This window comes from Methanobrevibacter sp. (assembly GCF_017427765.1).
GTDB lineage: Archaea > Methanobacteriota > Methanobacteria > Methanobacteriales > Methanobacteriaceae > Methanocatella.
In genome coordinates, this window is sequence record NZ_JAFRSC010000020.1 from 1 (window position 1) to 57671 (window position 57671).

61 protein-coding genes and 2 pseudogenes (1 of these 63 running past the window's edge) are annotated in these 57671 nt (G+C 35.2%); 30 read left to right on the plus strand and 33 right to left on the minus strand.

Annotated elements, in window-relative coordinates:
- The 4 genes from IJL02_RS05315 to IJL02_RS05330 all read right to left on the minus strand — a co-directional run.
- The coding region (locus tag IJL02_RS05315) for a hypothetical protein (RefSeq protein WP_292812208.1) at nucleotides 1-220 on the minus strand (220 nt) is incomplete at its 3' end.
- Nucleotides 221-432: 212 nt separating this feature from the next.
- On the minus strand, nucleotides 433-3831 hold the full coding sequence (locus IJL02_RS05320) for a C1 family peptidase (RefSeq protein ID WP_292812215.1): 3399 nt from the start codon (nucleotides 3829-3831) through the stop codon (nucleotides 433-435).
- 130 nt (nucleotides 3832-3961) lie between these two features.
- Nucleotides 3962-4399: a type II CAAX prenyl endopeptidase Rce1 family protein gene (locus tag IJL02_RS05325; RefSeq protein ID WP_292812224.1), complete on the minus strand. Its 438-nt coding sequence runs from the start codon at nucleotides 4397-4399 to the stop codon at nucleotides 3962-3964.
- A gap of 22 nt (nucleotides 4400-4421) precedes the next feature.
- Nucleotides 4422-4676 (minus strand): hypothetical protein, encoded by a 255-nt coding sequence (locus IJL02_RS05330; protein WP_292812236.1) that lies wholly within the window; start codon nucleotides 4674-4676, stop codon nucleotides 4422-4424.
- Nucleotides 4677-5090: 414 nt separating this feature from the next.
- On the opposite strand from IJL02_RS05330, the gene IJL02_RS05335 reads away from it, so the two are divergent.
- The 3 genes from IJL02_RS05335 to IJL02_RS05345 all read left to right on the plus strand — a co-directional run bounded on the left by IJL02_RS05335 (nucleotide 5091) and on the right by IJL02_RS05345 (nucleotide 10049).
- Nucleotides 5091-6482 (plus strand): carbon starvation protein A, encoded by a 1392-nt coding sequence (locus IJL02_RS05335; RefSeq protein ID WP_292812242.1) that lies wholly within the window; start codon nucleotides 5091-5093, stop codon nucleotides 6480-6482.
- Nucleotides 6483-6615: 133 nt separating this feature from the next.
- Nucleotides 6616-8310: an ATP-grasp domain-containing protein gene (locus tag IJL02_RS05340; RefSeq protein WP_292812248.1), complete on the plus strand. Its 1695-nt coding sequence runs from the start codon at nucleotides 6616-6618 to the stop codon at nucleotides 8308-8310.
- Nucleotides 8311-8318: 8 nt separating this feature from the next.
- A complete protein-coding gene (locus tag IJL02_RS05345) occupies nucleotides 8319-10049 on the plus strand; it encodes an MATE family efflux transporter (RefSeq protein ID WP_292812255.1) in 1731 nt (576 codons plus the stop codon).
- Between the two features lie 626 nt (nucleotides 10050-10675).
- Here IJL02_RS05345 and IJL02_RS05350 read toward each other — a convergent pair.
- Both IJL02_RS05350 and IJL02_RS05355 read right to left on the minus strand, forming a co-directional pair.
- Nucleotides 10676-11851, minus strand: coding sequence for an NAD(P)/FAD-dependent oxidoreductase (locus IJL02_RS05350; protein ID WP_292812847.1), 1176 nt, complete (start codon nucleotides 11849-11851; stop codon nucleotides 10676-10678).
- Between the two features lie 6 nt (nucleotides 11852-11857).
- Nucleotides 11858-11989, minus strand: a pseudogene (locus IJL02_RS05355) (ferredoxin); the annotation flags it as partial.
- Between the two features lie 195 nt (nucleotides 11990-12184).
- On the opposite strand from IJL02_RS05355, the gene IJL02_RS05360 reads away from it, so the two are divergent.
- The 5 genes from IJL02_RS05360 to IJL02_RS05380 all read left to right on the plus strand — a co-directional run bounded on the left by IJL02_RS05360 (nucleotide 12185) and on the right by IJL02_RS05380 (nucleotide 17024).
- Nucleotides 12185-12619, plus strand: coding sequence for a hypothetical protein (locus tag IJL02_RS05360; RefSeq protein WP_292812259.1), 435 nt, complete (start codon nucleotides 12185-12187; stop codon nucleotides 12617-12619).
- A 320-nt stretch (nucleotides 12620-12939) separates the two neighbouring features.
- On the plus strand, nucleotides 12940-13962 hold the full coding sequence (locus IJL02_RS05365; protein ID WP_292812265.1) for an NOG1 family protein: 1023 nt from the start codon (nucleotides 12940-12942) through the stop codon (nucleotides 13960-13962).
- Between the two features lie 163 nt (nucleotides 13963-14125).
- Nucleotides 14126-15349 (plus strand): nucleotide sugar dehydrogenase, encoded by a 1224-nt coding sequence (locus IJL02_RS05370; protein ID WP_292812277.1) that lies wholly within the window; start codon nucleotides 14126-14128, stop codon nucleotides 15347-15349.
- 132 nt (nucleotides 15350-15481) lie between these two features.
- Nucleotides 15482-16702: a chloride channel protein gene (locus tag IJL02_RS05375; protein ID WP_292812853.1), complete on the plus strand. Its 1221-nt coding sequence runs from the start codon at nucleotides 15482-15484 to the stop codon at nucleotides 16700-16702.
- A gap of 43 nt (nucleotides 16703-16745) precedes the next feature.
- Complete coding sequence (locus IJL02_RS05380; protein WP_292812283.1) at nucleotides 16746-17024, plus strand: hypothetical protein; 279 nt, start codon at nucleotides 16746-16748, stop codon at nucleotides 17022-17024.
- Nucleotides 17025-17401: 377 nt separating this feature from the next.
- Here the strand turns inward: IJL02_RS05380 and IJL02_RS05385 are convergent, their stop codons facing one another.
- The 5 genes from IJL02_RS05385 to IJL02_RS05405 all read right to left on the minus strand — a co-directional run bounded on the left by IJL02_RS05385 (nucleotide 17402) and on the right by IJL02_RS05405 (nucleotide 19308).
- Nucleotides 17402-17713 carry a hypothetical protein gene (locus IJL02_RS05385; protein WP_292812287.1) on the minus strand — a complete coding sequence of 104 codons (312 nt, stop codon included), beginning with the start codon at nucleotides 17711-17713 and terminating at the stop codon, nucleotides 17402-17404.
- Nucleotides 17714-17732: 19 nt separating this feature from the next.
- Entirely contained in the window at nucleotides 17733-18068 is a 336-nt protein-coding gene (locus IJL02_RS05390) for a hypothetical protein (protein WP_292812290.1), read from the minus strand.
- Between the two features lie 67 nt (nucleotides 18069-18135).
- Nucleotides 18136-18429, minus strand: a complete 294-nt coding sequence (locus IJL02_RS05395; protein WP_292812296.1) for a hypothetical protein — start codon at nucleotides 18427-18429, stop codon at nucleotides 18136-18138.
- A 108-nt stretch (nucleotides 18430-18537) separates the two neighbouring features.
- Nucleotides 18538-18684, minus strand: coding sequence for a hypothetical protein (locus IJL02_RS05400; protein ID WP_292812300.1), 147 nt, complete (start codon nucleotides 18682-18684; stop codon nucleotides 18538-18540).
- A gap of 138 nt (nucleotides 18685-18822) precedes the next feature.
- Complete coding sequence (locus IJL02_RS05405) at nucleotides 18823-19308, minus strand: hypothetical protein (RefSeq protein WP_292812304.1); 486 nt, start codon at nucleotides 19306-19308, stop codon at nucleotides 18823-18825.
- 329 nt (nucleotides 19309-19637) lie between these two features.
- Here IJL02_RS05405 and IJL02_RS05410 point away from each other — a divergent pair, with 329 nt between their 5' ends.
- From IJL02_RS05410 to IJL02_RS05430, 5 genes are all read left to right on the plus strand, one after another.
- Nucleotides 19638-20162, plus strand: a complete 525-nt coding sequence (locus IJL02_RS05410; RefSeq protein ID WP_292812308.1) for an Ig-like domain-containing protein — start codon at nucleotides 19638-19640, stop codon at nucleotides 20160-20162.
- A gap of 144 nt (nucleotides 20163-20306) precedes the next feature.
- A complete protein-coding gene (locus IJL02_RS05415) occupies nucleotides 20307-20567 on the plus strand; it encodes a hypothetical protein (RefSeq protein ID WP_292812315.1) in 261 nt (86 codons plus the stop codon).
- A gap of 16 nt (nucleotides 20568-20583) precedes the next feature.
- Nucleotides 20584-20850, plus strand: coding sequence for a hypothetical protein (locus IJL02_RS05420; protein ID WP_292812318.1), 267 nt, complete (start codon nucleotides 20584-20586; stop codon nucleotides 20848-20850).
- Nucleotides 20851-21089: 239 nt separating this feature from the next.
- Complete coding sequence (locus tag IJL02_RS05425) at nucleotides 21090-21413, plus strand: hypothetical protein (protein WP_292812323.1); 324 nt, start codon at nucleotides 21090-21092, stop codon at nucleotides 21411-21413.
- 11 nt (nucleotides 21414-21424) lie between these two features.
- A complete protein-coding gene (locus tag IJL02_RS05430) occupies nucleotides 21425-21823 on the plus strand; it encodes a hypothetical protein (protein ID WP_292812326.1) in 399 nt (132 codons plus the stop codon).
- A 406-nt stretch (nucleotides 21824-22229) separates the two neighbouring features.
- Here IJL02_RS05430 and IJL02_RS05435 read toward each other — a convergent pair whose 3' ends face one another.
- Both IJL02_RS05435 and IJL02_RS05440 read right to left on the minus strand, forming a co-directional pair.
- The gene (locus IJL02_RS05435; protein WP_292812333.1) at nucleotides 22230-22808 is read right to left on the minus strand and encodes an SHOCT domain-containing protein; all 579 of its coding nucleotides are present in this window, start codon (nucleotides 22806-22808) and stop codon (nucleotides 22230-22232) included.
- 87 nt (nucleotides 22809-22895) lie between these two features.
- On the minus strand, nucleotides 22896-26066 hold the full coding sequence (locus IJL02_RS05440) for an Eco57I restriction-modification methylase domain-containing protein (RefSeq protein WP_292812339.1): 3171 nt from the start codon (nucleotides 26064-26066) through the stop codon (nucleotides 22896-22898).
- A gap of 557 nt (nucleotides 26067-26623) precedes the next feature.
- On the opposite strand from IJL02_RS05440, the gene IJL02_RS05445 reads away from it, so the two are divergent.
- Both IJL02_RS05445 and IJL02_RS05450 read left to right on the plus strand, forming a co-directional pair.
- A complete protein-coding gene (locus IJL02_RS05445; RefSeq protein ID WP_292812346.1) occupies nucleotides 26624-27217 on the plus strand; it encodes an Hsp20/alpha crystallin family protein in 594 nt (197 codons plus the stop codon).
- Nucleotides 27218-27280: 63 nt separating this feature from the next.
- Complete coding sequence (locus IJL02_RS05450; protein WP_292812352.1) at nucleotides 27281-27652, plus strand: putative zinc-binding protein; 372 nt, start codon at nucleotides 27281-27283, stop codon at nucleotides 27650-27652.
- On the opposite strand, the gene IJL02_RS05455 is transcribed toward IJL02_RS05450, so the two are convergent.
- Nucleotides 27649-28659 (minus strand): SIS domain-containing protein, encoded by a 1011-nt coding sequence (locus IJL02_RS05455; protein WP_292812357.1) that lies wholly within the window; start codon nucleotides 28657-28659, stop codon nucleotides 27649-27651. The genes IJL02_RS05450 and IJL02_RS05455 overlap by 4 nt on opposite strands.
- Nucleotides 28660-28741: 82 nt before the next feature.
- Between IJL02_RS05455 and IJL02_RS05460 the strand changes: the two genes are divergently transcribed.
- Nucleotides 28742-29377 carry a DUF447 domain-containing protein gene (locus IJL02_RS05460; protein WP_292812368.1) on the plus strand — a complete coding sequence of 212 codons (636 nt, stop codon included), beginning with the start codon at nucleotides 28742-28744 and terminating at the stop codon, nucleotides 29375-29377.
- On the opposite strand, the gene ade is transcribed toward IJL02_RS05460, so the two are convergent.
- The 6 genes from ade to IJL02_RS05490 form a co-directional block, all read right to left on the minus strand.
- A complete protein-coding gene (gene ade / locus IJL02_RS05465) occupies nucleotides 29374-31089 on the minus strand; it encodes an adenine deaminase (protein WP_292812370.1) in 1716 nt (571 codons plus the stop codon). The genes IJL02_RS05460 and ade overlap by 4 nt on opposite strands.
- 2 nt (nucleotides 31090-31091) lie before the next feature.
- Nucleotides 31092-32312, minus strand: a complete 1221-nt coding sequence (locus IJL02_RS05470) for a TIGR00300 family protein (protein WP_292812377.1) — start codon at nucleotides 32310-32312, stop codon at nucleotides 31092-31094.
- Between the two features lie 134 nt (nucleotides 32313-32446).
- Complete coding sequence (locus IJL02_RS05475; RefSeq protein WP_292812384.1) at nucleotides 32447-33268, minus strand: zinc ribbon domain-containing protein; 822 nt, start codon at nucleotides 33266-33268, stop codon at nucleotides 32447-32449.
- A 9-nt stretch (nucleotides 33269-33277) separates the two neighbouring features.
- Nucleotides 33278-34234 (minus strand): zinc ribbon domain-containing protein, encoded by a 957-nt coding sequence (locus tag IJL02_RS05480; protein WP_292812389.1) that lies wholly within the window; start codon nucleotides 34232-34234, stop codon nucleotides 33278-33280.
- Between the two features lie 5 nt (nucleotides 34235-34239).
- A complete protein-coding gene (locus tag IJL02_RS05485; RefSeq protein ID WP_292812396.1) occupies nucleotides 34240-34791 on the minus strand; it encodes a hypothetical protein in 552 nt (183 codons plus the stop codon).
- 27 nt (nucleotides 34792-34818) lie between these two features.
- Nucleotides 34819-35307, minus strand: a complete 489-nt coding sequence (locus tag IJL02_RS05490; protein WP_292812399.1) for a hypothetical protein — start codon at nucleotides 35305-35307, stop codon at nucleotides 34819-34821.
- Nucleotides 35308-35420: 113 nt separating this feature from the next.
- Here IJL02_RS05490 and IJL02_RS05495 point away from each other — a divergent pair, with 113 nt between their 5' ends.
- Nucleotides 35421-35702, plus strand: coding sequence for a winged helix DNA-binding protein (locus IJL02_RS05495; protein WP_292812405.1), 282 nt, complete (start codon nucleotides 35421-35423; stop codon nucleotides 35700-35702).
- On the opposite strand, the gene IJL02_RS05500 is transcribed toward IJL02_RS05495, so the two are convergent.
- The 5 genes from IJL02_RS05500 to IJL02_RS05520 form a co-directional block, all read right to left on the minus strand.
- Nucleotides 35703-36500 carry a 4Fe-4S binding protein gene (locus IJL02_RS05500; RefSeq protein WP_292812409.1) on the minus strand — a complete coding sequence of 266 codons (798 nt, stop codon included), beginning with the start codon at nucleotides 36498-36500 and terminating at the stop codon, nucleotides 35703-35705. It lies immediately after the preceding gene.
- 89 nt (nucleotides 36501-36589) lie between these two features.
- The gene (gene speB / locus IJL02_RS05505; RefSeq protein ID WP_292812858.1) at nucleotides 36590-37456 is read right to left on the minus strand and encodes an agmatinase; all 867 of its coding nucleotides are present in this window, start codon (nucleotides 37454-37456) and stop codon (nucleotides 36590-36592) included.
- Between the two features lie 31 nt (nucleotides 37457-37487).
- On the minus strand, nucleotides 37488-37886 hold the full coding sequence (locus tag IJL02_RS05510; RefSeq protein ID WP_292812410.1) for a translation initiation factor IF-5A: 399 nt from the start codon (nucleotides 37884-37886) through the stop codon (nucleotides 37488-37490).
- A gap of 200 nt (nucleotides 37887-38086) precedes the next feature.
- Nucleotides 38087-38440: a hypothetical protein gene (locus IJL02_RS05515; RefSeq protein ID WP_292812411.1), complete on the minus strand. Its 354-nt coding sequence runs from the start codon at nucleotides 38438-38440 to the stop codon at nucleotides 38087-38089.
- Nucleotides 38441-38503: 63 nt separating this feature from the next.
- The gene (locus tag IJL02_RS05520) at nucleotides 38504-38731 is read right to left on the minus strand and encodes a hypothetical protein (RefSeq protein ID WP_292812412.1); all 228 of its coding nucleotides are present in this window, start codon (nucleotides 38729-38731) and stop codon (nucleotides 38504-38506) included.
- Nucleotides 38732-38858: 127 nt separating this feature from the next.
- On the opposite strand from IJL02_RS05520, the gene IJL02_RS05525 reads away from it, so the two are divergent.
- From IJL02_RS05525 to IJL02_RS05560, 8 genes are all read left to right on the plus strand, one after another.
- Nucleotides 38859-39320: a pyruvoyl-dependent arginine decarboxylase gene (locus IJL02_RS05525; protein ID WP_292812413.1), complete on the plus strand. Its 462-nt coding sequence runs from the start codon at nucleotides 38859-38861 to the stop codon at nucleotides 39318-39320.
- 9 nt (nucleotides 39321-39329) lie between these two features.
- A complete protein-coding gene (locus IJL02_RS05530; protein ID WP_292812417.1) occupies nucleotides 39330-41189 on the plus strand; it encodes a bifunctional NADP phosphatase/NAD kinase in 1860 nt (619 codons plus the stop codon).
- Nucleotides 41182-42600, plus strand: a complete 1419-nt coding sequence (gene cfbE, locus IJL02_RS05535; RefSeq protein WP_292812423.1) for a coenzyme F430 synthase — start codon at nucleotides 41182-41184, stop codon at nucleotides 42598-42600. The genes IJL02_RS05530 and cfbE overlap by 8 nt, the downstream gene beginning before the upstream one ends.
- Nucleotides 42601-42744: 144 nt before the next feature.
- Nucleotides 42745-43614 (plus strand): hydroxymethylbilane synthase, encoded by an 870-nt coding sequence (gene hemC, locus IJL02_RS05540; RefSeq protein WP_292812429.1) that lies wholly within the window; start codon nucleotides 42745-42747, stop codon nucleotides 43612-43614.
- Between the two features lie 15 nt (nucleotides 43615-43629).
- Nucleotides 43630-44583: a Gfo/Idh/MocA family protein gene (locus IJL02_RS05545; protein WP_292812436.1), complete on the plus strand. Its 954-nt coding sequence runs from the start codon at nucleotides 43630-43632 to the stop codon at nucleotides 44581-44583.
- Between the two features lie 11 nt (nucleotides 44584-44594).
- Entirely contained in the window at nucleotides 44595-45206 is a 612-nt protein-coding gene (locus IJL02_RS05550; protein WP_292812445.1) for an orotate phosphoribosyltransferase-like protein, read from the plus strand.
- An 86-nt stretch (nucleotides 45207-45292) separates the two neighbouring features.
- Entirely contained in the window at nucleotides 45293-45676 is a 384-nt protein-coding gene (locus IJL02_RS05555) for an HIRAN domain-containing protein (RefSeq protein WP_292812453.1), read from the plus strand.
- On the plus strand, nucleotides 45670-46608 hold the full coding sequence (locus IJL02_RS05560) for an ARPP-1 family domain-containing protein (protein WP_292812460.1): 939 nt from the start codon (nucleotides 45670-45672) through the stop codon (nucleotides 46606-46608). Before IJL02_RS05555 ends, IJL02_RS05560 begins: the two co-directional genes overlap by 7 nt.
- Here IJL02_RS05560 and IJL02_RS05565 read toward each other — a convergent pair.
- The 4 genes and pseudogenes from IJL02_RS05565 to mtrA all read right to left on the minus strand — a co-directional run.
- Nucleotides 46598-48280 carry an N-6 DNA methylase gene (locus IJL02_RS05565; protein ID WP_292812467.1) on the minus strand — a complete coding sequence of 561 codons (1683 nt, stop codon included), beginning with the start codon at nucleotides 48278-48280 and terminating at the stop codon, nucleotides 46598-46600. The two genes, IJL02_RS05560 and IJL02_RS05565, sit on opposite strands and share 11 nt — an antisense overlap.
- A complete protein-coding gene (locus IJL02_RS05570) occupies nucleotides 48281-48844 on the minus strand; it encodes a restriction endonuclease subunit S (RefSeq protein ID WP_292812477.1) in 564 nt (187 codons plus the stop codon).
- Between the two features lie 188 nt (nucleotides 48845-49032).
- On the minus strand, nucleotides 49033-49383 hold the full coding sequence (locus IJL02_RS05575; RefSeq protein WP_292812484.1) for a hypothetical protein: 351 nt from the start codon (nucleotides 49381-49383) through the stop codon (nucleotides 49033-49035).
- Nucleotides 49384-49702: 319 nt separating this feature from the next.
- A pseudogene (gene mtrA, locus IJL02_RS05580) lies at nucleotides 49703-50218 on the minus strand (tetrahydromethanopterin S-methyltransferase subunit A); the annotation flags it as partial.
- A gap of 242 nt (nucleotides 50219-50460) precedes the next feature.
- Between mtrA and IJL02_RS05585 the strand changes: the two are divergent.
- The 4 genes from IJL02_RS05585 to IJL02_RS05600 all read left to right on the plus strand — a co-directional run bounded on the left by IJL02_RS05585 (nucleotide 50461) and on the right by IJL02_RS05600 (nucleotide 52372).
- Nucleotides 50461-50892, plus strand: coding sequence for a hypothetical protein (locus tag IJL02_RS05585; protein WP_292812500.1), 432 nt, complete (start codon nucleotides 50461-50463; stop codon nucleotides 50890-50892).
- 118 nt (nucleotides 50893-51010) lie between these two features.
- Nucleotides 51011-51355, plus strand: coding sequence for a hypothetical protein (locus IJL02_RS05590; protein WP_292812507.1), 345 nt, complete (start codon nucleotides 51011-51013; stop codon nucleotides 51353-51355).
- A gap of 288 nt (nucleotides 51356-51643) precedes the next feature.
- Nucleotides 51644-51811 (plus strand): hypothetical protein, encoded by a 168-nt coding sequence (locus IJL02_RS05595; protein ID WP_292812511.1) that lies wholly within the window; start codon nucleotides 51644-51646, stop codon nucleotides 51809-51811.
- 36 nt (nucleotides 51812-51847) lie between these two features.
- Nucleotides 51848-52372 carry a phosphatase PAP2 family protein gene (locus IJL02_RS05600; protein ID WP_292812517.1) on the plus strand — a complete coding sequence of 175 codons (525 nt, stop codon included), beginning with the start codon at nucleotides 51848-51850 and terminating at the stop codon, nucleotides 52370-52372.
- A 2-nt stretch (nucleotides 52373-52374) separates the two neighbouring features.
- Here the strand turns inward: IJL02_RS05600 and IJL02_RS05605 are convergent, their stop codons facing one another.
- Nucleotides 52375-52665, minus strand: a complete 291-nt coding sequence (locus IJL02_RS05605; RefSeq protein WP_292812522.1) for a hypothetical protein — start codon at nucleotides 52663-52665, stop codon at nucleotides 52375-52377.
- A 442-nt stretch (nucleotides 52666-53107) separates the two neighbouring features.
- Here IJL02_RS05605 and IJL02_RS05610 point away from each other — a divergent pair, with 442 nt between their 5' ends.
- Nucleotides 53108-53989, plus strand: coding sequence for a hypothetical protein (locus tag IJL02_RS05610; protein WP_292812526.1), 882 nt, complete (start codon nucleotides 53108-53110; stop codon nucleotides 53987-53989).
- Nucleotides 53990-54007: 18 nt separating this feature from the next.
- Here the strand turns inward: IJL02_RS05610 and IJL02_RS05615 are convergent, their stop codons facing one another.
- The 3 genes from IJL02_RS05615 to IJL02_RS05625 all read right to left on the minus strand — a co-directional run.
- Nucleotides 54008-54526: a nitroreductase family protein gene (locus IJL02_RS05615; protein WP_292812533.1), complete on the minus strand. Its 519-nt coding sequence runs from the start codon at nucleotides 54524-54526 to the stop codon at nucleotides 54008-54010.
- A gap of 37 nt (nucleotides 54527-54563) precedes the next feature.
- Nucleotides 54564-57212, minus strand: a complete 2649-nt coding sequence (locus IJL02_RS05620; RefSeq protein ID WP_292812539.1) for a CDP-glycerol glycerophosphotransferase family protein — start codon at nucleotides 57210-57212, stop codon at nucleotides 54564-54566.
- Nucleotides 57213-57275: 63 nt separating this feature from the next.
- Nucleotides 57276-57671: the end of an acyltransferase gene (locus IJL02_RS05625; RefSeq protein ID WP_292812542.1), read on the minus strand. 408 nt of this gene lie beyond the right edge of the window; 396 of the gene's 804 nt are visible here — the last part of the coding sequence; the start codon falls outside the window, past its right edge; its stop codon occupies nucleotides 57276-57278.

A 57671-nucleotide genomic window follows, 5' to 3' on the forward strand; every position in this document is an offset into this window, starting at 1 on the left:
ATGCCTTGAAATAGAGTTTGAAATTCCATCCTCCGCGTGAAGATGAGTAGGAGGAAAATGGTCTGTCATTAACAATTTTTGATGCCAAATACAATGAAGGAATGAACATGATTAAAATAAGATCTGAGATAATTATAGGCAACGCAGAGTTTAATCCTTCATATGTTCCAGACATGACAGTTCTAGCTAAATCAACGCCACCTACCAGATAAGTAACCATTATTATTGCTCCTCCAAGAATGAGCATTATAAAAAACGTTATTATTATAACAATTAACGGTTTGTACCATGCATAGTTCTCAAAAGTTGTTGGAAATGTTATATAGTCTGATATTTTATTTTTCATTGACATATTTTATCACACTTATATATTTTTATATAAACTGGATGAGAAAAACTCATCCATTTATTATCTTTTTTTTACTTATCATACTATTTTACTTTAACTGTTGTTTTTATTGTGTCTTTAAGATAAGTCACTTTAACAGTGTAAGTTTTGCCTTTTTTAAGCTTTTTGATAACATTCTTCTTAAGTGACTTTTGAGCAATACCTTTGGAGTTGGTTTTAACTTTATAAGTTTTGCCGTTGAACTTGAATGTTACTGTTTTACCTTTCTGGAGCTTACCGTTGATTTTAAGCTTTGCTTTTAAGGTAAATTTCTTGGCAGTCTTTTTAACAGTAACTTTACTGGCTGTTAAGACCTGTTTTACTGTAACTTTATTGGTATAGGTTTTACCATTGTAAATAGTTGTTACAGTGTATTTTTTAGGAATATCTGTTATTTTTATTTTAGCTATTCCGTTTTTATCTGTTTTAGCAGTTGTGGTCTTGCCGTTGATGACAAATATTACAGATTCGCCACTAACAGCAACTTTACCATCACTGGATACCACTTTTACTGTAAAGTATGACCCTCCTGCATAATCCACTGCAATATTTTTAGCAACGACTTTACGATTCTGTGAATCTAATCTTACAGTAACTTTGTTTTCATAGGTTTGATTATTATAAAGAGTTGTTATTGTATAAGTGCCAGGACCATCACTTATTTCCAATCCGGCAATACCTTCATTATCTGTTGTTGCATTGACTGTCTTTCCATTAATGGCAAACCCAACAGGTGCACCAGTAACTGCATGACCATCAGAAGTTACAACTTTAACACTGAAGAAAGATTTATTGCCATAGGCAACTGAAATATTGCTGTTTTCAGTGATTTTAGAATCATCAACAACTGTAAATGCTTTTATACAACACACGAATCCTTTTTCAGCTGCATCAGTCCAAGTGCCATTATAAAGGAATTCTGAGGAATTCTTTATGAAGTGCTGTCTTGAATATGCCAAACAAGGCAAGCAGTTAGATTTGATTTTAACAGTGAATTCATCCCCTTGTTTAATTGGAACATATGAATCTAATTTAATTGTATGATATCCTGCAAATGGAGAAAGGCCATTTTGCACATGCATCAATTTGTCATTGACATAAATTTCAACTGTGTAGTTACTGCCGGCATCCTTGAAATATGTTTCCACACCTGCAATCAAATCGTCTTCAATAGCTACAAAGTTGTTGCGGTATTCATTTAAATCATAAGTAATGAATGAACCCTGAAGATCATACTGGTAATTTTTGTTGTAATCAACATCATTTATGAATATGAATGCATATGCATCATTATTTTTCATGAATGTTGAGTCATAATAAGATATATAGAAATATCCTTCATTTCCGGCATCTTCTCCCCAGCTGTTTTTAAATAACCATGCACCATCGCCCGGAGGGGTTATCAAAAAGTTTTCTTTTGAATATGTGTCATCCCAACCGACTAAAACGACACCGTGGTTTACTTTCACGGATTCATCATCACAGTATTGTGCGCTTGTTTCTTCATTGAAATACGGTTCATCCTGTGCGGCGTAATATCTCACATATAAGGCCCCATATTTTAAGACAGCTTCTTTCACATGGCCAATATCAGTTGCATTTGCACATGGCTTTATGCAGACAATATCCTGGAAATGAATGCTTGAATTCACACCGATTGCCGGTGAAATTTTTCCAAGTTCATCATAGACATCAAATACTGATGGGAATACTCCTAACCAACTCAATGCATAATTTGCACCAATATTAAAGCCTCCCCCTTCATGAACATTTGTGGATCCATATCTATTGTACCTGAATGAAACATCAGCCATGTTATTTTCAGAAATATCCATTTCAACATCTAAAAATCTTAATATTGAAGATTCCATAGCTCCAGAAATACCGAATGACCAGCATACTCCTGATGAACCTTGGTTTCTGACTGGTGTTACCCATCCCCAATCACGCAGGTCAAATTGGGAAGGGATTGATTCCACTTCTATGCTGTTGTTGAATATTGGCAATTTCAATGCAGGAGTAACTGAAATCAAATCATAAAATGTATTGTTTAAACTGATTGAATCATTGAAAGAGTATACATTGTTTTCTAAAATTTTCATATTTCCATCGAATGCTGAATATATGTCATCATAAGTTCCGTTTAGATCAGAATTATTTTCAAACAGATTGTCTTTAATGTCGTAATCAGTATCATACATGTATATTGCGCCTCCATCCTGTGCGCTGTTTTTGATAAATTCAGAATTTTTCAATGTAAAGGTGGATGCATCCGCAAATATTGCACCTCCAAAGCTTCCTCTTTTGTCTTCATATACTGCAGAATTATTGTTGAATCTTGAATTTGAAACCGTCATGTTTGTCCAGGAGACATATATTGCCCCTCCATCAAAAACTGCAAGATTGTTTGTGAAGTTACAATTATACACGTCAAGAAGACCTTCCAATTGTAAAATGGCTCCTCCGAATTGGGAATAACAGTCAACAAAATTGGAATCTGTTATTTCAACGGTCGGGGTTTCACCTGAAGTGTATGCATCGGTATAAATTGCTCCTCCATTTTTTTCGGAGCCGACATTGCTAAAATTACAATTTTTTATATATGCTCCCTCTATTTCTTTCAGTCCGATAGCACCAGCTGTGAGGTTGGCATGCAAATTGATAAATGTGGTGTTTACAATCTCCAATCTTCCGCTTCCCATAATTGCAGTAGTGTATTTAGAGGTGGTATTTGCAAATATTGAGTTGAAAACACCAGTGAATGATAGTCCTTCGGTTTTAATAAATCCCCATTTTAAATTTTTAGAACTTCTCATCAGGGAATTGTTGAAGATTAAATTAGACCTGTGTCCAAAGATTACTCCTTCTGAAGCTGTACAGTCAAGGAATTTATCATCATTACTGTTATAAGTTGACAGTACAGTTAAAATTATTCCATATTCAGCTGCACAGTTTTCAAAAGTCACATTATTTGTTGTTACTGTAGATGCTGAATTGATATATAAAACACTGCCGGAATAGGAGTTGGCGTTTTTGAAAACCAGATTATTTATGGTAATGTTGGTTCCGGAAATCTCGAATATTGCTGATAAATTATTTGCATCAATAACATGGTTGTTTCCGTCAATGACAAAATTATTTTTTACAAAACTGATTCGGGTAAAGTTATCAGTATTATTGTCGAATTTATAATCATGAGTTATTTCTAAAATATCTGTAGAACTGTTTATATCATTTTCCAATTGAGTAAATGAATTTTCACTTAAATTATCATTTCCTGTCGGATTTTGATTATGTTCGCCTATGATATTCTCTTCCATGATTTCCAAATGTTCTCCATTATCTTCACTCAAATCATCATCTGAAATTGAGTCTGATGCGCAAACTGCACCTAAAGATATAAATAGAATTAAAATTAACATTATATAAAAATGTTTTTTCATTTTACCTCCTCTTAAAAGATTTTTTTAATATTTTTCTTTAATTTTTCAATTTGGCGAATTTTATAAATTTTTGAGTAGATTTTGATATTGTTGTTATACTAAATGAATATTTTGCAAAATCTGAATTAATTTAAAACAGCAGTGTTGCTATACCGAAAATTACTGGCAGAATACCTACAAAATCCCAAATTAAATGCACCAAATAAGATATAGTGATATTCTTTGTTTTTACATAAATTAATAGAAATACAATAGAACCTATACCTATTGTCAATATTAAATCTGCAATATTGGATCCGTATGCTGATATATGTGCCCGTGAAAATATCAGCTGTGAAACAATAATTCCTACAATTATCGCACCTTTACGGCCAATATACTTATATGTAAAAATCATAGGCAGCACAATCCCTATGAATTTGAATAATTCTTCACCAACAAGTTGTATAATAGTGGATAGAATCGTAATTATTGGAGTGCCCACATATGGTTTATGTGACTGTGAAGGAATTCCAAATACTTTTGCAATTAAAGTGGCTATACCCATTACCAGGAAAACACTTATCAAACCAATGATTATAATTTTTATATCATTTTTTTTCAGGTTTTCTGAAAATCTCTGATAAGTTGCCCTCTAAAGAATACCATACTGCAATTAAAGGTATAAAACATGATAATATTGCTTTTAGAAGCACCATGTCTCCAAATTCAATGAAAGGTATGCAGAATGTTAAACAAAGTCCGAGAAATAATGCAATTATTTTTGAGTAACTAAGTTTAGGATTTCCATTGTAAAACGGAATATCATGCTCCGTATCTTCAAATCTGAAATAATCATTTTTCATTATAACTTATTCTATTCATAATCATATATATATTTAAATTTAAGGAAGTATCACAACACAATTATATGAATCCGTGTTCTGTTTAATGTATGCATATGTTCCTATTTACTATATGCACTTTAAGACTTGAATCATTAATAATCCAATAAAAATATAAATATGTTGCATATGCCTAATATTATTACGCCAACAGTAAACATGAACTGGTTAAAAAGAACCAAAAATTGCATAATCCTGATCCACTTTTATTGATTGAGGATGTTAGAAATAGATGTTGTAAAGGAGATTTCTGAACCTAAATATATTGATTACCAACAGAAATTAATTTAGAATAAATTATATCATTTATGATTAATGAATGCATATAATTTTCATGAAAACAATTAAATATGTTCAAATTAATAGTTTTTAATAATGTACAGTTTTTTAATTTGTCTTGCAGTATTAATTGCATCATATTTCATTTATGGTAAAGTTTTAGAAAAAGTCGCAGGTATTGATGAAAACATGCAAACACCAGTTCATAGGTTTGAAGATGGTGTTGATTATATGCCAATGTCTCGAATTAAAGCATTTTTAGTTCAGTTTCTAAATATTGCCGGAACAGGACCAATATTTGGAGTGATTCAAGGTGCATTATTCGGTCCTGCAGCATTTCTATGGATTACACTGGGTACCATTTTCATTGGTGCAGTGCATGATTTCTTCTCAGGGTTCTTATCTTTACGGGATGACGGTTCCACCATGCCTCACATCATATCCAAATATTTGGGCACCACTGCGCAAAAATTCATTGCAGTCGTCACTGTCATAACAGGGATTTTTGTGGGGGCTGTGTTTTCAACAGGCTCTGCGGCCCTTCTCAGTAACTTGACAAGCATTCCATTATATATTTGGACAGCAGCAATATTTGGTTACTTCATTATTGCCACATTACTGCCAGTAGATAAGATTATCGGAAAAGTGTATCCTATCATGGGAGTGTTGTTCATGATAATGGTGGTTTTAATAACCGGAGCCGTAATATTAAATCCGGGATACACCATTCCTGAATTTACAACACAGGGTTTATACTTGTCTGACAATCCGATTTTCCCATTCCTGTTCGTTACAATTGCATGTGGTGCTATTTCCGGTTTTCACGCATCACAGTCACCTATTGTTGCAAGATGCATAAAAACTGAAAATGATTCAAGACCAGTATTTTTCGGTGCAATGGTTTTGGAGGGTATAACTGCTCTTTGTTGGGCAGCAGTCGCATTAGCATTTTTCCATGGCCAACCGCAACTTGGTGCAATATATGCCGCAGCACCTGCCGTTGCAGTTAATGAAATGGCTACAAAACTACTTGACCCTATTGGTGTGATTTTAATCATTATTGGTATTGTGGTCTGTCCAATTACAACTGGAGACACTGCACTTCGAAGTTCCAGAATCACATTAGCCGATGAATTGCACATCAATCAGGATAAATTCCTTTCAAGATTGAAACTGGCTCTCCCAATATTTGTACTGTCCTATGCATTGACTTTCATTGACTTTAACCTGGTGTGGAGATATGTTGCATGGGCTCAGTTAATAATAGCTGTCAGCGTACTTCTTTCAGCCACAGTTTATCTGATGAAAAAAGGAAAATTGTATATAATAACACTACTTCCGGCTGTTCTCTGTATTTTAATTACTATAGGATATATTTTACAGGCCCCTGAAGGATTACAGTTGCCATCTATGATTGCAAATGCAATAACTATTGTTGCAACGGCTATTATTACAGTAATATTCGTGAAAAAATACAGAAATATTTAAACCCTGAATTGAAGTTCAACCATTTAAATTAGAGATACTTGTACAGCTTCAAATTCAGCGATTTTCATGAAATATTAGGGAAACTTTAAAAATTAATAAAAATAAAATTTTTAAACATAAGGAAGTGTGTCAAATGAGAAATATTGTTGTAGTCGAATGTATATCTACAGGAACAAATTATATTCAAGACATCGTTGCAAGAAATTATAATCCAATCGTTTTGGAAATGGCTGAATCCGGTGATAATGAGGAAGCATTGCTTTATAAAAAAATAGTTCATGATAGTTATGAGCGAATCAAACATGATTTTGATTTAATTCATGAAAAAGATACTTATGAAGAAACATTGGCAATGGTTAAAGAATTGGATCCAGTTTTGGTGGTTCCTGGAAATGAGAAAGGAGTCATTCTTGCAACTAAGCTGGCTAACGATTTGAATTTATTATGTAATCCTATTGAAAACCTTGATGCATTCACTCTAAAAAATGAAATGCAAAACAGATTGGCTGAAAATAATCTACGGTCAATTAGGGGACGTGTTGTCAAGTCTGTGGAAGAAGCAGTTGACTATTATGACAGCGAAGGTTTAAAGGAAGTTGTTGTAAAACCGATATACGGTGCTGCTTCCGTTGGTGTGAATATTTGCCAAAACAGACAGGAAATGATTGATTCCATTTCAAAGGTATTTAATCAAAAGGGTTACTACGGCAATGAGTCCGCAGAACTCCTTATTCAAGAACGCATAAACGGTGATGAATATGTTGTAAATACCGTTTCCTGTGGAGGCGTTCATAGAGTCACTCTCATTTGGAAATATAACAAAATCAAGACTTCAGAAGGAGGCCACATCTATGATTCTTTTGAATCAATTAATGAATTGGATCTTGGTGAAGCGAAACTTGTCGAATATGCATATGACGTTGCCGACGCTTTAGGCATTCAATATGGTCCTGTTCATGGAGAATACATGATTGATGAAAAGGGTCCTGTCCTGATTGAAGTAAATTGCAGACCATGTGGGGCAAACATGGATGCAGATTTTTTAGACAGTTTTTCAGGCCAGCACGAAACTGACAGTTCTCTTGATTCTTATTTAAATCCAAAAAAATTCGATTATGAACTTAAAAAAGGATATAAGTTATTTGGCCATGCAGCATTAAAACTGTTCATAGTCCCAAATGATTTGATTGCAGAATCCTCACCGATGAATCATATCAGTAACAAACTTAAAAGCCATTATAAAACAGCTCTTGATCCAATTAATGAAACCCAACCTTTCTTAAAAACTCAGGACCTGGAAACAAGTTGCGGAACAGTTTTCTTATCTCACAGTGACGGATACCAGGTAAAAAAAGACCTTGATTTTTTACGAAGCATTGAAAAGTATGCATTCCAGTTGGTTTTAAGTGAAGGATTAGATAAGGAAACCGAGATTGACGAAGATGAAACATTTAAGGACATCCACTATTTATTGGAGAATGCCCCTGTTTATGGAACAACCCTTTTTGTCACTGATTCAATTTTTGATGATGTTGATTTGCTTCAAGTCACTCCGGATAAGTTAGATGCATTAAATGGAGAGTTTGATTGTGTTGTGGTCAACCTGAATAAGAGCATTCTCGATAAAAAGGACGATTATATTGCAAGCTTGTTTTTAAAAATATTCAACAAGGTTAGATTAAGCGGTCTGGTTTTCATTCCAAAATCCACCTATGGATTGCTTCCAAATGGAAGAGTGGGTGCTGAAGCACTTGTCCGAGTTATGGATTTGAAAATAGAATTGCCTTTGCATAACTTGCCAAGAATGATAATTGCATCAAAAAGATAATGATTTGAATGACATATGAAAGGAATTTTAATTTATTAAACAGTAAGTTTAAGGAATTGTTCTTTCCAACATTGATGGCTTCAATTGCAGGCAATTTTGCAATTCTTGCAGATGCATTTTTCATTAGTCTGTTTATGGGGTCATCATATCTATCAGTAGTCCAAAGTATTGAACCTCTGGCGGCTTTTGTAAATGTTGTTTATTGGCTTATCGGTTTGGGAGGAAGTATCCTGTGCACATGCGCTAAAGCCGAATTCGATGATGATAAGGCAAATGAGATATTCACGATTTCAATCATTTTGGTGGTGCTGATTTCAGTGTTGATTACCGTTTCAGGTGTTCTCTTTCCCGACTTCTATATGCAGGTATTATGCAAATCCCCTCAAATAAGACCTCTTGTCAGCCAATATTTCTTTTTGTATCTTATTGGAATACCGTTTACATGCTTCATGATTTGTTTTGCATATTTCATCAAAACAGATGGTTTTATTCAACTGCAGTTTAGGGCATTTTTAATGAACAATGGTGTAAATGTCATTTTTGACATTATATTGATGAAATTCTTAAATTTTGGCATTCAGGGTGCAGCACTGGCAACTACAATTGGTGCTGTAACATCTGCAATTTATATTCTCACATATTTCCTTGATTCAAAAGGGACATTAAAATTTATCAAGTTCAAATCTTCTCAATTAATCAGCAATCTGATTGATATTTCTAAAGCAGGATTTTCAGGCGCTTCAATTCCATTATACACAACCATTAAATTAGTATTCCTAAACGCATTAATAACTTCCATTTTAGGTGAGATGGGTCTTGCAGCCTTTAATATGTGTTATAATACACTATTTTTAGTTACCATATTTATTTTCGGAACTACACAATCGATCCTACCAATTGTGGCTCTTTATTTCAAAGAGGAAGACTACAATGGTGTTGAATATGTTGTTAAAAGATCATTGAAGATCGTTACAATTTTCGGAATATTCTTCACCGTGTTGTTTGCAGTATTTCCTCAGGCGATATTATTCTTATTTAATGTAAAAAATGCTTCTGACATTCCTTTGGTTTTGAATGCCGTTAGGATTTATTCTTTAAGTATTTTAGGTTATGCACTTAATTTCCTATACATTTTTTACACTCAATCAGTACAGTATAATAGGTTATCAAATGCAATAACTGTTCTTGAAGGGCTGATTCTTCCTATACTATTAGCAAATATCCTGGTCTATTTTTTAGGTGCAAATGGATTTTGGATTTCATTTTGCGTAAGCGAAGTTGTGACACTGCTATTCATATATTTATACTCAAGATATGCCAATAGAAAGTATAATGATGAATATGAAGGTTTCTTTTTGATAAAACAAAATGATAATGGAAAAATATTCGAGTACACAATTAATGGGAATATTAATGATGCAGTTAATCTATCTGCTGAAATTCAGGAGTTCTTGTCTGAAAACAAGTCTGCAACATTGGTTAGTATGGCTATTGAAGAAATGCTAACCAATATCATTAACATTAATGAAAATGTCGATACGATTGATATTATTGTTAGAGATAGCGATGAATACATATTGATTTCCATTAAAGACTCAGGCATTGACTTCAACCCTATAGTTGAGAATGATAATCTTGAATTTGACAATATCTCTGTTTTAAACAAAATAGCTTATAAAGTGGATTATTCAAGGATATTGGGTTTAAACAGTACTGTAATTACTATTAAAAATAATTAAAGTGCGACATTTTTAAAGCTGTTTGCTTTTACACATTGATGTATCGATTCATTGTGAATAGAATGTTACAGTTTTAATTTAAAAATTATATTTGAGACAATGAAAATATTTAATTAATATAACTTCTAGAAAAGTAGTGTAGAGAGAAAAGTGATACAACTATCTCATAAGTATTCATATAACAATCTAGTTTTAATATAATCAGTAATTCCCATAGTAAACATTTCATATTTTTTATTATATAAAATAAAAACTAACTGAAATAGCACAACATTATCCACAAATTTAATTAACCAACCACATCTAAACTATAGTATAGAAAGGTTAAGAGAAGAATAATTAATTGAAATTTAAAGTGATATAAATGATGGCACCATCGGAAATATCAATTACTTATAATTTGTTCTTGTTTACAGTTTATTAAATCAAAAATTAAAGAAATAATACTTTTAATCAATAGAGTTTTCAATAGTCTAAATTATCCATATCTCATCCTATGTGATTCCAAATCAATAATATGGAAAATTAGATTTGAAATATATCTTGCAAAACTTTAAATATGGATAAAATAAACAGCCCCATATTTATACCCGCTTTTTGAAAAAATCCATGATTGCAGTGCTTTTTCACATTATTAATTTTCCTAATTTAAGTGCAGCTTTTGGGGATATTTCAATTATTTTTTTAAGTACTTTATTAGCAGAAATCTCATCAAAGCTTTCTTCCTGAAGTGCATGACAAAGCTCATTAAATTCTTCATCAGACAGGGAATATATATAATCCTGCACTTCTTTATATCCTTCATAGTCAAGTTCTTCACGAACCATTTTATCATATAATTTTAAGAATTTTTTAGAGCAATCCTCTTTAATAGCCTGAGCCGCTACCTGACCGGCATACATTCCACCAATCATGCCCGGAATAATTCCTTCACCGGTTAATGGGTTTACCTGACCTGCCGCCGCTCCGACAACCATAATATTGTCGTCATAAAGTTTTTTGGTCATTCCTCCAGCCGGATCTCCCCCCACATTTAATTCGACAGCTTGAGCATTTTTTAAGTATGGAGACTTGGCGATGAAATCATCCAGGTATTCTTTAGCTGTTTTTTCTGCTTTGTGAGGAAGAATCCCCAAACCGACATTTGCAATGTCATCTCCTTTAGGGAAAATCCATGCGAATCCTCCAGGAGCACATGATCCGAAATGAAATTCACTGATACCTGGTTTTTCGAATTCAACATTACACATTTCGTATTGTACACAGGATCCCATTTCTTTTGCTTTTGCAGCCGGTAAAAGACCTGCCCATCTTGCGACATGTCCTTCAGGACCGTCAGCTGCAATCAGTATTTTACATTTGAAATCCTGTTTTTTACCCATGGATTCTGTTTCAACAATAAAACCGTTTTCAATTTTTTCGATACCGGTTACTAAAGTTTTAATTCTGATTTCGGCACCTGCTCTTGCAGCATCCATAGCCATATGTTTATCAAATACTTTTCTTTCAAGGACACAATCTGCTTCAGAAAGATTTACTTCATCTTTTGTTAACCATATGTCTGTTCCGTCAGGTGTTAGAATTCTTATACCATCAATTCTTTTGGCAATCCAACGAGGAGAAAGTTCGATTCCCAATTTTTCAAGACCTGCAACCGGTACCTCTTCAGCACATCTTTTTGGTGAACCTATTTCAGATTTTTTATCCATTAAAATAACTTTTGCGCCACCTAATGCAGCGTGTTTTGCAGCGCTTGAACCTGCAGGTCCGGAACCAACAACTATTACATCAGTTTCAATCATATAATCATTCCTCCTTTCCAAAGCATCAATTGGACATGCATTAATGCATGTATCAAAATCTTTACAGTCGTCATCGTTAAAGACTAATGAATATTCCCTAACTTGAATCAAATTTCTTGGACATAGTCTACATATTATTTTTTTCTTCTTTTATTTAATTAACTTATGTTTAAGATAAATTTTTTATGAGGGCATTTACGATGATAACCCAACAGATTTAACATTAACATTTGCAATTTTAAAAGCTGTTTTTCCTTAATAATTTTGTCCTATTTATCTAATTTGAAATGTGCCAAAAAATATTAATACCCTGGAAAAATATAAAAATCTAATATGAAAATTTGGAACCCTGTAGCATTCTTTATAAGTTTAATAATGAGTCTAGTAATGGCTTTAATCTTTGCTGTGCCTACTGGAATGCCTCTTTGGTTATGTGTAGCATTATGGCCAATCAGATGGCCAGTAGCATATTTTTTTGCTAACTTTATTTGCAATCCGTTAGGGTTTAAACTGGCCGTTAAAGTATTTAACTTCCAACCAGGACAAAAAACAGGAATTTGGAATCCAGTGCCCTTTTTTATTAGTTTGCAAATGAGTTTTATCATACCCCTAATTTTTGGTGTGACTACAAATTTACCATTTGACGAATTTTTATTAATGTGGCCAATTCGTTGGTTTGTAGCTTATTGTTTAATTAATTTCATTGTAAGACCTCTGGCTTTCAAGTTAGCGTTTAAAGTATTTGGTTTTAGTCCGGAAAATGCTTAATACTAATAAATTGAATTTTTATTTGCGAATGAAATAATCCTACCATTACCATGTTATAATCTATCCAATTCGCCCAGGCCGATCCGATGCCAACCAAAGGGATGTATCTGTGTGAGACCTGGGCGAATAGAATTGGCGAGCATATACTATATAGAGGAACCGACCCTCGCCGATCGGTTCCGTAAGGTAAACATGTAAAAAAGTTAATACCTACTGAAATATCACAACCTTATCCACAAATTTAATTAACCTGCCAAATCTAAACTATAATATAGAAAGGTTAAGAGAGAAATAATTAATTGAAATTTAAAGTGATATAAATGATGATTCCAACAATACCTACTCCTGAAGAAATCCTTGATAAGGGATTCAGCAGAGGTAAAAAACAAGCGGACTTGATGAGGTCTCAAAAGATACCTAAACACCTGAAAGGAAAAAGAATTGAAGAGAGAAGAGTAGTTACTTCATGTCAGGTCATTAAAGATAAATTAAAATCAATTATTGATGCAGTTCCGGAAATTGAAAGCTTACACCCATTTTATCAGGACTACATTGACATTACTGTCGGTGTGGATGATATGAAACAAGCATTGGGAGCACTTAACTGGGCTTATGGAATTATAACCCAACTTGAAAAGGAATACGGCTCAAAAATCAGAAAAAATCCATCTGAAAAAGCAACTGCAATTCAAAAACAGGCATACGGCAGAATTTCATCAGTTGTAAACAAAATCAAAAAGGATTTGGACTTTTTGGACTTTGCAAAGCAAAACTTAAGAAACATGCCGACAATCGATTTTGATGCGACAACAATAGTAATTGCAGGTTTTCCGAATGTGGGCAAATCAACTCTTTTAAGACAGCTCAGCAGTGCCGATCCGCAGGTTGCAAACTATCCGTTTACAACAAAAGGTATCCAAATCGGACACACTGAAATTCATTGGAGAAGCATACAAATTATTGACACTCCCGGATTGCTTGACAGACCTGTTTTGGAGATGAATGATATTGAAATGAACGCTATTGTAGCTCTGGAGCATCTTGCAGATGCTATACTGTTTATTTTTGATGCGTCTGAGACATGCGGATTCCATCTGGACAATCAGTATAACCTGTTAAAGCAGATTGAAAAGATATTTTCCGAAATTCCGGTTTATTACTTATTTAACAAAATGGATCTTGTTGAAGACAAAGAGCACCTTAACGAATATATTGATGATATGGACAAGTCAATTTTCATATCTGCTATTGAAGGTGAAGGTGTTGAGGAAATAAATAAGGTCATACGTTCCATTAAGAAAATAGACCGTACAATTGAAGAAGATGACGATGAGTATTATTAATACTCATTTTTAAATTTTTAGACATAATTCCAACCAGCCACCATTAAAATGACATATTTTGAAAAAATCCCATATATGTAAAGACAATACCTCAAAAAGTTTTTTAAACAAGAAAAATAAACAATAAACATAAAAAAAATTTTTAACTAGGAGATAATTTAATATGAAAATTACAGTTGCCGGTGTAGGATATGTAGGGCTTTCACTTGCTGTTCTACTAGCTCAAAAACATGAAGTTACAGCTATTACAACAACAGAGTCAAAAGCAGAAAAGTTAAATCAGTTTATCAGTCCTATCCAAGATGATGAGATAGAAAGATTTTTTAAAGAGACTCGTGACGGACAAAGAGAACTGAATCTTCACACAACTACCGACAAGGAAGCAGCATATAAAAGTGCTGAGCTTGTCATTATAGCTACACCAACTAATTACGATGACGTTAATCATTTCTTTGACACATCAGCTGTTGAAGATGCTATAGAATGGACTCTTAAGGTCAATCCGGATGTCCTTATGGTTATAAAATCAACAATACCTGTAGGATATACAGAATCTGTCCGTGAAAAGTACGGAGTTAAAAACATAATATTCAGTCCTGAGTTCCTGCGTGAGTCAAAAGCACTTTATGACAATCTCCATCCAAGCCGTATAGTTGTCGGATGTGACGATGAGCAGAAAGAAGAAGGAGAAATGTTTGCAGAACTTCTTTTGGAAGGTGCAAGAGAAGAGGAAAAAAGAGCAGGTTTGCCTGAACAGGACATTCCAATCCTATTGGCCCACCTAACCGAAGCCGAAGCAATCAAGCTGTTTGCTAACACATATCTTGCTGTAAGGGTGAGCTACTTTAATGAACTTGACACTTATGCCCAGACCAAAGGGCTTGATACACAGATGATTATAGACGGAGTATGTATGGACCCACGTATCGGAGGACACTACAACAATCCTTCATTCGGATACGGAGGATACTGCCTGCCTAAAGATACAAAACAGCTTCTGGCAAACTATAAGGATGTTCCACAGACCATGATAAAGGCTGTTGTTAACTCCAACGTTGTTCGTAAGGAATTTATTGCTGACCAGATTATTTCCAGAAATCCGAAAACCGTTGGCGTTTATAGACTTACAATGAAGAGTAACAGTGACAATTTCCGTGCGTCCGCTATACAGGGCGTTATGAAACGTATAAAAGCAGAGGGAATTCCAATAATTATCTATGAACCAACACTGGAGAATGGAAGCGAATTTTTCAAATCAGAAGTTGTAAATGATATTGACCGCTTTAAAAGCGAAAGTGATGTCATTCTTGCAAACAGATTTGATTCCGATATTCTCGGTGACGTTGTAGATAAGGTCTACACAAGAGATCTCTTCAGAAGAGATTAAAACTACGTAAAAAACCGAAAAACTACCATACACCATTTACTATTTCTTTTTTTTTCAAACTTGATTGCTGCAAAATTAATTTATACCATATTTTCCAAAGATATCTTTAAGCATTAACGTTGAGGCATCGTGATGGATATAAAAAACAATCTGATTTTAACATTATATACCGTAATAATAGGAGCCATAGCAGGTCTGATTATTTGGTGCTTTATAAGAGGCATGAACCTTGGAATTGATTTTCTGTGGAGCTATCTGCCGGGACTGATTAATTTCAAATATTATACAATTGTTGTATGTTTAATTGGCGGTATTTCAATCGGGTTGTGGAAAAGCAAATACGGAGACAGCCCCCAGGAGTTAGAAGAAGTTATAAAAACTGTAAAAAAGAATAACAGATACTCATACAATAATCTGTTCCCGTCTATCGTCTCCTCAATATTTCCGCTTATACTCGGCGCCAGTATAGGGCCTGAAGCCGGACTGACAGGCATCATTGCCGGGCTGTGCACATGGGCGGGCGACAAGTTAAAGATATTTAATAATGAGCTTGAAGAGCTGGCGCAAATCGGTATTACAGCAACTTTAGGAACAATATTTGCATCACCTCTATTCGGTTTTGTCGAGCCAATAGAAAATGAAGAAAGCACATTGCCTAAAACATCAAAGAACATATTGTATTTTGTTGCAATATTGAGTTCATTTGGAATATTTATCTTCTTAAACCGTATAACGCATAACCATGCCGGTCTGCATTCAATCGGAACTGCCACACTTGCCAATCTGAATTATCCAGGCATAATATTGTTAATAATTTTGGGAGTGGCTCTTTCATATGTCTTTTTCATCAGCCAAAAGTTATCCAAAGCAATGTTCAAGAGTCTGGAAAACAATTATATCCTAAAGGGAGCCATTGGCGGGTTAATGCTTGGTATAATAGGAACACTTCTGCCTCTTACAATGTTTTCGGGAGAAAAGCAGATATATCTTCTGCTGGATAATGGCATGCAGATAGGATTAATAATTCTGATTTTAACAAGCTTAATAAAAATAGTTCTCACCAATGTCTGCATTGAAAGCGGACTTAAGGGAGGGCAGTTCTTCCCTCTGATATTTTCCGGAACCGCAATGGGCTATGCCATGAGCGTTCTTTTAAATATGGATCCGATAATTTCAATGACAATCGTCACAACGTCATTTATGGCTAGCATCCTAAGAAAACCGATTGCAGTAGTGTTGCTTTTAATGATAATATTTCCAATGAATCTGATTCCTCTGATGTTAATATCTGCCGTAGCAGCATGTTTGGTTAAAATACCACAATTTCTGGAAGCCACACCAGATGCTGAGTAAAATTTATAAGAAAATAGAAAAATAATAATTAATAGGTGATATTATGGGATTATTTGACAGATTTAAAAAATCAAAAAATGATGAAACTAATGGAAACGGCACTGAAAGAGTAATCATAGCCGGCAGTCCGCAACAGATAAAGGAAGAGCTTAAAGTGGATTCCTCCAATGTTGATGTTGAGTCTGTTTGCAGATACTATGACAATGGAAAGTGTAATGTTGAAACACCAAGCTATCCGTGTTCATTTAAAAATCCTCAAAACTGTGAAAACTGTCCAGTTTGGAGATACAATGCACTTGGTGATGTATCAGCACTATTTTAAGTGAAAATAGTTTTGATGATGTTACTGTTTTCACATTAACATATGAAATTAATGATTAGAATTTCGTCACAGTTTCGTCAATACATTGATAATAATTATCAATAACTTCTTTTTTTCTTTTAATTTAATGATATGGAATTAACATTAACTGCAAGGGTTTCACACATCGAATCTAATTTTAAATAGGGATATATATGAAAGAGTTGAAAAGTAAGCTTTTCAATTAATAATACTATCATTAATGAAAAAATTAGAGTAATATGAAATAACAGAATAACCCTTAAAAAATAAATTATTGAACCCCACCAACCATCATAAGCTGGTAAAAGTTCAAAAACGGTCAAATAAACAATATCTTAAAGTAATTCACAAAAGAATTATTTAATATTATCCACTTTAGAAATCATTATTTCAGCTTCGGATTTAAACCAATCAAACAAAGCAGGATTTTCTGGCTTATAATTATTTATTCCATCCCGATAGAAACTTAACATCCGGTCATAGAACTCCGGTTTTCTGGTGAGAATGAAATTATATGCATACATAATGCTTGAGCAGAGAAAATAATTGGCATCCACCTTTGCAGGTTCAACTGTCATTTGTTGTTCGCCCCATTGAAGCTGACACTCAAGCATGTCCTTCAGTGCACCATTTTCACAGGCTTTTTTAAACTGCATGTCATAATCCATATTATTGCCCCTTAATTAGTTATCTAAACATGCGTATGCAATCTTCACACACTGCTGAACCCTCAGTAGGATCGTTCATTTCCATCATGCGCAATCTTGCTTCATAATCCGGACCTAATAACATTGTATGGTCCCTATACCATAATCTGTATTCTTTTGAGCTATAAAAAACAGAATTTGGAACAAAAAATGATTTGTCGATGTTTAGAGGTTTATTGCACACATCACAAACTGGAGAACTAGTTTGAAGAAGATGTTGTTTTTCTCTTAATGGAAGTATGCCTTTGTCGTTTGTTTGCTTTTTTACGTTGCTGGTTGTTTCTTTTTTTCCAAATAATTTATCTAAAAATCCCATACTTTAACCCCTTAAAGTTTTATTGGACTATATTTAATTGTATTTATATACCTTTATAAATAAATTACTATAGTTCAAAGTTAAAGCTTACAGCGGTAAATTTCATGCCGCTGTCCCTGATTTTTTTGGATTTTATGTCAACATTTCCGTATTTCTTTAAGAAAGTATTGATTTCATTTGAAACGGCATGGTAATTTTTTCTCTCATAAACTCGGTAATTGCCCATGAATTTAACTTTTTCACTGGTATTTAGAACATTGACTCTGTCCATTCTGAATGACTCGTTGTTCTTCTCTAAAACTGAATTTACTTTGGTTACTATTTCCTCTTTGATTTTCGCTTTTTCCTCATCGCTAATCATGATAAATCCCCCTTATTATTTATCTGCACACATCATTGGTTTTTAAATCCGCCAGATGTTAGAAAAATAATTCAAAAAAAAATTTTGTAATAATAATTTTACGTGACTTCATGCCTTAAATGCATTATATATACATGCAATAGCTATTAGAGCAGATCCTGTTGCAGCAATATATCTTTTAAATACAAAAACAGTAACAAGTGCAAGCAACAAACATAATATTCCTACAATTAAACTTCCCATTGATTTAACCATTCTATCACCATAATATATTTTAATTTTAATGATATTTAAAATAGATTATAGGATTGGCCAGTTTCAAGAAAAAAATCTAAAAAAATAAGTAATGGGGAAAAATGCCCCAATTATTTTGTTAATAAGAAAATTCAAATTTTAGAATGCAATAGCTTTAACATTGTTGTTTTTGTTGAAATCATTTAATGCTGAAAGCAATTTGGCGGAGTCCATGTTGGTTGAATCTTTCGCCCAAACAACTACAACATATTGTTCTCCATTAACATCAATCACTTCTGAAACACCATGAGTTGCATGGTCATAGTCAGTGAAGTTTGCGATGTGGTCTGAACCTACATCAACTTTTAAATCATCATCAGAGAATAAATATTCTCTTCCGTCATGATGGATTACATGATCTAAAACGTCATCGTTTTCAACATCATCGTAGACATCGTCATTTACGTTTTTGTAAATTGAAATTCCTGCGTCCTGATTACCGTTTGCATATACTGAGTAGTATTGTCCATTGTAGATTCCTTTGTATGTATCATCTATTTTAAAATCGTTTACACTTGCAGCACAAACGCCGCCGATTAAAAGTGCAGAAACGACCAGTGCGAAAAATATTTTTTTAATATCCATGTTATCACCTGTTTTTTTAATATAAGAGAAGTATCGTGAATGTAAATCCTCTCTAAGTACAATTAAGTATATGAAACTGTCAGCATATAAAGTTTTTCGAATGTAAGTGCTCACTTGCATATTTATATGGAAAATAAAGGATTAATAATTAGTTATAGTTTAAAAAAAATGTTTTAATACCCTATTTAAAATTAAAAAGGTTTTGACTTTCTTTAACATGTGCGCTCAATCACCAGATTCAACTACAGCAATATTTCAAACAGAAAATTAAAAAGTATTCAAAAAACTATATATTATTAACATCAATAATTCTATATAGGTGAATTTAAATGAATAAGAATATAATAATCGCAATTTTAGTTATTGTCATCATAGCTGTTGTTGCTGCTTTTGTATTTACACAACCACAAGAAACAACTGATGGTAAATTAAATACACAAATCTCATTTTTAAGCGGAACTACCTTAAAAAATGGAGAACAAGTGCAATTCGAACTTAAAGATTTAAAAGGAAATGCTGTTTCCGGTCAGGAAGTAATCATTTCATATGAAGAAAAAGAAGGTCAGGTTCAAAACTACAGTATTATTACCGATAGCCAAGGAAAAGGTTATTTAACATTAAACGGTGAAAGTGCCGGAGACCATAAAATAGCAGTTAAATACAATGGAAGTGAAAAATACAACGGTTGTACTGCAGAACAGACCATAAAAATCGAAGATGGTACCTCAACCGAACAAACTAACACTACCCAAAATTCAACCGCAAGCACAGTCAAATACAACAACGCAACACAATCCCAATCCAACTCAAATGTAAAACAAACATACTATGATGCTGAGTTAAATGTAGAGTAATATTCAAAACTTTAAGTATACTGGAAAACAAAGTAAATATGCTAATGAAAATGAGTTTTATGATGATGTGAGAGTAAGTGAAGATTATGATGATGCAGAACACATCAGAGATCAACAATTCACATGGATTAATAAGGTGAAATCATGGCTAAAAAATATCCTATGACTTATGATGAATTCGAAAGAAGAGTAATGGAATTATTATTTGAGGGTATGGACTCTTTAGAAAAAAAGGAAACTGAAGATGAATTAAAAGAGTTATTGGAATTTGATTCTGATTTCATTAAGAATTTGTATAGTTCTACATGTGGAGCGTATGACAGGGATGATGAATATCCTGAAGCATATTTTGAAGATTTCTTGTTGAAATCTAGAGTAGTTAGTACAATATTAATGTCATTATGATTTGGGGGTGAAAATTATGTTAAGTTTTGTTGGTGATCATACTGAAGAAATTATAAATTTTCCAAATGGAATGTGTGTAAAAATTGACTTTGGAAATATAGAGCGTGATGACTTTGGAGGATTGAATTCCTGTAATATGAACGATTATCGTAGAGTTAGATTATATGATAAAGATAAAAATTTAATTTCTGAAACTATTGAAGAAAACCCTCATTTCTGTCCAGGACGTGGGTCTCTTCCAGATGAATTTGTTGAAGGACAAGATCCTAATGTTATTTTTTAGTTGAATATTAACTTTTTTTTACTTATTCTTTTACTTTTCAATTGGGGTCTCCCTAAGTTTTTTTATAATTTAATAACTCAATATTATATTATACAAACTAACTGGTTTGTATATTCTTTTATTCAATTGGTTTTATGTTGTGATTCTATTATTCGTTTAAATCGAATGTTTTGTAGAGTAATATTCAAAACTAATGGTGAAATGTTAACTCCAATAAAATTAAGGATAGTGGGATACAAATGAAAAGAGCTGAAGTAATTAATAGAAATTATTTAGTTGATCATGCTGAAGATATTATTAATAATACTGATGTAATATTCCCTTATTGGTTATGGTCAGGATCACATAGTGAAACTACTGATGGGGAATTTTTATTAAATATATTCAAACGCATCGAACAAAAACAGCTTTATGAGTCTGGTAATTGGAATATTTTCGGTAGAGGTGATCCTTGGATTGGTCCTGGTGAAACTTGGGAGGAAGCTGAAGATCGTATTGTCAGAGAATATTGTGAAGCTACTGGTCATTGGGATTTATTCATCTGGAATGAAGTGAAAGAATGAAACTTTTAGAAATGGATGGTTTGTTTATAGCTGAGCATATTGATGAGTTAGTAACTATTGAGGATTATGTTCCCGTATCATTTGTACAATATGATAAGCATCATGAAAGATGTGATTTTTTAAGATCTAAAAATTTATTAACTACCATGAGACAGATGGATGAGTTAGTGCGTCAGAAATGTAATCATGCGGATGATTCTGTGGAAGCGTATAATAGTGTTTTGATTGAATGGTTGGTTTGTCATCCTGAGTTTGAGGGTATTTTAACCTCTGAATCTCGTGTTAAGTTCTATGATTTGAAGAATACTTCTAATAGATTTAAATTCATTGATTTGTTATATGATGTGCAATTGCCTTCTGAAAAAAAAAGAGTGGAGGTCTCCAGGAGAGAATATCTCCATCAGAGATGATTCTACAATTCAATTACCTGATTTTAAAGAGAAAGATAAAATTCATGATAAATATGGACTTACATTATTATCTTGTTATTTATCTTATCTAGTTTAAGTTTAAATCGAATGTTTTGTAGAGTAATATTCAAAACTATACTCTTTAGAAGATTTATTCGCATTAGATAATAATAGTCTACAGGAAATTAAAGGGATAGGAAGTAAAACAGCCGGCATTGTAATGAGGTCAATTAAAGGAAAAAGGAGATGATACATTTGAACAAGTTAAAAGTAGAAACCTACTTGGATGCTCCAGTTTAAATCGAATGTTTTGTAGAGTAATATTCAAAACGTAGAGTGAATCAATTAATACCATGAATGAGGGATAACCATGCATTAGATTATCCCTTATTCACCCAAATTTTTTTTATAATAACTTTTTCTTAGCTTCAGCGAATTCCTCATCAGATAATAAACCACGTTCGTGCAACTCACCCAACCTAATAAGACGGTCCATATCTGATTCAGCTTTATCCTTCTCTTCCTGATTTACAACTTCCACTTCAGCCACATTCAAAGTTTCCATGTATTTCTCTTTTAACTCTAAAGTTATACTAATAAAAGCCTTAACAGTAGCAGTAGTTCCCTTTAACAGATAAGCTTCTCCAGTATTTGTATTTATAATGAATTCTGAAGAAATCCATCCCTCATCAGTAATCTGAATATCACGTATATTATCATAGAAAACTTGAATATTATAGTTTATAATGTATAATGCTTTTTCATAGAACTGTACTTGTACGGCTTGCCATTTTGTTTTCCCATAATTCGCCATGCCTATTAGTTTTCCTGTTTCTCCCATCATGGCTCCGGCGACTACTTCATCAGCACCATGTACGCCGACAGCTATTTCAACAATTGCAATAGCATTATTATTCCATATCTTTTGACGAGCCTCTGCTACCTCATCTTTTGGTTCTTTCTTTTTACGACTAAATAAACCCATAAGCTTTACACCTCTCTATTACTGATTTATGCTTATCAGGTTTATATAAAATTAACTAAAAAAACAAGGGGTGACAAGAAATCTTTTTTATTCATTTAACACTATTTGAATATCAGTATCGCTTAAGCCGTATAATTTAAAAATGAGATCATTGATTTCATTTTCTAGAGAGGATATTCTGTTATTCAATAAAATACAGTCTTTTAAACTATTATTAAATTCATTTTCTAATATGTCATGATATTTGCGATTATCTAATTTATTATATTGGGTGATGATGATGTTTAAAAAATCTTCAAAATCATATTTAGTGAAATCAACATCATCTAGTATAATATCAAATTTTCTTTTTAACCATTTGGCAAATGAGTTTAATTCATTTGCATACTCTTTATTATATTCTATTATTTCATCGACAAGAGCTATAATTTCATTTTGTGTTTCTTTATCAACTGAAGGTATTGGAATTAATCTTAAGGAATCAGGATTAATATCTTTATTTTTAACTCCACGTATTTGATTCAATAAGTATAATCCCATCTTTGAATTAATTATAGCTAACAAATATTTTAATGAAACCTCCTCTGAATTAGCTTCCAACTCCTCACGAGTACCCATTTCATATTTAGTAATTGTTGATGAAATGCTTCTATTTTTGACGCCGTTTAAATCTTTCCAGAGGGTGCAAATTCTTAAGGTTTGGTCACAGTATAAATCCGGTTCTCCATAAATAGCTTTAATCTTTCCTAATTTGTTAATTAATATTTTTTCATTAGTGTATAATTCATTGAATGTTGGTCTGCTTATTTTATCAGGTACTCTTTCAGTATCCCATTCAAGATATTTGATTGTGTTAATACGATATTTGTCAATATATTTTCCTTCAGTGTAATCTTTAACATGTATCTCCGAGAATGTATTTGATATTAAATCTTCTTTAATAAATTCTCCTTTAGCTTTTTTCTCATGAGCATTTAAAACCATACCTTTACTTATATAACAGTATTCGCCTAATGTTTTTAGATTTGATAAATCAGTGTCAATTTTAACTTTATCTTCCAAATCATAAATGTAGGATTGTTTGTTTAATAATAAGTCTTTATGTCTTTTATTATGGGAGTAGTATATCTTTGAATTTTTTATTTTAAAAATTGGAATATTTTCGTTTATAGATGATTTTGATATTACTGGTATTAGGTTTTTAACTGCTGCATCTTTAAATATTTTTTCATCTGTTAGATCCACTAATTGTTCTATGGAATAATTATTGTAAATTTTTTCTCTTAATTTTTTTCCATATTCTTGGTCTACAAATGGATATGGTATTATCATACTAAAGTAACCATTTTCTTTAAGAAGATTTAGGCTATGTTCTATGAATGGTATGTATAAATCCCATTTTTTATATAAGCATTCGTATAATCCGCAATTGTTAATATATTCTCTTTCTAATGGTTTGGTTTCGCTATGTAGTTTTGCATTTACATATGGTGGATTTCCTATAATAATATCGAATCCACCTTCTGCGAATACTTCTGGAAATTCTGTTTCCCAATTAAAAGCAGTGCCCGGAGCGATAGTTTCATCACTGACTAAACTGTTACCACATTTAATATTCTTATCTAAATCAGGTAACTTAACATTTCTTTTAGCTACATTTAGGAACATTGCTAGTTTAGATATTTCAACACTTTCCTCGTTAACATCTACCCCGTAAATATTATCTATTAAAATTCTTCTACGGACTTCTTCATCAGACCATTTATCCAGGTTAGTTTCACTTTCTAAAAATTTAATGTCGTTAATATCCCTATGTATCTTTAGAAGTATTTCTGTGGCTTTGTTTAAGAATGCTCCGCTGCCACATGAAATGTCTAATATTCTAATATTTCTAATTTTTTCATCCAATACATCAATGTCATCCATATATTCATTTATTAGTTGATATATATTTGTTGAATGTCCTGTTTTACTTAGATAGGGGAGGATGGTGTTTCGGCATATGTAATCTGTTATGAATTCAGGAGTATAAAAAACACCATCCCTTTTTCTTAGTTCGGAGTTATCATTTTTTAATTCTTCAATATCACCAATACTATTTTCAAATATATGTCCTAATATGTTAACGTTTAATTCTGAAGTGAAATCAAAGGAGGATATGATTAGTAAGTTTTTAAATATAGGATTAATATTTTCTTCTAGTTTAAATAATTCCTCTACATCGGTGAAGTCTTCTTTAAATTTCCAGTTGGTTAAACAGGATTGGAAAAAGGTTTCATGGTCCGGAACATAATCTCGGATTTTAAGGAATCTTAAACTTTCTTTAAATAATCCTCCATTAAATTCAGGAATCTTTTTATTTGGATTGCCTCCATCAACAAATCTGAATAATTTAGTTAATTCATTCCATAATTCATAATCGTATAAATCATGATTTTCAATTAGTAAAGCTATTGTATTGAATGATATTGCAGATGGGAGTAAGTATTCATCTTCAGCAAAACAGATAAAGATGTATCGGTTTAATATTAATTGGGCATAATGTATTGCGTCATTGTGGGATATATCATTACTGTATTCTAATTCTTTTATGAGCATTGCCCTTGTTTCACTAAATAGCTTATAAAAACTATCTTCAAATTTCCGTTCTATTATCTGAGTATTTTCTAGAAGTTGTGTGGGCAGGTTTAGTTCTATTAATGATGGTTTGCTGAATACTAATAAGAATTTTTTTAGTATTTCTTCGTCTAGGTTATCTCTAAATTTAAATGAAATATATTTGTTTGTTGAACTGGGATTGAATAATCTAAATTCATCGTAGTTACTTACTATTGCCCATTTGGTTTCTTCTTTTGCACTTGCATATACTGTTGCTTGGTCTATTGGACTTTCTTGCCGATTATATCTTTTGTTTAAGTCTTTCGTATCGGTTCCTTTCAATTCCATTACAGCATAATCTTTTTTGTTTTGTTGTAATGTGAATTCTACTGGACGAGAGTTATCTGTAGGTGATTGTTCGAATTTTATATCTTCTTTTAAGTCATATCCTAGTAAATCTTTTAGGATTACTTCGGCGAATATGAAATAGTTTTCTCGTTCTTTTGTTAATTCTTCTTTGTCCAGTTTGTCTGACCAGAAGATTATGGGTTCCGTTTCGGGATTGTTTATCTTTAACGTTTTTTGGTATTTTTCGATGAAAGTTTTCATTAGTTTATCATCGAAGATATTATTTTCCAGTTGATGCTTAGTTTCAGCCATTATGATAACCTAACATACAATAATTAATCACTTAATTTATTGTATATATTATTTGGTTAAAAAATATATCGAAAAAAAGAGACCCCGACAAAAAATAAAAAAAAGTTTTAATGGATTTATAACTCGTGGAGGTTATCATCCATTAATAAAAAATCTTCTCTTAATTCTACGTTTAAATCGAATGTTTTGTAGAGTAATATTCAAAACAGAGATTAAATAAAAACAACTTATTGCATTGTCTAATCTTTTTAGTGAAAAATATCCTTGTCCAAAAGACATCCTAAGAAAATTGTATATTTACCCCTTACTAAGAACATTTTCAACAAATACTAAAATAGGATTTTATTTAATTTTAACCATCAAATAATATCCATTGCCAATATAAAGAATTTAATTCCAGAATTTCATAAAATAACAAATTATTTATATGGAAAACAAATGATTAAAGAAATTACTTTTTAATTACTTTTAGTAACAAAAATAGAAAACTTTATATAGTAACAAAAAGTAAATAAAACATGTTTATAACAAAATTATCAATATGGAGTGTGAAAACTATGGTAAGCACAGACGATATTGAAACTAAAATTTCAGATAAAAAAGAAGAATTTGATGAAAAAGTCGAAGACGTAAAAGATGAATTCGATGAAAAAAAAGAAGAAGCAAAAGAAACCTTTGAAGAAAAAAAAGAAAAAGGTAAAAACATTGCAGATAACGTGATGAGCGATTTGTCAAAAACCATTGACGAATTCAAAGAAAATCTCAAAAATATGCAAAAAAGTGCTGATCAAAGATATCAAGATTACAAAAAAACCACCGTGCAAACTTTAGACATCGATTTGGTGGAAACAAAAGAAACCTACTTCATCAGAGCAGCTGTTCCTGGAGTAAGCAAAAAGGACATCTTAATTGAAGCCGGTGACAATGACATTACCATCGAAACCACCTTTGTTCCATACATCGAACAGTTCGATGAAGAGGATGAAGCTGAAGTAATTGTTTCTGCTATCAAATCCGGAAGATGTGTAAAAACAGTCAGATTTGAAAACAGCATTGACATTGAAAACATTAAAGCTAAATTCAGAAACGGAACAGTTATCATAACTCTTCCAAAATTAATAATCCCAAAACATAAAGTTAAAGTAGAATAATCATTCTACTTTTACTTCTATTTTTTCCTAAACATTTATATTTTTATCCGGTCAACTATTTTTATGAAAGAAAAAATTTCGCTTGCCCCATGTAACGGAATGAGTCCGAACGGACTTGTCTGCCGTGTTGCTGTCGGAGACATTAAAAAAGAAAATGAAAACATGATATCCATCTGTATGGGCTCCACATCAGCAGACATTGACAATGAAAACACAGAAATGCTTAAAAAATATCCTATAATAGCTCTTAACGGATGTAAAAACAACTGCGTAAATACCATTTTGGAAAACAAGGGTGTTGATGTGGCAAAAACCATTAATGCAGGTGACGTTTTAGATAATTGTGATGTCAGTGCCAAAGATGCATTCAGACTTGACAGTGAAGGCGAAGAGTGTGTAAAAATAATTAAAAAAGAGTTGGAAAAACTCTTTTAATATCTTACTTTTCCGATGTGTCTGGTTGCGCCCGGATCTTCACCGGTGAAGTGTGCAAGATAGTATACGAACCATTCAAGCGGAATTACAAGAACAAATGGAGATAAAAGCTTATCCACACTTGCGTAATCTTCCAGATTATATAGTATTGTTTTTGCTTTTATATTTTCACAAAAATCAATAGCTTTCTGGGTTATTTCGTCAGATTCAAAATCAGACCTTAAAACGATAATCGGAACGTCCTTTTCAGCCCTTTCGATAAGGCCGTGTCTGAACTCTGCGGAATATTCAGGACATGCGTGCTTTATTGCGCCTTCCATAAGCATTGTCATTGCAAGCTTATATGCAAGACCAAAGTTCGGACCGCTTCCCATACAGTAGAAAATGTCTTCATCCTTGTACTTTTCAGCCAAATCCTTGTTTTCATCTTCAGTTAAAAGCAATAGCTTTTCAAGCATTTTAGGCATGTCTGCAAGTTCTGCTAAAAGTTCTGTTTTGTTTTCATAATCAGACGCCTTAAATAAAATCTGATACAGACATGCGAGTTGAGTAATATAGGTTTTGGTACCTAAAATAGCTGTTTCTGTTTCGCCTCTTGTTATTATTGGAGTTTTAGCTTCAGCTATCATTGAGCTTTCAGGTTCATTTGAAATAGAAACAGTGTGTATGCCGAATTCGTTTGCTCTTCTTAAAGCTGCAAGTGTATCGGCGGTTTCGCCTGACTGGGATGTGAATATTGCTATGGAATTTTCATTTTCAATAAGTTTCTTGTTGTAGTAAAATTCATAACCGACATAGACTTCAATATTGATGTTTGTGGATGACATTCTTATTGCATCCCTGACGCTGTAGCATGTTGATATTGAGCTTCCGCAGCCTATCAGATAGACCTTATCCGCCTTTTCGATTAATTGTGAGACTTCATCCATCTTTTTAAATTCACTTTCAAACGTCTTTTGAAGTGCTTCCGGTTGTTCCATCATTTCGTCATACATTTTATATTTCATAGCTTAAACTCCTTAAAAATTAATAACTAATATTAATATGTAGTAATTCAATATATAAAAATGTTTATCAAAAAAACCTAAAATGATAGTTATGCAAATCGATTTATCTTTAATTGGAATGGAAAAAGGAAAACAATACGAAACCATCATTACAACACATGACAGCGAAAATAATCAGAACGGCGCACCTATCGGAGTGATATGTTCCGGACCCGACAAGGTAGTGTGCCGCATTTTTAAGGGAAGCCACACCTTGGACAATATCTGCTCTCAAAGGGAGTTTGTCGTGAATATTACCCATGATGCGGAGCTTTTTAGAATGTCAACCCTTGGAAATCTGCCCGAAGATTATTTTACGCCCGATGATTCGATTAAAGATATCGGCGCCTATTTCAAGTGTGAAGTGACTTCTCTAAAAGAGGCCGTCAAGCAAAGCGATCCGATTAAAAAGAAAGGTGAAGCGATTGTTATTAAAGCGGATGTTGTGGATATGGTTATCCGCAATGACATCAAAGCCTTCAACCGTGGATTCGGATACGTCGTAGAATCCCTTTCAAATTATTCCCGCTTTGATTTGGTAGATGAAGATAAAAAAGAAGAATACATAAAGGCATTTAGAGAAGCTAAAAGAGTGGTTAGAAAAATAGGTTACCGCAAAGACATCAAGGCCATGGCCGCAATTGAAGAGAAAATAAAAGAAAAAGGATATGATGTTTAGTTTCTGACAACACCAATGAATTCGAAATTATCTCCATCAAACAGTCCCTTATCAGAGATTTTTATGGATGGAATTACAAGAAGCGCCATGAATGCCATTGTCATGAACGGAGAGTCCAGTGTACAGCCTAAAGCTGCAGTCATCTTATGCAGCACATCAAGTTTTTCAGCCACTTTGTATGCATCTTCATTGCTCATAAGTCCTGCAATCGGAAGGGCCAGTGAATCCTCAAAGTCTTCGCTTACAACGGCGAGACCTCCAGAGTTGTCAATAACCCTGTTGACTGCTTCGGCCATCATCTCTGATGAATATCCGACAACAATAATATTATGAGAGTCGTGAGCTGTGGATGATGCAATAGCTCCTTTTTTAAGGTTGAAACCTTTTATGAATGCATTGGATACTTTATTTCCACCATAACGTTCCACAACAGCTATCTTAAGAACATCCTGATATATATCAGGCTGGACCTTACCGTCTTTGGTTATCAGTTTGGCAGTTGTCTTTTCAGTTAAAAGTTCCCCATTGAAGCATTTTATTACGTTGACTTCGCATTCGTCACCGTCGAAGTATACCTCAAAGTCCTCAGGTGATTTTTTTGAGGCGTTGATTGAATTTCTAAATGAAATTTCTTCAACATCAAACAGAACATCCTCGCCATCGAAAACGCATTCTCCATCGATGTATGTCTTTAAGACATTGAAATCATGCAGATTATCGACAATGACAAAATCTGCCTTTGCTCCGGTTACTATTGCTCCTCCAGGCAGGTTAAAGTGATTGGCCGGATTGATTGTAACCATTTCAATAGCCTGAATAATATCGATTCCAAGTTTGGCCGCCTTTTTGACTGACTTGTCAAGATGGCCATCAATGATGTCATTGGGATGTTTGTCGTCACTTACGATAAAGTCAAATATTGGAGAGTGCAATCTTCTCTCGATGATTTCTGTCGGTATGATGCTGAAACCGTCCTGTTTTTTGAGATGATTTAACTTCTCTGAAAAATCAAAAAGAGCCTCCATATTTTTAGCAGATGACCCATCACGTACCATAATTTTCATACCTTTCTGCTTTTTTTCCATAGCTTCTGCGAAATTACTGCATTCGTGATCGGTTACTATATGTTGAGCAATATATTTATCCAAATCCCTTCCACTTACAAGTGGCGCATGACCGTCGATAGGCTTTCCGCACTGCCTTGCAATTTCAAGTTTTTTCAGCACTTCAGGGTCTCCTCCAATGACCCCCGGAAAGTTCATCATTTCCGCCAAACCGACAACTTCATCCTTTGAAAGGAGATACCTTATGTCTTCAGCATCAAGAATCGCACCGGATGTTTCAAAAGAAGTTGCAGGCACACAGGACGGTGCTGTAAAATAAAAATTAAATGGAACCTTTGATGCATCCTCAATCATGAACTCGATACCGTCAATTCCGCCAACGTTTGCAATTTCATGAGGATCACATACAGCCGAAGTGGTACCGTGGCGAACGGCAATCTTTGCAAACTGCTGAGGAGTTATCATGCTGCTTTCAATGTGAATGTGGGCATCGATAAATCCAGGAACAATCAAACCGTCCACATCTATTTTAGTCTCTTCAGTAACTACAATAGGATCGATTGACTTGAAAACGCCATCCTCAATTGTTATTCTTGCCGGATAAATGGATTCTGTCAATACATCTAAAATATATGCTGCGAATTTCATTTCTATTCCTCTTGTAAAGCATTATAAAGAAGCGGGAGGAATGTACCTATATCGGTTACGATACCTACAACCTGAGCGCTTCCCCTGTCAGATAATTTGGTAACTGTAGAAGGATTGATATCCACACAGATACTTTTAACCCTTGAAGGAAGCAGATTTCCTGTAGCGATTGAATGAAGCATTGTTGCAATCATTATGACCATGTCCACTTCCTGAGCGTATTTCCTCATGAGCTTTTGAGCTTCGATTACATCGGTAATGACGTCAGGCAACGGTCCGTCATCACGGATTGAACCTGCAAGAACGTATGGAACGTCGTTTTTAACGCACTCATACATGATACCGCCTGTCAGTGTTCCGTCCTCAACGGCCTTGTGAATGGAGCCTGAATTGTTGATTTTATTTATGGCCCTCATGTGGTGGGTGTGACCGTGAGCAACGATTTTACCTGTTTCGACTTCGATACCAAGTGAAGTTCCAAAAAGATTGGATTCAATATCGTGAGTAGCTAGGGCATTACCTGCCATGATAACGTCAATGTAGCCTTCCCTTACCAAAGACGCAAGATATTTGCCGGAACCTGTGTGTACAATGGCCGGTCCTCCGACGATTCCGATTTTTCCGCCTTTGGCTTTGATTTCCTTCATTTCCTTGGCGATTCCATTGATTAGGTTCATTAAAGGTTTTTCGGAAGACACTTCACTGTTCATGAACTCGAATACCTGCTGTTCGTCTCTTGAGCGGTGAGGAGGAGTTACCCTTACGCCGTCAAGGCCTACAACAATCTTGTCTCCAGCTTTGACATTGGCAATAGGTTTTACAAACGCTCTTCCGGTATCCTCATCGACAACAACAAGACAGTCCATTTCGATATCCTCAACCAAAACCCAGTTTCCCTTATAGTAAATGTGAGTGGTATGATTAGATGATGAATAAAAACCTTCAGGAGCAACCTTGTCTTTTGTTGATGCCACCAGTTTGACCTCTTTGATTTCGTCAATTGAAGCACCAAGAACAGACAGTTCATCTAAAATAGAATTCAGCAACTCGGGAGAATCTGCAGAAACTTCGATTTTCGCTCTGCTTACATCTGATTTTTTGCGTCCGACATCGATTTCCAATATATCAAATTCTCCGCCTTTGTCCATGATTATGCCCATTGTTTTGGTTAGTGTCAATGAGTCGATAATATGGCCTGAAAGTTCTATAGTTCTTTTATTCATAATATTTTGCTCCATTCGTTAATATTATAAATATAGGTTTTGGTGATATTTAATGGTATTGTTGATGTGAAAAAAAGAATTTTTACTTCAGCAAAAACCTGCTGAAGCTATTTATTTTGATTTGTTTAAAAAAATTAAAGTTTTGATGCCAAATTGCCTGCAATGGATCTGATATGGTCTTTTAAATAGACATTTGAAATATATGCAAATATTATTGCCAGAATCATTAACAGAAGAATCTGGCCTCCGAAAAACCATTCGTATAATCCTGCTGCAAGTCTTCCATACCAGAACTCAACCAAAGGATTTTCCAGAAGTCCCAATATCAATCCGACAAAAAGACCCATTACAATAGCATTCGCCTCATTGTCAACAAGCCCTGCGAAAAATCCTACTGAAAGAATGATAGCTATTATGAATGAAACCCATGAAAATCCGATAAGCAATCCTATTGATGAAAGCACAATTGAAACGATTAAAGTAACGATTGTAGGTTTTATTATTGAATTCAGGTTTATCTTATCGGCAAAACTCTGATTTGGATTTGTCGGAACAACTTTTTTAGTTTCGCCGGTTTTAACGCTAGTGCCGCATTCAGGACAGAACACTGTTCCATCATCAAGGTCTGCTCCGCAATTCGGACAGTTCCTGTTTATTTTTGGAGGACGTTTTTGCTCTACCTTTGTTCCGCAGGTCGGACAGAAGAGAACGTTTTCAGGAATCTCAGAGCCGCATGACTGACATCTGTTTTCATCAGCTGATGATTCTACCCTGCTGCCACATGAAGAGCAGAACTCCGCATCGGCATTAACAGGAGCGCCGCAATTGCTGCATTTGGCCTCGCCATTTGGTTGTGCGGGAGTTTCAGCCTCCTTTTGTTCCAATGAATTTCCGCAATTTGGACATATTGTAAATGAATCAGCCACATCCACCCCACAACGACTGCATTTAACCATGTTTTTCACCTAGCCAAACAACAAATCCTTTTTAAGGTGGTCAAATTCTTCCTGGGTGATTGCACCACTTTCAAGCAGTTCCTGGAATTCCTTTAACTGCTGGGCCTTGGATGGTTGTGCGACAGGATTTTCGATAACTACCTTTTGAGGCTTTCCCCGTAATGTTTCAAACAGATCAATCAGGTTTTGACCGAACTGATAGCTTGGAAGCCTTATTTCATAGGAAGTATTGTCGACCAGTTTGATTAAAAGCCTGTCAAACATGTCTGCACTGTCGTTGTTTGCAATCATGTCCTTGAATCTTGTTGCCTTAAGTGACTGGATATCATTTTGGATAACCCTTCTAATGTCATTAACTGATGTCCATTGCCTTTTGGTAATGTCCTCATATCTGCTTTCATCACCTAATCTTTTGGTTACTCTCATTGAAACTATCTTATCAAAATAGAAGTTGTTTATCCCTGCATTGACCTTTTTCCAGTCACGGTTATCGATTTCCATGAAAACGAACTTATCTTCCTTAATCAGGAAAAATCCGTCAATGATTGTTTCATTTCCCAGGGATCTTTTAAAAATCCTGTTTACAGGAGCTCCAAACAATGCAGTGTCCACAACGTCATTTGTTAACTGGTGTTTTGTTGTTGACTGTTCAAGCTTATTGAATCTTTTGACACTTGTCAAAAAGTAATCCTCATTTTTTATTCCAAACTCCTCGGCAAGCATATCATATCTTTTAATCACTTCATTTCTTCGGGCATTCCATTCCTGCTGTTCATAAGAGCCCATTGCAGGACCTCTGTCAAACTTATAGCCGCATTCCTTACAGAATTGGGTTGTGCTATTGTTTTTTGCACCGCATTTAGGGCAGACATTTGAGTCGCTTTCGAATTTCTCCACCTTTTCACCGCAATTGAAGCAGAAGTCTGACCCAACAACTTCCGCACCGCAATTTTGACACTTAACCATAATAATCACCAGTTGTTCTGATCGATAGTTTTTCTAATCTTATTTCCCCACTTGTTTTCCTCGATATCGTCAACAGTGGATTGGAGATTGGTGGATACGTCTGAAACTGATGAGTTCAGCGCATTGATTTTGTTGTCCATGATATCTATTTCAAGCTTCATGAATCCCTTTTCAATGTCTGTGTATGTCTTGGATGTTTCCTCTGAAATCATTTCCACTTCTGTTCCTTCATTGAGCATGTCCATCAGTCTTAAAAATACATGTTCCTGGTGCTGCTTTTCATACTCTTTAATGTCCGCAACGCCGTAGACCCTATCCAGAAGCATTTTGATTACGTTAATAAAATCCTGTCTGTCTGCATGGTCATTGACATTTGTTGGGAGAATATCTGTTTTAAGTAAAAACACTGAGTCAATATCTTCATTTTCCTTTAAAACTAAGGAGTACCCTTTTCCTTCAATGTAAACCAATGCTATTGACTGGTTTTCGTAAATGTTTACTTCAACTTTAGCAAACTCTTTGGGTATTGACAAAAAATTCAAATTACGTACTAACATTCTATCACCTACCTAATTTTGGTCCAACTATTTAAATTCGATTGAACTTGCATAATGCTTTACGTCGTTAAGGTTTCGTCCGCCAACAAAAACTGCCTCACTTCCATCGTCATTGCTCACGCCCGCCAGATAAGGAGGCATCTTTCTCATATCCAAATCATTAGTCATGACAATCAGATTGCCTTCATTGTGGGATTCGTACAAATATGATGTTGTAAGGGCATTTACAGCATGCTGAAGGGCATTTGACTCCCCTTCAATCAGATAAGAATCATTATAATAATAGATTACAATATCGCCATCTTCAATGTCACATCCGGCATTGACTTCCCAGTATTCCCTTGTGGAACCCAATCCCCCACTCGGCCAACAGTAAGCAACGTCTCGATAATGCTTGCCTAGGGGAACGTCCATTGTAAAAAGACCCTCAAAGTCCTGGGTTGAATGAGTTATTGCAAATGCCGCTCCTGCAAAAACAAGAGCTACAATCATTATAAACAAAACCTTTTTGTTCATGGCTCAACCTCTTCGTATAGTTATATTAGGTATGCACAACATATAAACATTGCTATTAGCATGCTAATATCGTATAGATATCTACTATATAGCTAAACGATATATTAAAAATCATGACCCCAAATGATGACATGAGCATTGTTTCTTTACTTGCAAGGTCCAAAAAAAGAGTAAGCGTTTTAAAATCACTTGAAAAGGAAGACAAAATACCTTCAAAAATCAGCAAAGATATTCATGACAACAGCAATCATGTCTCCAAATATCTAAAAACTTTAAAAGAAGCGGAGCTTGTGGAATGCCTCAACGAGGATGACAAAAGATACCGATTCTACAGCATCACCGATAAAGGCAAATATTACCTTGACAAGGTTGAAAAGGAATATAGTGATGATTAACTATATTTTTAAGGCATCCTGCTTGCATGAATGAACACATTCTAGGCACAAAATGCATTCTGTACCGTTGACCCTTTTTCTTGAATTATTCAGCATGTCCACATCCATCGGACATGACCTGATGCATTTGTTGCATTCAATGCATTTTTGCTTATCGACAGTCACCCTTAAAATTGAAAAATAGCTTGTAATTTTTAAAAATACTGTAATTGGACATACATACTTGCAGAAAGCACGATTATCCTTAAGTTTAAATGCCAAAATAATTCCAACGATATAATAAATGATATTTCCGATTATAAAGAGATAAAACATTATCAGGTCCAAATCAGATACTTTAAATATGAATAATCCCGCTACAAAGCAAAATATTAAAGCAAACAATATGTACCTTACATATCCCCAATTTTTTCTTTCGTTTTTGGAAGTCTTATACGGAAGCAGATCCAGAATCATTGCTGTCCAGCAGGCATATCCGCACCATCCACGGCCAAAAAGGAATGGTCCTGCAATCTTTGCAATTAAATAATGAATTACTGCCGCTTCAAAAACGCCTAAAAAAAGATAATACCAAAAACCTGACATCAGCATGTTCTCATGGCCCATTATTCCCACATAGATTAGGATGTATGAACCAACCGCAAGCATTATAATGTTTCTAGCATAACTTTTGTTTTTAGCCATTAAAAATAATCCTAGCGAAATAGCTGTTCCGATATATAAGAAATTGTATATGAAAAACGTGTTTGAAGTTAAAAAATAAATTATAATAGCTATTGCAATAAAAATCGTTTCCATTATAATTGGTGCCTTAATGTCCATAATTAAAATATCTCAAAACAACATATTAAGCTTTATCATGAGCCAGACTCTTTTTAGTAAAAAAGTTATTCAACTAATGTTAAAAAATCATAAATTATTTTGGCTGCAAGAACTGCAGTGTTTTCACCTAACCTGTTGGTTGCGGTTTCAACAACGTCAAAACCTACAATGTTTTTATGGCACAGTGTTTCAAGAATGATTTCAATTTCAGAAACTCTCAGGCCCCCCGGAGTCGGATTTCCAACGCTTGGCGCAATTGCAGGATCAACCACGTCCATATCTATTGAAATGTATATCGGACCGTCGATATTGGTGAGATAATACTCCAGCGCGTCCATGTGCTTGTGGGTTTCCTTGTTTTTGAATGTCTGGATGTTGTATGTGGATTTTACAAAAAGCTCCTCGTCCTGGGATGATGACCTTATTCCAATCTGAACGAGATCGGCACCCATTTCATGAGCCCTTCTCATTACTGTTGCATGGGAATATTTTTCGCCTACAAATTCAAATGCAAGGTCTCTGTGTGCATCGAGATGTATTACTGTGAGCTTTTCATGTTTTTCTGTCAATGCCTTGATGGCTCCGATTGAAGCTGAATGCTCTCCGCCGATTATAATCGGTTTTAATTCCAGATCCAAAAGTTCGTTGACTGTATCTTCAATAATCTGAGATGTTTTCTCACAGTTTCCCGGAACTACATTGACGTCTCCGAAATCATAAAAGGTGGCGGTAAGGTCTTTGTTAAAAACAGTATTGTATTTTTCAAAACCGAATGATGCTTCACGAACAACAATCGGTCCTAAACGTGAACCGGAATGATAAGAAGTAGTGCTGTCGAAGGGAACACCAATTATTCCATACGAATCTTTAATTATTTCATCATTTTCAGCTGAAAATGCAAATTTCCACGGTTCATAAGTATTTAAAAGCATAATTTTCAAAAGTGAAAATAATTAAGAGAATCTAGTTAGATCCTCTGGTTCTCATTATTTTCATGTTTCCTAAAGCGACTATGTATTCCACTTCAATACCTTCGACGATTGAGTCTTTTAAGTCTTCAGGCATTGGCAAGTCGATGGTGTCGTAGTTTTCCATATCCATCAATTGTACATTGTCACCTTGGATTGAGATAACTTGTCCTAATCTTTTGTCGATGATAGGAGTGTCTACTTTACTGTCTACTGGTTTAACGAGACTTCTTTTTTGTCCGTCGAAAACACCGATTGCTTCAATTCTTGCTTTTGCAGCACCATGTTTACCAGGAGATGAAGTAGAGTAACTACTAATTTTACATGCTTCACCGTCTAAAACGATGTATTTTCCAACTTTTAATGTTTTAATTTCTACAACTTTTGTTGACATTAATTTTCCTCCAAATTTATAAAAACCGGTTTTTAATCTTATAATAAGGAATATTATTAGATTAATATTAACTATCTATTCTATTTTATATAAAGTATTCGTTTATTTGCAAAATTTCTAAAATGAAAATGGCTATGGGAAAAAAAGTTTTTGAAAAATGAATAAGGAAAAATTTCTGAGAAATATAAACTTCCATATAGCTAAATCAGACCGTTGTTTACTAAAAACAAAATCAGCGCAACGCAAATCATCACCAGAACCGCAACTACCCACACTACGATAAACAGCTTTTTGGAATCGCTTTCACCTTTTGTGATGTAGCTTTCGCCTTTCCTGTCTGATGATATCTGGCGGTTGTTTTTATACTGATTGTCGTTTCTCAGGTATCTGTAAAATGCCCTTGAGATAAAATAGAACACCACAAACAGTACAATGCCTATTGCGGAATATCTGCTTGCGGATTTATAGACCAGTGAGACTGAAGCCATAATCAGTATCATTAAAATGAACAGTAAAGCTGACAGCGCCAGTGAAATATATTTGTTGAAAATCATTTAGGTACACCAAAATTATTTTGGTTTTCATCCTATATAAAGTTAAAAAAAGAAAACGGTCAATTAGCCGTTTATGGCCTTGACCTCAGTGTATGTAGCATACAGGGAATATATCCAGATAATGAAAACAACGATTCCCAGCGGGAAGAAAACAAATAAAGCTAACAGTTCTAATACTAATGCCAATACAGCCAACATAACACCTCTATTCATATCTCCAGCATAAATCAGTCCCAAACCGGACCAGATTATTGAGAGAATTATTGCAATTATCATGCTTTTTTCTGCCATTGGTTGAAACCTCCTTTTAAGCTATACAAATAAGTTTATTTAAAAAGATATTTAAACATTTAAGATTAAAAAGTTTTAATTAATAATATTGCAATAAATAATATTATAATTTAGATAATGTGATATGATGAAAATAGCCATTGTAAGCGGAAAGGATGAAGGTCCCACAAAACTGAATGCATTCGACAACGCCCTAAGCGATGCGGGAATCGGAGACGTGAATCTGATAAAGGTATCAAGCATGCTGGGCGCAAACGCAGAAATTGTTGATTTGCCGACTCTAAAGCCCGGCGCCATGGTAAACTGCGTACTTTCAGAAGTTACCTCAGATATCCCCGGCGAGAGGATAACTGCAGTAATTGCAGCAGCCATCGGAGAGAATCTCGGATGCGTTGTAGAGACAACAGGGCGAGGAAAAAATCCCGATGATTTAATCGCCGAAGCCAAATTCATGGTCGAATACATGATGGATAAGCGAAACGTCGAAATCAAAGACATGATTGTCGAATCGTCAAGCATGACTGTTGAGAAAATCGGATCCGTGATAAGCTCAGTGGTTTACATTAACGATGATATTGTTGAAAAATGAGGTGTGAAAATGGATGCTCAGGATAAAAAGATTGCAACAGACCTTGCATATGAAATCATAAAAGACGTAAGCAGAGCCACAAGACCCTATTTCGGTACACAGAAGGCAGGTGCCAAAGTTAAGATTGGTGCAGATGGCACTCCAACATCCTACATTGACATCATAGCCGAAGAAATCGTCATCCACATACTGAAGGAAGCGCCGGTGTATTCCTACATTATTAGTGAGGAAATCGGTGAGCTGAGACTAGGTAAGGGAACCAAAAGAAGCATTTCTTTAACAGAAGAGCTCAGACGTGACGACATTCCCGAAGACGAAAGGCCGAGATTCATCTTTTTGGTTGACCCTATTGACGGAACAACCAATGCAATCAAGGAAATTCCTGCATTCGGTATTTCAATAGCTGTTGCAAGCGTTCCTGAAGGCAGACTTGCCACACTGAATGATGTTGAACTTGCGTTTTTAAGCAATCTTGCAAACGGTAACTTCTTTGAAGCCGAAAAGGGAAGGGGCTGCTGGCTTAACAATGAAAAGGTCCAGCCAAGTGATATTGTCAACATCAGCAACATGACCCTTGGAGGATTTACAAAATCAAGTACAATCGAAGCGTCAAAGCTTGTCGACAATGCAAGAAGGATGAGGGTTCTCGGAAGCGTTGTTCTGGAGCTTTCATATGTTGCAAGCGGAAGATATGATGCGTTTTTAGACCTGAGAGGTTCAAGAATCATCGACATTGCAGGAGCAAAGCTTATTGTTGAAGAGGCAGGTGCAATCGTAACCGACAAATATGGCGAACCGTTAAACAACAAATTGAGCATCCACGAGCGAGCCATTGTCGTTGCTGCAAACAACAAGATACTCCATGACCAGTTAATTGATATTTTAAATGACAATCAGACTGATTTAATCGCAAAAATCGGTGTCATAAGCAGAATCGACCAGGACAGGTCAATTCTATTTTCAGCCAAAATCATCGATTATCTTTTAAGAAACGGCCGTGAGGTAATAATCGAAAAGAGACTCTCACACAAGCTCAGCGACTTAAAGCAGAACCCCGATTTAGATGAAATTATCGAAAAGACCAAGAAAAACTATCCTCAGATGGCTCATCTTCTTGATGACATTGACTTTGAAATAGACTACGATGAGCTTTCAGAAAACATTTTTGACTTTGAATGCGATATGGCAATCATTCTTGGAGGGGACGGAACACTTCTAAGGGCCGAATCCAAAATGAAGCCTGAAATTCCTATTTTCGGTATAAACATGGGAACAGTCGGATTTTTAACCGATACCGAAGTTCAGGACACATTCACCTCACTTGATGAAATCCTAAAAGGTTCATACTACAGGGAAAAAAGGGCAAGGCTTGTTGTATCCCACGAAAACAACCATTATTCAGCTGTAAATGAAGTGGTTATCATGACCGACCAGCCGGCAAAGATGCTTCACTTTGAAATCCAGGTGGACGGCGAGATTATCGAGCAGGTAAGGGCTGACGGACTTATCATTTCAACCCCGAGCGGTTCTACAGCTTATGCCATGTCTGCGGGAGGACCTATTGTTGATCCTAAAGTCGGAGGATTTATCATCATTCCTATTTGTCCGTATAAGCTTGGAGCAAGACCGTTTATCGTATCTGACAATAGTGAAATTACCGTAAAGCTTTTAAAGAAAGGCAAAAGTGCAGTGTTTGTTATGGACGGTCAGAGAAGCGAAGAGGCAAGATATGAAGAGGAAATCAAATTCAAGAAATCCGAAAAGGACGTTTACTTCATCAGGACTTCCAGCAAATACTTCTACAAGAAAGTAAAAGACAAGTTAAACGAAGGCGGAATCAACGAAACACCTCGGTGCAACAATGAATAGGCTGGTAATCGATTTAACCCACGGAGGCGTAAAGATTGCCGTAAGCCTTGCAAAGAAAGGCAAAAGCGTCCTTGCATATGACATATACAATACCCTCGGCGACATCGACAGACAGATGCTTGAGATATATGGCGTTGAACTGATTGATTTGAAGGATTTAAGCGAATTTAAAGGTGATATGGAAGTAATCTATCCGGTTCACCTTCCATTAACCGCTGATGAAATTGCCTCAAACAATCCCGATTTGAACTATACCTTTAAAACCCATCACGAAGCAGTATATGATCTTTTAAGCGACTGGGGAGACGACATCCCTAAAATTGAAATTACCGGAGTCAAGGGAAAGACCAGCTCGGCGTTCATGCTTAAGGAGATTCTGATTGATGAAAATCCGCTTGTCCTATCCAGCCTCGGAGCCATACTTTATGAAAATAAAAAAGAGATTGTTTTAAAAAGAAACATTTCAATTACGCCTGCAAACATAAAGGAAACCGTTGATTTGGCCTATAAAGTGGCAAATCCAGTCTGTCTGATAGCTGAAGGAAAAGTGAAAAGCGAAAATTTAAAAAAATACTCCTCAGCGATTTTCGAATCATCACTTGGAGCAAGCGCAATAGGCGACGTTGGGCTTTTGACAAACATCGTTGAAAACTATCCTATTGCTCAAAATAAAAGCAATGCTGCTGAAGCCAAAAGACAGATTTTCAGATGCGGGATTGTAGTGTGTGATAAAAAAAGCCTTGATGAATACTACACAGATATCACACATCCCAAAGTAAACTCATTTTCACTTACAGATAATACTTCAAATCTTTATGTTGAAAACGTGAAATACTCACTTGATTTAACCGAAATCGTGATGAAATATCAAAACGTTAAGACAAAATCAGGTGAAATTTCAGATGGTGAGATTTCCCTTAAAACCTTCGCACCAGGACCTCACCACGTTTCAAACGTTTTGGGAGTTGTCCTAACAGCACTTTCACTAAACGTGCCTCATGAAAAAATAGTTTCCGGATTGGCGAATTTTAAGGGAATTACTGGAAGGACCAACAAAAGAAGTAAGGGCAATTCCACAATAATTGAAGAGATAAATCCGGGGATAAATACCGAGGCAATCAGACAGTCCATCGAGATGATAAAAAATACTGACGATTATTATATTGCTGTGGGCGGAGACTATGGAATTACATGTGAAGAGATTGATGAAGACAAGGTTTCAAAATATTTAGACACAATCAACTCACAGATTATTCTTACAGGAGATGTGGGCCGTTCAATAGCCGATAAAATGACCCGTAATGTGGAATATATCGAAAATTATGCTGACGTTTATGATAAGGCAATAAACGATGATAAAAATCTTCTGTTTATCTATCGCTCCAATTACAGCAAACTTTCACAAAGATAATTTTAAAACTCATTTTTAACAAAAAATTGAAACATTTAATAATAAATAGCGATAAAAATTAATAATGTAGAACTAGTTATAAGTTAAAACTTGTTTCTAGTAAAAATTGATTTTTCTAGAAAGAAAAATTCGGAGATTTAAATAATGATTGTTGGAACTCGCGGAAGTAAATTGGCGCTCGCACAGACAAATCAGGTCTGTCGTGACTTATCAAGAATAACTGGCGAAAATATCGAGACAGAAATAATTAAAACCAAAGGAGATAAGATTACTACCTCCCAGCTTTACAATATGGATTCCAAAGGTCTTTTTACCAAGGAACTTGATATTGCACTGCTTGAAGAGGAAGTTGATTTTACCGTACACAGTTTTAAGGATTTGCCTAGCGAACTTGATGAGGATTTGCAAATCGTTGCGGTTCCCAAACGTGAATCTCCCCATGAAGTCCTCATATCCAATAAGACCTGGGATGAACTTGAGGCCGGATCCAAGCTTGGAACAAGCAGCCTTAGAAGAGAAGCTTTCTGCAATCTCTATGAAAAGGACTTTGACCTCAGGCCTATTCGTGGAAATATAGAAACCAGAATCGACAAGGCCCTAAACAGTGATTTGGATGCTACAATAATGGCTGAAGCCGGACTTAAAAGATTGAATCTTACCGAATACATAAAGCAGGTATTCCCACTGGATTACATCACACCGCCGGCAGGCCAGGGTGCGCTTGCAATCATTACCCGCAGGGATTATGATATGAAGGATAAAATTGCAAAACTGAATGATTATGTTTCAATGCAGGAAGTACTTGCAGAAAAAAAGGTGCTTGAGGAACTTGGTGTCGGTTGCCAATGGCCAATTGGTTCCATAGCACAGATGAAAGATAATGAATTTAATATTTATTCAATATTATTAACTCAGAAAGGAGAAATCCTTAAGGAGCAAACTGAAAAAGGTTCTATTAAAGATGCACTTGAACTTGGCAGGCGCATCGGAGGAATTTTTGCAGATTATGTTTAAACGGAGGAATTGAAATTGAAAACTGTTAACGTAGGAGTTATCGGAGTAGGAGCGATGGGTGAAAACCACGTGCGTGTATACCACAAACTACCGGAAGCAAACCTTTTAGCGGTTAGTGACGTTAGTGAAAGGGCACTTAAAAAAATAGAGAGAAAATATGGTGCCAAAGGATACACCGATTATTGCGAACTGCTCAAAAACCCGGAAATTGAAGCTGTAAGTGTATGTGTGCCTACCACATTTCACCACGGAGTGGTTATGGAAGCAATAAAATGCGGAAAGCACGTTCTGGTTGAAAAGCCGATTGCATTTACATTGAATGAAGCTGAAGAAATGATTGCCGCTGCAAAGGAGGCTGGAGTAATCCTTGCAACCGGACATGTTGAGAGATTCAACCCTGCAGTTCAAAAGGCTAAGGAGCTTGTTGATGACGGCGTAATCGGAGATGTAGTGTCTGCATTTGCAAAAAGAGTAGGACCGCTTCCACCTAGAATCAAGGACGTAGGTGTTTCAATAGATTTAGCTATTCACGATTTAGACATTATGAATTACTTATTTGAAGAGGAAGTTACTCAGGTTTACGGATCAATGAACAGCAGCTTTGACGATTCAGAATTTGAAGACCACGCAGAAATCATGGTCAATTTCGAAAACGAATCCACAGGAATCATTGAAGTTAACTGGCTGACCCCATATAAACGTAGAGAACTTGAACTTACCGGTACAGCAGGAATAATTTCTGTTGACTACATCAAACAGAGCATTGAAGTGTTCGGTAAGTTTGCACAAGACATTCAAATCAAGCATGAAGAGCCTCTTAAAGGGGAGCTCACTTCATTTTTAAATGCTGTAGCCAATAATGAGGAACCGGAAATTACCGGTGAAGACGGGCTCAAGGCCCTTAAAATGGTTATTGCCGCTAACAGATCATCTAAAGAACACAAACCAATTAGTTTTGATGAACTTTAAAATGTGATAATATGAAACAGAAATTAATCGATAAAGCTCAGGAATTAAGACAGCACGGTTTTACCACAGGTGAAATCGCTGATGAACTTAATGTAAGTATGGATACCGCAAGATGGCTGACACTTCAAAAGCAGTCTGAAGTAAAGGTTGATGCACCGGTGGACTTTGCAATTAACTGGAAAAGTATCGGTGGAAATTCAACACGTTTAAGCTATGTTTCAGGTGCCCTAAGCGATATAGCTTTGACACATGGAGAAGCTGATGTTGTTTGTGGAATTGCAGTAAGCGGCGTGCCTTTTGCAACAGTTATGGCTGAGTTTTTAGAGGACATGACCGGAATTGATACTTCACTTGCTATTTTCCACCCTAACAAGCACAGGAAAGACAGCGATGAAACCGATGATGAAGGTACAATCAGTACCAACTTCGCAAGCGTCGAAGGCAAAAAGGTCATCATTGTCGATGACGTCGTCACCAGCGGAAAAACAGCAAAAGAAGTTATCCACACCGTAAGAGATTTGGGCGGAGAACCTACTTGCGTTACCGTTCTCATTGACAAGGCAGGACTTTCAGAAATTGAAGGCGTGCCTGTAGAATCATTAATTAAAGTCAGCAGATTATAATCTGCTACAACTTTCTTATTTTTTTGAAATTATTTTTCGGCAATGTTTATATACGATGAAGCACAATATATACACAAGGTGATAATATGTATATAACAATAACAGCATTCAACAATATGCACGGCACCAAACCATTGAAACTCGACGCAGTAGTCAAACTCAAAAAGGATCCCGAAAACAAATACGACACAGAGGCAATTGCATGCGAAATGAGACATTTCGGCAAAATCGGCTATGTGGCAAACAGCACCCAGACAGTTGTCAAAGGGTCCATGAGCGCCGGAAGGCTATATGACAAAATCGGCGATGAATACTTTGCAAAAATAAAATTCATTACCTCAAACACCGCAATAGCCAAAGTCTTAAGCTTTGATGAATACAAAATGGAACTTGAAAATCCCGATAGCGACGTGCATTACCTATGTGAAAATCCTGAAGAATTAGGACTTAAGGAGGAATATGAATGTTAAGCGCACTTAAAAGTGAAATTGAGTTTTTAGACTCACAATTTCACAAAAACATTGCAATAATTCCTATAAAAACACCTATAAACTACAAAATCGACCTGCTCAGCCTTAAAAAAGGTTTTGAACTTGGTCTTGTCGAGGTTAAGGAATGCGAACACTCACAGGTAAACACCATCATTGTTTCAAACAAATCAGTAACACCTCTTCTTTTGGTTGACGGTGAGGAGATTATCGGAGGAGACCAGAACCGTATCATGAACGCAACAGTCGTGATTGCTGGCGAAAGCGAGATGAAGATTCCGGTAAACTGTACCGAACACGGACGCTGGGGCTACAAGCATGAGTTCAGACAGTCAGACTATATTCTCAATTCACAAACACGTTTTGCAAAGGCACACGCAAGAGGAAAGAGGGATGTTCAGGGAGAAGTGTGGAGGTCCATCGACAATCTGGAAATGCTTCATAATTATTCATCCCCTACACAGGCGATGAGTGAAAGCTATGAAAACAAAAAAGCGGATTTGAATGAAATTGCAGACTCATTTGAAATCTGCAAAGGCCAGACCGGCGTTGTGGTGATTGTTGACGGTGAGGTAAAAGGCTTTGAGATATTTTCAAGCCCGCAGATATACTCAGAATATCATGAAAAAATCCTTAAAAGCTATCTGATAGATACAGACATTAACGAGGATATATTTACCGTAAATATCGATACCGCACGTGAGCTGATTGAAAAGGCATGTGAAAGCGAATTTGGCGAAATTGCACATACCGGACTTGAAAGGTCATATGAATTTAAAAACCCGGAAGGTGTCGGAAGCCTCTACAGCTTTGAAGATGAACTGATACACATATCATACATCACAGGCGAAGATGCAACCGATATTCTCATTAATGAAGATCCTGTAAGTGATGGAGTCGATTTCAGTATCTGATACCCAAATCATCCATCATCTTTTCTATTTTTTCATTTAAAACTTCAATGTTTTGGGTAAACTCTTTTTTCTGGTTTTTCAAATCATTTAGATTAATGAACTCACCTTCAAATGTATCCACATATCTTGAAATTGAAAGGTTATAGTCATCATCCTTTATCTGAGATATTTTAACCACATTTGAGAACTTATCGACGGTCAGACGGTTTTTGTAAACGTCATTTACTTTACCTACTGTTGAGTCATCCAAAATAAGGTTTCTTCTAAATACCCCCGGAGTTGCAAAAGGCGCCGCTCTGGTTTCATAGTCATTTGACATATCAATAAATACGATATCATCAGTTGTTTTATGTTTTTTAAATACCACAACGATTTCAAGACCTGACGGACGTGTCAGCTCATCTGGAACGGATATTATGGCATCGATATGGTTCATCTCACATGTCAGGTATTTTCTGAGAGTTTCAAGTGAATTTTTAACAAGAAAGCTTTGAGACATTCCCACAACCATGATTCCGTCATCACTAAGGCTGTTGATCATGTTGATTAAAAACAGATATTCGCTGTCTTTTAGTGATGCGTACTCGCCTGTAAACTGGATTTCAATATCGTTTTTCAAATCCATTTTGCTTATAAGGCTTTCAAGTGCGCCGCTGAGCTCTGAGTCTGTTTCAAATGACTCCGGATTGATGTTGTATTTGTCGCTCAGCAAATCCTTTATTTCGCTTTTCTTGTTTCTTTTGGCGATTTCATAGCTCTGGCTTTCATTGATTCTTCTTAAATTCTTTGATGTTATCGGAGGAAATCTTGACATTATCACGTCAAATTTTTCCTCGGCGTTTTTAAACGGCTCGAAAGGATTGTCAAGCTCTGAGTAAACACAGTCCAAATCAAAGTACTCCATCAAAAGCTTGACTATGCTTGAGCAGTATGTAATCTTATCCTGGCTTTTTGCATAAGTCATCTTCCACGGCATTTTAAACTCCGAGCAGAGGTTTATAAGAAGTGAACCGTCATTTAAAAACGGATTGTAAACGTTTTTTGGGCTTTCAGCATTTGATGCGACAATTGATGAGATAAGATTTGTAATGTAGTCCGGATCGTGGTCAACCGCAACCGGCTTTGACTGGCATATCCTGTCAAATACTTTGGTAAAGGGAAACCTGTCCTCAAATACATCAAGCCTTGAGATTGCATAGATGATGTCCTTTACAACCAGATGCTTTTCTCCCACATATTCGAATTTGGAGAAGTTTACCGCATGCTCAACAGCATCGAAGATAAATGAGAAGTATTTTTCATAGTTTGAGCCTTCCTCAAATTCAACGTTTTGCCTGAATGCTGAGAAAAAATGGTGTGTGAAAAACCTGCCTGAAAATGCGCTGTTTATAACGTCGTCAATGAAGTAGTCGGCATCGTTGATGAAAAATCCGAATGTTTTGATGGCGTCTGTTTTTAAATCAGGTTTTATTTTCTCGTATGCCTCATCTAAAGTGATTTCCTTATCGGCAATTGAGCTTAAAAGATAGTCCTTTAAAGAATCTGAGCAGTACTTGTATAAAAATGAGTATATGATGAGGTACTGTACGTCTTCGGAAGCGTCAAGCTTTCTGATTTTTGATGAAATCTGCCTCATCAGCTTATAGTTTTTTGACGGTTTTGATTTGGGCAATTACATCTCCTCCCACAGCATGTTTAAAATTCCCTCTTTGAGGTTTCTGTCGTAATCAACCACCTTTAAATCCTCAGCCACCTTCTCGTTGATGGTGTCAAGAAGCTCACCGAATTTTTCCTGTGTTTTTAAATCCGGAACTGCAAGTTTGAGTTCCTTTATCTGTTTAAGTGATGCGTGAGGAATCCTTTCTGTGCTTGCAAACTCATAAAGCTGCTTTTTTACATGGGCATTTGTAAGCATATGGGCTATAAATGAAGGATCATAACCTTCTTTCAGCCTTATTACAGCTATTCTGTCACTTATTACAAGACCTTCACGGCCAACACAAACAACGTCATAGGGATAGGGCATCTTCATGAGGACATCGTTTTTTCTGGTGAAATGGTGCGGTTTGATGTTTTCTGATTTCAGTCTGAGATTTTCAAAGTCCTCAAGGATTCCGTCCTTTTTAATTGACCTCTGAACGATTACCTCATACTCGTCTCCTGAGTCTGTGAGATATCTTCTGTATGAAAGTCCCGAGAGGACCTCAGCGATATCTTTTAGTTTTACTTGGTTCATGTTAAGCCTCTGGTAATATTTTTGATTTTAAAAAATTAGGTTTCAGGTGAAACCTGTGTGAAAAGGATAACCTTTTCACGAGGTGATGAGTGAAATGAACATTCCACTATGGTTTTTAAAAGAGAGAATTTCTCTTTTTGGTGATTTTGGGTTTTCTTTGATAATGCTTTGATTTTTCATTATGCCCCCTATTGGTAAAGGCCTCCAACGTCATCCAAAAGCGGAGCCTCTCTTACCTCTGACGGGTCGACCTTTTCGGTTGATACCCCTCCGATGACACCTATGCTTTGGATGTTGTCCTTAAGGACGGTTGTTGAGGTGATTCCCGGACCCTGCGGTGATAGAACAAACAAATCAAGGAAAACGTCATCCTCACCTACGATGAATGCAGGTTCGATAGGTTCTGATGATTTTGTCTGGACCTTGATTAGAATATGCTTGGCCTCGCTTTCACCTTCGATGCCTATTTCTCTTCTGATGTTTTCATCAAGACTTTTTACCTTGTCGCTCCAGTTGATTGGGTTATGGTTCTGGTTCATGTTATCACTCCTGTAATCCACATACTGTGGTGGCGTTCGACTACATTTTTTGGAAATAAATTTTCCAATACACTTGTATTTTTTTACATGAAATACAATTTTGTAATAATAGGTTGTATACAATAGTATATAAAACTTTTCATTTTAATTAAATTTTTTAAAAAAATACAACCAATTACTACTGCAAGTAATAAATAGGACGGTATAGTATATAAACTTTTTGCATTTTTTAAAAAAAAACAGAAAAGTGATGGTGTGCGGATGTGCGGTGGTGAATTTATTCGTTTTCTTCTTTTTTCTTTTTGTCGACAATTTTCATTTTTTGGTTTTCCTCATCGACTTCCATGACAATAGGGTCCGCCTCGACAGCTCCAGGGTCCTTTTCAACGCACTCATTGATTTTCGCCTGGATTGCACCAGTATCTTCGGTGTCAATCAAGTCAACGATTTCAAGCTGGTTCTGGAACCTTTCGATACCTTCAAGAGGAATATTTTCAACAAAAGGAATCGCACCGGTCGCTCCGATGATTTTCTTTTTGTCCGGATCCGCTCCGCTTTCATGAAGTGCCTTGATGCTCTGGCCTGTAATGTGGCCCTGAACCTCGGCGCCTGTCACGATTAAAAATCGAATGTTCGGATTTGAAATGATATTTGCGACAACCTTTTCTATACCTAAGTTTTCTGTTTTGCATGGTCCTGCAATGGCCGCACCGGACAGTTCAGCCTCGATGTGAGAAGCAAGGGTTGTAACGGCAACCGGACTTTCCGGATCGCCTACAATATAATCCCCACTGATTACAGGCCAGCCGTCTGCAGGAGATTTCTTATCAGCCATGATTAATCCTCCTATAATATGTATGGTTTAAGATATAGTTTATATTTATTTAAATATTTTGTAACTTTTTGAGGGGTTTCAAGTATAAATATAAGTTGCCCCCACAATGACTTATTGGCCCAAAATCATTAAATTAAGGTCTAAAAACCAATTTATTTAAATTAATATGATTCATTTTGAATATAAAGATTAATTTAATTGGTAATAGAAAATTTAAACTAAAAATAAGGAGGTGTAAACATATGGCGGAATTTCAAGAAGACATGCTCTTTAAAAATGTTTCGGATAAGGACGCCAGTATCCTTTTAGATATTTTAGGCAAAAAATCTGAAAGAGTAAAAGTGTGGACTAAAAAATTAAGACACATTGACCCGACAAACTACAAACCAGATTTGATTTTGGAGTTGGTTGACGGAAATCTGATAATCGAATTTCAAAGCACACTCTGTGATGACAATTTTTCAAGAAGAGGACACTCCTATGTTGCACTTACAGATCAGCACAAGAAAAACAACAAAAAAGTAAATTTGTCAGTTTTAAGCACAGCTGAAGATTCAAAAATTATTGAATATGAGTACAACGACCTGAATACATTCAGATACGAAGTTATCGGACTGAGCAGTTTAGACGATGAAAAAATTATAAATAATGTTAAATCCAAACTAAAAAAATAGAGAAATACCAAGCAGTAAGGATATCATACTATTATCATTAGTTCCATTAAGTAAAAAAGGAGAAAACATTTGCAAATACATCTATAAAGTCAATGATATTATCTTTGATTTAAAGGATTTGACAATTTCTCAAAAAGATTTGGCTTTGGGAATAATGTGGTTAACAACAGACAAATTCGTTGAAAATCCTCTTGAAAGAAACATTTTACAGGACATGTTGGGTGGTAGAATGAGCTTAATTCATGAATATGGAGAAAACAAGTATCAAATAGGTAAAGATGAAGGGATTGAAAAAGGTAAAAAAGAAGGTATTGAAAAAGGTAAAAAAGAAGGTATTAAAGAAGAAAATGAAAGAATCGTCACCAATCTATTAAAATCAGGTAATGAAGCAGAAGTGATTGCAAAACAAGCAGACATCCCATTGGAAAAAGTACTCAAAATCAAAAACAAAAATAACCTATAATGATTTTAGAATTCTCTAAAATCTTTTTTTAATTTTTTACATCCCTACATTATAGTTTAAAACATTTTAGCTTAACGAAAGCATACAAACTATTTTAATATATATTTTTCAAACATTCATACGTATAAATACAAGTTGTTGGCAGTTCGAAAAATTTAGGCCCAAAAACCAATTTATTTAAATTAATAGGATTTATTTTGAATGTAAACACTGAAATAATGACAAAATCAAAAAAAAATATAGATTATTCGTGATTGAAATATTAAACTTGATTTTTTAGGTGGTCAAATGAGCTTGCTTGATGAATACGGAGAACGGATGTACAAAAAGGGATATGAAGAAGAAACAGAAAGGATCATCACCAATCTATTAAAATCAGGCCTAAAAGCAGAAAGGATTGCAAAACAAGCAGACATCCCATTGGAAAAAGTACTCAAAATCAAAAACAGATTATAACAAACTATTTTTAACATATTTACCAAAATAATACTAATGAATCTGGACACTGAAATATTCTATTTTATCAATCATGATTTGCAAAATCCGGTTTTTGATGCAATAATGCCGAATCTCACCAACTTCGGAGGGTTTGTAACACTTCTTGCGGCATGTATTGTAGTAATCATTTTGCTTAAGTATTTTAAAAAGGATCGATATCTTGAAATCGCCAAGTTGTGTCTGATTGCACTTATCTTATCCGGAATTATTGCTGCATGCATGAAACTTTTAGTTCACCAGCCAAGGCCATTTGCAGTGCTTGACAATGTCCGCCAGCTTACGATTCCATCCGAGTCAAATTCGTTTCCGTCAGGCCACACCTCATCAACGCTTGCCATAATAACAGTTCTCGTTTGGAAATTTAGAGAGAAAAAATGGCTGGTTGCAGTGCTTGCAGCATTTGCATTGATTATAGGATTTTCAAGAATCTATTGCGGAGTGCACTTCCCCCACGACGTTCTGGCAGGTGCTTTAATTGGAATAATAAGTGGTGTGGTTGTATTGAAACTTAAAAAATAGTTTTAGAAATATAAATCTGATGGCTTTCCGATATATTCGAAGTCATCCTTGTTTTCAAGGTATTTAACACCTATGACATTTCCATCCGGAAATACAGTCACTACGCTCATACCGTCATTGACATCAATGACTATGACCTTTCTTTTTTCACCGCTTGGCGCTTCGATTTTGATGATATCCCCATTTTCAACCAAAGTTGGCTCCTCAAATTCTGCACCCACGTCTGTGGAAAACCAATGTTGCGGCAATTTGACCCTTAATCCTAAATCATCTAATACGTCTTTTACATGCATAACTAAAAACTCCCATAATTTGATTTTGTTATCTACATAGTCTTTATATTTTGAAATCTATTTAAAGATTTTGTCACTTTTTGAGGGTTAAAACGGTTATTGATTCCAGCCCGTAAAATTTATCCGAAAGAGAAATATTTATTTAAGCGTGAAAAATTTATTTAATAGTTAAAAATTGATTTAAAGCAATATTAAAGATTTATACAACCAATAGATTTATATTATATCGATTTCAAATAATTTAATACGAAAAAGTCTGTTTTAGAAATTATTATGGTAATCGATTGACAAATTTTTTCAAAAAAATTCAACCATCAAACCATCTTATCGAAAACAAGACTTCAAATAAAATAGAGGTATAAAAAATGGTTTTGCAAAAATTAAACACCAATACCTAGAAAACAGTAAAAACAATCAGAAAAAAATTGATAAGATTGTAAATGTGATGCTGAAAGATGATATACACAAACAGCCATTTGACTTCCTATTTAGAAGCAACAGCGAAACATATCCTGAGAGCACACACCTAATTCTAGAACTGCCAGGTATTTTCAAACAAATCGAAAATACAAATATTTACACTGCAAGTGGCAGAAGCCTGCAGGCGGATTATGTTGAAACTATATTGCCTGATGGAAAACTAATCTCAAGAGAATCAACAGTCCTACTGGAACATTTGTCCTATAAACTAACTGATGATAAAATCAATTCAATATATGAGTATAAACTATCACTGATTGCTAAGTTTAAAAGACCATGCCACATTTTTGTTGCAACAAATCTTGAGTATGTTCAAAATGAAATACCCATTAGAATAGATAATGATCCCATTCTAATTCAAATTATTTCATTTGATGAAGAAAAAATTAACAAAATTTTAAGTAATTTAATGCAAAAAGATTATACCAACAATGAAATATCAGAAGTAGATTTTTTAAAACTTCTATACTGCATTACATTTGCAAAAGAACCATTTGCTCAAGATGTAATTAAAAAATGTATAACTCTCTTTGCATCAATAGAAAGAATGGAATATCAACACCAATTGGATTTGCATTTGGCATTAAAAATAATGATCAAATACCATTTTGATAATGAAAATGAAATAAGGGAGTTGTTAAGCATGATTACAAAAGCGGTGAACGAAAATATGATTGAAAAAATACCAAAATACGAAAAACTGAATAAAGATGTAGCTAAATATAAAAATACAATAAATGAAATGGGCAAAACAATAAACGAAAAAAATCAGGAATTAAACAAAAAAGATGAAGAAATAAAAAAATTAAAAGACAAAATCAGTCGTCTTGAAAACAACATTTAACAAGAAAATATTTTTCATCTAAACCAGAAAGTGAATCTTGGATTTGTCCAAATCATCAGGAGTGTGGGGTTCAGGCTGCTTTTCTATTTTACCCAGTGCCAGAATTCCCACGATTCTATATTGGGGATCCACTTTAACGATGTCTCTTACGACCTCTTCGGCGTCACGGCCGTTTTTGTCTCTTAGATGAATCTGCACCCAGCAGCTTCCAAGGCCCAAATCGGTTGCCATCAGATGCATATAGGTAAGCGCAATTGATGAGTCCTCACACCATGTATCGGCAACGAATGTGTCTGCAAGAACAACTATCGCCTTATCAGCACCTGCAATCAGTTCTGCACCATGATTTTTAGCACCGGCAAGTGCCTTTAAAGTCTCTTTTCGCTCCACAACAAGAAAATTGCATGGCTTTCTGTTCATGCTGGTCGGGGCAAGAAGCGCCGCCTGTAAGATTTTATCAAGTTCTGATTTTGAGATTTTCTCATCGCTGAACTTTCTTGAGCTTCTTCTTTTAAACATTACATCCATGAGTTCCATAGATGAAATTTAGTTTTAAAAATATAAAAAATTAGTGCTAGTAATAATCGCTTAACTTTAAAATCTCTTCATAGACCCTTTTGGAGTTGTTTTTGTCATGGTATCTGAAAAATGTCTTGACGCGTGATTTGTATATCAGCTCCATCCTGCAGTCATTTTCAACGAGATTTAAAATGGCTTTCTTAAGCTCTTCGTGGTCTTTTACGACAGGCCCGAAACCGTCAAGCCTGTAGCTGAAATAGGCGTTTTCAACATCGAAATGGTATCCTTTGTCAAACTGATAATAGATTACGGGCTTCTGCATATATGCAAAATCAAATGCAACTGATGAGTAGTCGGTAATCAGGATATTTGCGCTGTTGAATGTCTCACGGTAATTTGTAAGGTCCAAATCGAATTTTACGTCGGGATGTTTTGTAAAAGTATCTATGAACTTGTGAAGGTTTCTGTGGGGCTTGAATATGAGTTCGTAACCTTCATCAGTGAGTTTTGAGATTAAATCCGTATCGCTTAGAAGTTCATTGAACTGTCTGTAGAAGTTGCTTTTTACAAACTCAGATGCTGATTTCTGGTCAAGGTTACGCCTCCATGAGGGCATCAGGACAATTTTCTTTTGAGGATTGCTTTTAAGGGCGTCAAACCTTGGAAAACCTAAGGCCTTTATGATGTCCTTTGAATATCCGTAATCCGGATTTGAAAATGATTTCCTTTCCGCTTCAGAGGTTGTAACCAGAAGTGATAAAGGTTTGTCGAATTCGTTAAGCCATGCTGAAACGTTGTCCTTGGTAACACCGTGCTGGAGAAATACTGTCTTTGATTTGATGATTCCTGAAAGGTATGAATAGTTTCCCCAAAACGGATAGATTAGAGTGTTGTCAGGGTGTGAGGTTATTATAAAATCACTTAAAAGCACAAAGAGCCTGTGTTTAATTGACCTGTACGGCAGGACTTTACCAACATTTTCAACCTCTTCAAACTGCCTTGAGGATTTTCCCAAGGCCATCCATCTTTTAATCTTGTGGGTTTTTGATGATACAAGATAATCGTATTCGCTTTCAGGAGATTTTTCCAAAACGAAATACGGCTCAATATCCGGATTGTTTTGGGACGTTACGTATTTAAAAAGCTCAAAGGCATTGTCTCCTGCAGCATGGGGCAGATCCATAAAAATCCATATCGACCTTTTGGAGAAAAACGGATGGATGAAAATGTAGAGAATCCTTAAAAACAGTGCAGTCATCCAGCTTCCTGAGCGCTCTTTCATCATTTTTAACATGGTTTTCACCTCAAGGCGTAAAATCCTGCGGTGTTTAAGCTTGATGATTTTAATTTCGTTGTCGCCTGCTATTGCAATGTCCTGCTTTGAAATCTTATACATCCCGTCCCCATTTAGCCTTGAAGTCTGGTTGTATTCGATTTTCAAATCGGCATTCTGAGTTTTAAATGAAATTACAGTGTTTGTTTTAAAAAGCACTATTGATTTGAAGCAGTGGTTGTATCCGTAGTTGAAATTCAGCGAGTAATTGTCCCTTTGGGGATATCTCATAACCCTTGCCGGGATTTCCTTGCCGTCGAATTTTGCGATAATCTGAGTGTCCTTGGTGAAATTTGTCAGAACTCCTTCAATGTGGATTTCGTAGTTGCTTATGAACTTGAAATTGTCTATAAAAACAGTGTTGAGCTTGAAGTTGTCTGTAACGTTTGACTTGTCGTTTAAATATTTCCAGCCGTGCCTTTTCATTAAAATAACGTGTGCCTTTAAAGCCGCCGGAATTGACCTCTGGGCAAGGATTACGTCTTCACCCACATATTTTAGAATCTCGAAAAGGTTATCATAAAGCTCTTTAATTTCTTCAGAGTTTAATAAATGGTCAATCTTTTTAATCTCAAAAATCCACTGCAGGTCATACATCAAAAAGTACTGGATGAATTTCGGAAACTCATTGAAATTCTCCTTTGTGTAGTTTATAAGCTTAAAGAAGTATTCATGAATCCTTGTTGTAAAATATGATCTTGTATTTCCGGATGATGTTATCAGTGAGTTCTGGCTTCCGTCCTTTCTGTAATGGTATCTGTCGGCTGATAAAAATCCGATATTGGGATTGTCCAAAAGCATCTGGGCGATTAGAAGAGCGTCCTCTGATACCTTAAGGTTATTGTTGAACGAATAGTTTTTAAGTTTCTCTAATCTTATAAATGATGAAGGCCCTGAAAGCTGAATGTAACTTGGATTATCATGAAGGTTTATAACCTGGTTTTTTTCAAACTTGAAGTTTAAATTATGGGGACCACGCCTTACACCAAAGTAATAAATCGGAATCGAAACTATATCGATTTCCTCATGCTTTTTTAGAAACTTATAGGCATGAAGAAATGCTCCTTTTGAAATTGTATCATCAGCGTCAAGAAAGTTTACAAATTCTCCCCGGGCGTGTTTGAGCCCTTCGTTTCTTGAAAACGCCGGCCCCTGATTTTTTTCGTTTGTAATTAAAGTGATGTTTTTTGGGTATGATTTTTGATAATTTTCTAAAACAGATAATGTATTGTCTGTGCTTTTATCGTCTACGAGGATTATTTCAATGTTTTTTTTAAAATCAAGGCTTTGGTTTATAATTGATCCAATTGCTTCGCCGACATATTTTTCCTTGTTATATATAGCCATCACAACTGAAAACTTAAACGCCAAAATAAAATCCTCCTTACTGTATATATAAGATATGTATATTATTTAAAGGGTCGGATTTTTAAATCAGTCAATGGCAAACCTGTTTTTTGAGCCAATCAGAAAATGAGAAGTGATGTCAAAAATAACGTCATCGGGACTTGAATAGGTGTTGAATCTGTTTTCTATTTCCTCTAAATCAAGAGTGGTTTCATCGGCTGTGTAGACAAACAAATCAGAGTCTGCTTGAGACATCTTTTCGATTTCTGCTTCACCCCATCCGTGAACCGAATGGGAAGTCCAGAACGTATCCTCATGAATGCATCTTAAAGGCGCACCGGCGTAAGTGGCGTTTGACGGAACGGTTTTATTTGAAACTACCGAACCAGCACCTATTGTAGAGCCCGAACCTATTTTTGAGCCCTTAAAAACCATTGCGTTCTGGCCGAACCACACATGGTCTCCAACATAAATGCTTTTGGC

Coding starts and splice junctions, on each gene's coding strand:
- IJL02_RS05530 (WP_292812417.1), top strand. CDS start 39,330: ATGGATGCTCAGGATAAAAAGATTGCAACAGACCTTGCATATGAAATC.
- IJL02_RS05450 (WP_292812352.1), top strand. CDS start 27,281: ATGAAAGAAAAAATTTCGCTTGCCCCATGTAACGGAATGAGTCCGAAC.
- IJL02_RS05615 (WP_292812533.1), bottom strand. CDS start 54,526: ATGGAACTCATGGATGTAATGTTTAAAAGAAGAAGCTCAAGAAAGTTC.
- IJL02_RS05605 (WP_292812522.1), bottom strand. CDS start 52,665: ATGCATGTAAAAGACGTATTAGATGATTTAGGATTAAGGGTCAAATTG.
- IJL02_RS05430 (WP_292812326.1), top strand. CDS start 21,425: ATGGATGGTTTGTTTATAGCTGAGCATATTGATGAGTTAGTAACTATT.
- IJL02_RS05395 (WP_292812296.1), bottom strand. CDS start 18,429: ATGATTAGCGATGAGGAAAAAGCGAAAATCAAAGAGGAAATAGTAACC.
- IJL02_RS05380 (WP_292812283.1), top strand. CDS start 16,746: ATGGGATTATTTGACAGATTTAAAAAATCAAAAAATGATGAAACTAAT.
- IJL02_RS05350 (WP_292812847.1), bottom strand. CDS start 11,851: ATGATTGAAACTGATGTAATAGTTGTTGGTTCCGGACCTGCAGGTTCA.
- IJL02_RS05575 (WP_292812484.1), bottom strand. CDS start 49,383: ATGAACCAGAACCATAACCCAATCAACTGGAGCGACAAGGTAAAAAGT.
- IJL02_RS05470 (WP_292812377.1), bottom strand. CDS start 32,312: ATGAATAAAAGAACTATAGAACTTTCAGGCCATATTATCGACTCATTG.
- IJL02_RS05370 (WP_292812277.1), top strand. CDS start 14,126: ATGAAAATTACAGTTGCCGGTGTAGGATATGTAGGGCTTTCACTTGCT.
- IJL02_RS05420 (WP_292812318.1), top strand. CDS start 20,584: ATGTTAAGTTTTGTTGGTGATCATACTGAAGAAATTATAAATTTTCCA.
- IJL02_RS05510 (WP_292812410.1), bottom strand. CDS start 37,886: ATGTCAACAAAAGTTGTAGAAATTAAAACATTAAAAGTTGGAAAATAC.
- IJL02_RS05445 (WP_292812346.1), top strand. CDS start 26,624: ATGGTAAGCACAGACGATATTGAAACTAAAATTTCAGATAAAAAAGAA.
- IJL02_RS05335 (WP_292812242.1), top strand. CDS start 5,091: ATGTACAGTTTTTTAATTTGTCTTGCAGTATTAATTGCATCATATTTC.
- IJL02_RS05555 (WP_292812453.1), top strand. CDS start 45,293: ATGTATATAACAATAACAGCATTCAACAATATGCACGGCACCAAACCA.
- IJL02_RS05490 (WP_292812399.1), bottom strand. CDS start 35,307: ATGAACAAAAAGGTTTTGTTTATAATGATTGTAGCTCTTGTTTTTGCA.
- IJL02_RS05500 (WP_292812409.1), bottom strand. CDS start 36,500: ATGGAAACGATTTTTATTGCAATAGCTATTATAATTTATTTTTTAACT.
- IJL02_RS05525 (WP_292812413.1), top strand. CDS start 38,859: ATGAAAATAGCCATTGTAAGCGGAAAGGATGAAGGTCCCACAAAACTG.
- IJL02_RS05495 (WP_292812405.1), top strand. CDS start 35,421: ATGACCCCAAATGATGACATGAGCATTGTTTCTTTACTTGCAAGGTCC.
- IJL02_RS05415 (WP_292812315.1), top strand. CDS start 20,307: ATGGCTAAAAAATATCCTATGACTTATGATGAATTCGAAAGAAGAGTA.
- IJL02_RS05570 (WP_292812477.1), bottom strand. CDS start 48,844: ATGAACCAAGTAAAACTAAAAGATATCGCTGAGGTCCTCTCGGGACTT.
- IJL02_RS05375 (WP_292812853.1), top strand. CDS start 15,482: ATGGATATAAAAAACAATCTGATTTTAACATTATATACCGTAATAATA.
- ade (WP_292812370.1), bottom strand. CDS start 31,089: ATGAAATTCGCAGCATATATTTTAGATGTATTGACAGAATCCATTTAT.
- IJL02_RS05330 (WP_292812236.1), bottom strand. CDS start 4,676: ATGAAAAATGATTATTTCAGATTTGAAGATACGGAGCATGATATTCCG.
- IJL02_RS05320 (WP_292812215.1), bottom strand. CDS start 3,831: ATGAAAAAACATTTTTATATAATGTTAATTTTAATTCTATTTATATCT.
- IJL02_RS05385 (WP_292812287.1), bottom strand. CDS start 17,713: ATGGATTATGACATGCAGTTTAAAAAAGCCTGTGAAAATGGTGCACTG.
- IJL02_RS05550 (WP_292812445.1), top strand. CDS start 44,595: ATGAAACAGAAATTAATCGATAAAGCTCAGGAATTAAGACAGCACGGT.
- IJL02_RS05460 (WP_292812368.1), top strand. CDS start 28,742: ATGATAGTTATGCAAATCGATTTATCTTTAATTGGAATGGAAAAAGGA.
- IJL02_RS05455 (WP_292812357.1), bottom strand. CDS start 28,659: ATGAAATATAAAATGTATGACGAAATGATGGAACAACCGGAAGCACTT.
- IJL02_RS05390 (WP_292812290.1), bottom strand. CDS start 18,068: ATGGGATTTTTAGATAAATTATTTGGAAAAAAAGAAACAACCAGCAAC.
- IJL02_RS05425 (WP_292812323.1), top strand. CDS start 21,090: ATGAAAAGAGCTGAAGTAATTAATAGAAATTATTTAGTTGATCATGCT.
- IJL02_RS05360 (WP_292812259.1), top strand. CDS start 12,185: ATGAAAATTTGGAACCCTGTAGCATTCTTTATAAGTTTAATAATGAGT.
- speB (WP_292812858.1), bottom strand. CDS start 37,456: ATGCTTTTAAATACTTATGAACCGTGGAAATTTGCATTTTCAGCTGAA.
- IJL02_RS05400 (WP_292812300.1), bottom strand. CDS start 18,684: ATGGTTAAATCAATGGGAAGTTTAATTGTAGGAATATTATGTTTGTTG.
- IJL02_RS05365 (WP_292812265.1), top strand. CDS start 12,940: ATGATGATTCCAACAATACCTACTCCTGAAGAAATCCTTGATAAGGGA.
- IJL02_RS05600 (WP_292812517.1), top strand. CDS start 51,848: ATGAATCTGGACACTGAAATATTCTATTTTATCAATCATGATTTGCAA.
- IJL02_RS05435 (WP_292812333.1), bottom strand. CDS start 22,808: ATGGGTTTATTTAGTCGTAAAAAGAAAGAACCAAAAGATGAGGTAGCA.
- IJL02_RS05410 (WP_292812308.1), top strand. CDS start 19,638: ATGAATAAGAATATAATAATCGCAATTTTAGTTATTGTCATCATAGCT.
- IJL02_RS05345 (WP_292812255.1), top strand. CDS start 8,319: ATGACATATGAAAGGAATTTTAATTTATTAAACAGTAAGTTTAAGGAA.
- IJL02_RS05340 (WP_292812248.1), top strand. CDS start 6,616: ATGAGAAATATTGTTGTAGTCGAATGTATATCTACAGGAACAAATTAT.
- IJL02_RS05475 (WP_292812384.1), bottom strand. CDS start 33,268: ATGGTTAAATGCAGTCGTTGTGGGGTGGATGTGGCTGATTCATTTACA.
- IJL02_RS05480 (WP_292812389.1), bottom strand. CDS start 34,234: ATGGTTAAGTGTCAAAATTGCGGTGCGGAAGTTGTTGGGTCAGACTTC.
- IJL02_RS05585 (WP_292812500.1), top strand. CDS start 50,461: ATGGCGGAATTTCAAGAAGACATGCTCTTTAAAAATGTTTCGGATAAG.
- IJL02_RS05405 (WP_292812304.1), bottom strand. CDS start 19,308: ATGGATATTAAAAAAATATTTTTCGCACTGGTCGTTTCTGCACTTTTA.
- hemC (WP_292812429.1), top strand. CDS start 42,745: ATGATTGTTGGAACTCGCGGAAGTAAATTGGCGCTCGCACAGACAAAT.
- IJL02_RS05520 (WP_292812412.1), bottom strand. CDS start 38,731: ATGGCAGAAAAAAGCATGATAATTGCAATAATTCTCTCAATAATCTGG.
- IJL02_RS05440 (WP_292812339.1), bottom strand. CDS start 26,066: ATGGCTGAAACTAAGCATCAACTGGAAAATAATATCTTCGATGATAAA.
- IJL02_RS05595 (WP_292812511.1), top strand. CDS start 51,644: ATGAGCTTGCTTGATGAATACGGAGAACGGATGTACAAAAAGGGATAT.
- IJL02_RS05560 (WP_292812460.1), top strand. CDS start 45,670: ATGTTAAGCGCACTTAAAAGTGAAATTGAGTTTTTAGACTCACAATTT.
- cfbE (WP_292812423.1), top strand. CDS start 41,182: ATGAATAGGCTGGTAATCGATTTAACCCACGGAGGCGTAAAGATTGCC.
- IJL02_RS05485 (WP_292812396.1), bottom strand. CDS start 34,791: ATGTTAGTACGTAATTTGAATTTTTTGTCAATACCCAAAGAGTTTGCT.
- IJL02_RS05515 (WP_292812411.1), bottom strand. CDS start 38,440: ATGATTTTCAACAAATATATTTCACTGGCGCTGTCAGCTTTACTGTTC.